General features: G+C 41.4%; 47 protein-coding genes (2 of these 47 cut by a window edge). 22 read left to right on the top strand and 25 right to left on the bottom strand.

The window, feature by feature from the left end; genetic code table 11:
- On the bottom strand, positions 1 to 319 hold the 5' portion of the coding sequence (locus tag FMM05_RS01985; protein WP_143371657.1) for a stage II sporulation protein M. 659 nt of this gene lie to the left of the window's left edge; 319 of the gene's 978 nt are visible here — the first part of the coding sequence; the start codon lies at positions 317 to 319; the stop codon falls past the left edge of the window.
- A 21-nt stretch (positions 320 to 340) separates the two neighbouring features.
- Between FMM05_RS01985 and FMM05_RS01980 the strand changes: the two genes are divergently transcribed.
- The 11 genes from FMM05_RS01980 (at position 341) to FMM05_RS01930 (ending at position 12,526) form a co-directional block, all read left to right on the top strand.
- Positions 341 to 1,084: an RDD family protein gene (locus FMM05_RS01980; protein ID WP_143371656.1), complete on the top strand. Its 744-nt coding sequence runs from the start codon at positions 341 to 343 to the stop codon at positions 1,082 to 1,084.
- Between the two features lie 615 nt (positions 1,085 to 1,699).
- The gene (locus tag FMM05_RS01975) at positions 1,700 to 2,038 is read left to right on the top strand and encodes a LysM peptidoglycan-binding domain-containing protein (protein WP_143371655.1); all 339 of its coding nucleotides are present in this window, start codon (positions 1,700 to 1,702) and stop codon (positions 2,036 to 2,038) included.
- Between the two features lie 102 nt (positions 2,039 to 2,140).
- Entirely contained in the window at positions 2,141 to 4,066 is a 1,926-nt protein-coding gene (locus FMM05_RS01970; protein WP_143371654.1) for a PBP1 and LysM peptidoglycan-binding domain-containing protein, read from the top strand.
- 15 nt (positions 4,067 to 4,081) lie between these two features.
- Positions 4,082 to 4,480, top strand: a complete 399-nt coding sequence (locus FMM05_RS01965) for an OsmC family protein (RefSeq protein ID WP_143371653.1) — start codon at positions 4,082 to 4,084, stop codon at positions 4,478 to 4,480.
- Positions 4,481 to 4,730: 250 nt separating this feature from the next.
- On the top strand, positions 4,731 to 4,967 hold the full coding sequence (locus FMM05_RS01960) for a DUF3820 family protein (RefSeq protein WP_143371652.1): 237 nt from the start codon (positions 4,731 to 4,733) through the stop codon (positions 4,965 to 4,967).
- 260 nt (positions 4,968 to 5,227) lie between these two features.
- Positions 5,228 to 6,844, top strand: a complete 1,617-nt coding sequence (locus FMM05_RS01955) for a CTP synthase (protein WP_143371651.1) — start codon at positions 5,228 to 5,230, stop codon at positions 6,842 to 6,844.
- Between the two features lie 65 nt (positions 6,845 to 6,909).
- A complete protein-coding gene (yidC, locus tag FMM05_RS01950) occupies positions 6,910 to 8,808 on the top strand; it encodes a membrane protein insertase YidC (RefSeq protein WP_143371650.1) in 1,899 nt (632 codons plus the stop codon).
- 76 nt (positions 8,809 to 8,884) lie between these two features.
- A complete protein-coding gene (locus tag FMM05_RS01945; RefSeq protein WP_235894338.1) occupies positions 8,885 to 9,592 on the top strand; it encodes a toxin-antitoxin system YwqK family antitoxin in 708 nt (235 codons plus the stop codon).
- Between the two features lie 42 nt (positions 9,593 to 9,634).
- The gene (gene mnmA / locus FMM05_RS01940; protein ID WP_143371649.1) at positions 9,635 to 10,822 is read left to right on the top strand and encodes a tRNA 2-thiouridine(34) synthase MnmA; all 1,188 of its coding nucleotides are present in this window, start codon (positions 9,635 to 9,637) and stop codon (positions 10,820 to 10,822) included.
- Between the two features lie 350 nt (positions 10,823 to 11,172).
- Complete coding sequence (locus tag FMM05_RS01935) at positions 11,173 to 11,847, top strand: TatD family hydrolase (RefSeq protein ID WP_143371648.1); 675 nt, start codon at positions 11,173 to 11,175, stop codon at positions 11,845 to 11,847.
- Positions 11,810 to 12,526 carry a tRNA threonylcarbamoyladenosine dehydratase gene (locus FMM05_RS01930; protein ID WP_143371647.1) on the top strand — a complete coding sequence of 239 codons (717 nt, stop codon included), beginning with the start codon at positions 11,810 to 11,812 and terminating at the stop codon, positions 12,524 to 12,526. The genes FMM05_RS01935 and FMM05_RS01930 overlap by 38 nt, the downstream gene beginning before the upstream one ends.
- A 44-nt stretch (positions 12,527 to 12,570) precedes the next feature.
- On the opposite strand, the gene FMM05_RS01925 is transcribed toward FMM05_RS01930, so the two are convergent.
- The 4 genes from FMM05_RS01925 to FMM05_RS01910 form a co-directional block, all read right to left on the bottom strand.
- Positions 12,571 to 13,836, bottom strand: coding sequence for an asparagine synthetase B (locus tag FMM05_RS01925; RefSeq protein ID WP_143371646.1), 1,266 nt, complete (start codon positions 13,834 to 13,836; stop codon positions 12,571 to 12,573).
- Between the two features lie 78 nt (positions 13,837 to 13,914).
- Positions 13,915 to 14,481: a pentapeptide repeat-containing protein gene (locus FMM05_RS01920; protein ID WP_143371645.1), complete on the bottom strand. Its 567-nt coding sequence runs from the start codon at positions 14,479 to 14,481 to the stop codon at positions 13,915 to 13,917.
- 26 nt (positions 14,482 to 14,507) lie between these two features.
- Positions 14,508 to 15,020 (bottom strand): DUF6265 family protein, encoded by a 513-nt coding sequence (locus tag FMM05_RS01915; RefSeq protein ID WP_143371644.1) that lies wholly within the window; start codon positions 15,018 to 15,020, stop codon positions 14,508 to 14,510.
- Between the two features lie 30 nt (positions 15,021 to 15,050).
- A complete protein-coding gene (locus FMM05_RS01910) occupies positions 15,051 to 15,959 on the bottom strand; it encodes an NAD(P)/FAD-dependent oxidoreductase (protein WP_143371643.1) in 909 nt (302 codons plus the stop codon).
- A 258-nt stretch (positions 15,960 to 16,217) separates the two neighbouring features.
- On the opposite strand from FMM05_RS01910, the gene FMM05_RS01905 reads away from it, so the two are divergent.
- The 6 genes from FMM05_RS01905 to FMM05_RS01880 all read left to right on the top strand — a co-directional run bounded on the left by FMM05_RS01905 (position 16,218) and on the right by FMM05_RS01880 (position 23,663).
- Positions 16,218 to 16,592 (top strand): Fur family transcriptional regulator, encoded by a 375-nt coding sequence (locus tag FMM05_RS01905; RefSeq protein ID WP_143371642.1) that lies wholly within the window; start codon positions 16,218 to 16,220, stop codon positions 16,590 to 16,592.
- Positions 16,593 to 16,676: 84 nt separating this feature from the next.
- The gene (gene prfA / locus FMM05_RS01900) at positions 16,677 to 17,750 is read left to right on the top strand and encodes a peptide chain release factor 1 (protein ID WP_143371641.1); all 1,074 of its coding nucleotides are present in this window, start codon (positions 16,677 to 16,679) and stop codon (positions 17,748 to 17,750) included.
- A 313-nt stretch (positions 17,751 to 18,063) separates the two neighbouring features.
- On the top strand, positions 18,064 to 20,514 hold the full coding sequence (gene lon / locus FMM05_RS01895; RefSeq protein ID WP_143371640.1) for an endopeptidase La: 2,451 nt from the start codon (positions 18,064 to 18,066) through the stop codon (positions 20,512 to 20,514).
- Positions 20,515 to 20,630: 116 nt separating this feature from the next.
- A complete protein-coding gene (porQ, locus tag FMM05_RS01890; RefSeq protein ID WP_143371639.1) occupies positions 20,631 to 21,650 on the top strand; it encodes a type IX secretion system protein PorQ in 1,020 nt (339 codons plus the stop codon).
- Between the two features lies 1 nt (position 21,651).
- Complete coding sequence (gene cmk, locus FMM05_RS01885; RefSeq protein ID WP_143371638.1) at positions 21,652 to 22,353, top strand: (d)CMP kinase; 702 nt, start codon at positions 21,652 to 21,654, stop codon at positions 22,351 to 22,353.
- A 68-nt stretch (positions 22,354 to 22,421) separates the two neighbouring features.
- Entirely contained in the window at positions 22,422 to 23,663 is a 1,242-nt protein-coding gene (locus tag FMM05_RS01880; RefSeq protein ID WP_143371637.1) for a nucleoside permease, read from the top strand.
- A gap of 89 nt (positions 23,664 to 23,752) precedes the next feature.
- On the opposite strand, the gene FMM05_RS01875 is transcribed toward FMM05_RS01880, so the two are convergent.
- A complete protein-coding gene (locus tag FMM05_RS01875; protein WP_143371636.1) occupies positions 23,753 to 27,067 on the bottom strand; it encodes a T9SS type B sorting domain-containing protein in 3,315 nt (1,104 codons plus the stop codon).
- A gap of 328 nt (positions 27,068 to 27,395) precedes the next feature.
- On the opposite strand from FMM05_RS01875, the gene rpsA reads away from it, so the two are divergent.
- The 3 genes from rpsA (at position 27,396) to FMM05_RS20915 (ending at position 34,700) form a co-directional block, all read left to right on the top strand.
- Positions 27,396 to 29,180, top strand: coding sequence for a 30S ribosomal protein S1 (gene rpsA, locus FMM05_RS01870; RefSeq protein ID WP_143371635.1), 1,785 nt, complete (start codon positions 27,396 to 27,398; stop codon positions 29,178 to 29,180).
- A gap of 257 nt (positions 29,181 to 29,437) precedes the next feature.
- Positions 29,438 to 29,992: a fasciclin domain-containing protein gene (locus FMM05_RS01865; RefSeq protein ID WP_143371634.1), complete on the top strand. Its 555-nt coding sequence runs from the start codon at positions 29,438 to 29,440 to the stop codon at positions 29,990 to 29,992.
- A 226-nt stretch (positions 29,993 to 30,218) separates the two neighbouring features.
- A complete protein-coding gene (locus tag FMM05_RS20915) occupies positions 30,219 to 34,700 on the top strand; it encodes a choice-of-anchor I family protein (protein WP_185965487.1) in 4,482 nt (1,493 codons plus the stop codon).
- A gap of 79 nt (positions 34,701 to 34,779) precedes the next feature.
- On the opposite strand, the gene FMM05_RS01850 is transcribed toward FMM05_RS20915, so the two are convergent.
- Entirely contained in the window at positions 34,780 to 36,267 is a 1,488-nt protein-coding gene (locus FMM05_RS01850; RefSeq protein WP_143371633.1) for an ATP-binding cassette domain-containing protein, read from the bottom strand.
- Between the two features lie 96 nt (positions 36,268 to 36,363).
- Here FMM05_RS01850 and FMM05_RS01845 point away from each other — a divergent pair, with 96 nt between their 5' ends.
- Complete coding sequence (locus FMM05_RS01845; protein WP_143371632.1) at positions 36,364 to 37,362, top strand: phosphotransferase; 999 nt, start codon at positions 36,364 to 36,366, stop codon at positions 37,360 to 37,362.
- Between the two features lie 11 nt (positions 37,363 to 37,373).
- On the top strand, positions 37,374 to 38,063 hold the full coding sequence (locus FMM05_RS01840; protein ID WP_143371631.1) for an HAD family hydrolase: 690 nt from the start codon (positions 37,374 to 37,376) through the stop codon (positions 38,061 to 38,063).
- A gap of 233 nt (positions 38,064 to 38,296) precedes the next feature.
- Here the strand turns inward: FMM05_RS01840 and FMM05_RS01835 are convergent, their stop codons facing one another.
- The 18 genes from FMM05_RS01835 to thrA all read right to left on the bottom strand — a co-directional run.
- Positions 38,297 to 40,489, bottom strand: coding sequence for a DUF349 domain-containing protein (locus FMM05_RS01835; RefSeq protein ID WP_143371630.1), 2,193 nt, complete (start codon positions 40,487 to 40,489; stop codon positions 38,297 to 38,299).
- Positions 40,490 to 40,633: 144 nt separating this feature from the next.
- The gene (locus FMM05_RS01830; protein ID WP_143371629.1) at positions 40,634 to 41,377 is read right to left on the bottom strand and encodes a shikimate dehydrogenase family protein; all 744 of its coding nucleotides are present in this window, start codon (positions 41,375 to 41,377) and stop codon (positions 40,634 to 40,636) included.
- Positions 41,377 to 41,817 (bottom strand): energy transducer TonB, encoded by a 441-nt coding sequence (locus FMM05_RS01825; protein WP_143371628.1) that lies wholly within the window; start codon positions 41,815 to 41,817, stop codon positions 41,377 to 41,379. Before FMM05_RS01825 ends, FMM05_RS01830 begins: the two co-directional genes overlap by 1 nt.
- Before the next feature lie 142 nt (positions 41,818 to 41,959).
- Entirely contained in the window at positions 41,960 to 43,357 is a 1,398-nt protein-coding gene (locus FMM05_RS01820; protein ID WP_143371627.1) for a tetratricopeptide repeat protein, read from the bottom strand.
- 184 nt (positions 43,358 to 43,541) lie between these two features.
- On the bottom strand, positions 43,542 to 44,738 hold the full coding sequence (locus FMM05_RS01815; protein ID WP_143371626.1) for an aspartate aminotransferase family protein: 1,197 nt from the start codon (positions 44,736 to 44,738) through the stop codon (positions 43,542 to 43,544).
- A gap of 259 nt (positions 44,739 to 44,997) precedes the next feature.
- On the bottom strand, positions 44,998 to 46,698 hold the full coding sequence (locus tag FMM05_RS01810) for an OstA-like protein (RefSeq protein WP_143371625.1): 1,701 nt from the start codon (positions 46,696 to 46,698) through the stop codon (positions 44,998 to 45,000).
- Between the two features lie 468 nt (positions 46,699 to 47,166).
- Positions 47,167 to 47,601, bottom strand: a complete 435-nt coding sequence (tnpA, locus tag FMM05_RS01805) for an IS200/IS605 family transposase (protein WP_143371624.1) — start codon at positions 47,599 to 47,601, stop codon at positions 47,167 to 47,169.
- A 366-nt stretch (positions 47,602 to 47,967) separates the two neighbouring features.
- A complete protein-coding gene (locus FMM05_RS01800; RefSeq protein ID WP_143371623.1) occupies positions 47,968 to 49,239 on the bottom strand; it encodes an adenylosuccinate synthase in 1,272 nt (423 codons plus the stop codon).
- Between the two features lie 109 nt (positions 49,240 to 49,348).
- Complete coding sequence (locus tag FMM05_RS01795) at positions 49,349 to 49,807, bottom strand: Fur family transcriptional regulator (protein WP_143371622.1); 459 nt, start codon at positions 49,805 to 49,807, stop codon at positions 49,349 to 49,351.
- Between the two features lie 161 nt (positions 49,808 to 49,968).
- A complete protein-coding gene (locus FMM05_RS01790) occupies positions 49,969 to 52,191 on the bottom strand; it encodes a RelA/SpoT family protein (RefSeq protein WP_143371831.1) in 2,223 nt (740 codons plus the stop codon).
- A 143-nt stretch (positions 52,192 to 52,334) separates the two neighbouring features.
- Positions 52,335 to 53,087: an SDR family NAD(P)-dependent oxidoreductase gene (locus tag FMM05_RS01785; protein WP_143371621.1), complete on the bottom strand. Its 753-nt coding sequence runs from the start codon at positions 53,085 to 53,087 to the stop codon at positions 52,335 to 52,337.
- Positions 53,088 to 53,248: 161 nt separating this feature from the next.
- On the bottom strand, positions 53,249 to 53,521 hold the full coding sequence (locus FMM05_RS01780) for an ArsR/SmtB family transcription factor (RefSeq protein ID WP_143371620.1): 273 nt from the start codon (positions 53,519 to 53,521) through the stop codon (positions 53,249 to 53,251).
- Positions 53,522 to 53,666: 145 nt separating this feature from the next.
- Positions 53,667 to 54,026, bottom strand: coding sequence for a hypothetical protein (locus FMM05_RS01775; protein WP_143371619.1), 360 nt, complete (start codon positions 54,024 to 54,026; stop codon positions 53,667 to 53,669).
- Between the two features lie 70 nt (positions 54,027 to 54,096).
- On the bottom strand, positions 54,097 to 55,395 hold the full coding sequence (thrC, locus tag FMM05_RS01770) for a threonine synthase (protein WP_143371618.1): 1,299 nt from the start codon (positions 55,393 to 55,395) through the stop codon (positions 54,097 to 54,099).
- Positions 55,395 to 55,814 (bottom strand): PIN domain-containing protein, encoded by a 420-nt coding sequence (locus tag FMM05_RS01765; RefSeq protein ID WP_143371617.1) that lies wholly within the window; start codon positions 55,812 to 55,814, stop codon positions 55,395 to 55,397. The genes thrC and FMM05_RS01765 overlap by 1 nt, the downstream gene beginning before the upstream one ends.
- On the bottom strand, positions 55,814 to 56,065 hold the full coding sequence (locus FMM05_RS01760) for a DUF6364 family protein (protein ID WP_143371616.1): 252 nt from the start codon (positions 56,063 to 56,065) through the stop codon (positions 55,814 to 55,816). The genes FMM05_RS01765 and FMM05_RS01760 overlap by 1 nt, the downstream gene beginning before the upstream one ends.
- Before the next feature lie 75 nt (positions 56,066 to 56,140).
- The gene (locus FMM05_RS01755; RefSeq protein WP_143371615.1) at positions 56,141 to 57,061 is read right to left on the bottom strand and encodes a homoserine kinase; all 921 of its coding nucleotides are present in this window, start codon (positions 57,059 to 57,061) and stop codon (positions 56,141 to 56,143) included.
- 88 nt (positions 57,062 to 57,149) lie between these two features.
- A protein-coding gene (gene thrA / locus FMM05_RS01750; RefSeq protein ID WP_143371614.1) for a bifunctional aspartate kinase/homoserine dehydrogenase I crosses the window boundary here: on the bottom strand, positions 57,150 to 57,671 show its end. It continues 1,929 nt past the right edge of the window; 522 of the gene's 2,451 nt are visible here — the last part of the coding sequence; its start codon lies off the right edge, out of view — the gene reads right to left on this strand; the stop codon is at positions 57,150 to 57,152.

The following is a 57,671-nucleotide window of genomic DNA, read 5'->3' as shown; positions in this document are numbered from 1 at the left end:
ACAGCAGGAACGCGTATAAAATGTAGCGCCTGTTGCGGTAAACGATTAGCGGAACCTCGGTTTTAAAGAAATGTACAAGTCTGTTGGTCTCTTCGCGCTTGGTTTTATAAATTTTTTGATAGGTAAGCGCAGCAAGGTGATTTAAGTAGGTAACGGCCTTGCTTTTAGGGTAGTAGGTTTGGGCGTACGAGAGATCATTAACCAAATGTATGTACAGGCTGGCCAGTTCATCAGGATTTTTTTTAGCTTTACCAAAAATAGCCTGCTCAAATTCAAGCCATTTTTCTTTATTTTGTTTTATAAATGCAACTTCTCTCATACGCAAGCTAAAATATAAAATATGTCTCAACTATCTATAACAACTACACAAAATGTGAATATTAATTTCAATACGGCATCGGTAGGCGAGCGTATTCTTGCGTATCTGCTTGACGTTGTGGTATGGGTGGCCTATGTTATCGTGTTTTTTGTGGTGTTGTTTCCGCTTACCGGGTTTGAGCGCGTAATCGATAGCCTGGACGGCTGGTCGCAAAACGCAGTGTACGGTTTCTTCTTTTTACCGGTAATGTTCTACACACTCTATATGGAAAGCTTTTTTGAAGGCCAAACCATTGGTAAGCGCGTAATGAAAACAAAGGTTATAAAGATAGACGGTTACCAGGCGGGCTTTGGCGATTACCTTATACGCTGGCTGTTCAGGATCGTGGAGGTTAGCGGCATTATGGGCATTGTGGGGCTTATTGCACTTATGGTTAGTAAAAAGAGCCAGCGCATAGGCGACCTCGCTGCGGGTACGGCGGTAATATCGCTTAAAAATGATATTAATATTAACCATACTATTTTGCGCGAGGTGGCCAGCAATTATGTGCCGGTATATCCGCTGGTTATAAAACTAACCGATAATGATGTGCGCATTATTAAAGAAACGTTTGATAATAGCTATAAAGTGGCCGATTTTGAAATGATGGATAAGCTCCAGGCCAAAATTGAAAATGTAACGGGTATAAAATCGGTTAGCAGAAATTCTCTGGCTTTTGTAGATACCGTTTTAGAGGACTATAATTATTATACAAGGAACATGTAGTTTTTGGAATTACGAATTATGAATTACGAATTTCAAATTTTGAATTCCAACCTGATTTTAAAATCGCAACTCTGATTTCAAAATCCAAAACAGAAATTTTGATTTGCCATCGAATTTTTAAATCTTAAATCTTTCAATTTTTTTAATCTCAAAATCCAAAAGTGAAATATCAAGGTTTTTTGCCCTTTTAAGGGGGGTAAAACCGCCTGTATTTTGCTTAAAAAAGCGTGTTTCAAAATCCAAAAGTGAAATATTAAGCATAAAATCGGGATTTTTTGGCAGTTTTTATGTTCAATTTATCAGGTAAATTTTTGGTGATATTTTCTTAATTATGTCCTGGCGGGATTAATTTAACATTTTCTGTGGTCTTTTTCTGAGGTATAAATTTCGTTTTCAAATCGTTGTAGTTTCATAAATCGTTTAGCTGTAGGAAAAGATTTCCTAAAAGACATCTTAAAATGTTGATAACTTTTGATAACTCGTTTTTTAGTAGGATAAACCATCATAATATTGTGAATCAGTAAGTTACGAGTGTTAAAGTGCTAAAATTATTTAAAATTTAAATAATTAGAGGCTAATTTTATAAAACCACTACTAACGATTAAATGCTTGATTATGATGAAGAAAGTTTTACTAACGGGCGTGTTTTTGTTTATCGCCATTTTTAATGCCAATGCACAGTCTGCTAAAAATGATGAGGCAGCTGAGAGTCAGAATGTTATAAGCCACAGGGTGGAACAGGGAGAAACGGTAATGCTAATATGTAAAAAGTATCTGGTTAGCCCGGACGACATTTACAAGCTAAACCCTGATGCAGTTGAAGGTATAAGCTACAATATGACGCTTAAAATACCTGCAGATAAGCGACTTGGGTCGGACAAGAAGAAAGACACTCAAAAGATTACAAGGCAGCCTAAACGCCCTGATCATGACGATTTAAGTAATAACAGGTAAGGTTTTTACAGGTTTTAACTTAAAATTATGTAATTAAAATTAGCAATTAAGCCGCTACAAAAACTAACTTTGTAGCGGCTTAATTGTTTAAAAAACGTACGTATGAAATACCTGGTAATATTATTTTTTTCGCTAATACTCTGTTCTGCATCTGCTTATGCGCAGGATTACACAAAACATAAAGTAGAAAAAGGCGAAACCGTAGCAGGTATTGCAAAAAAATATAAGATTACCCCTTACGATATTTACCGCCTTAACCCCGACGCTAAGAATGGCTTAAAGACTGATAGTATACTGCTTATTCCGGGTAATCCGGTTAAGCCGCTGCCGGCTACAGCCGCTGTAAAAGAGGAGCCTACAAAGGTTGCCAACATAGTGCACCAGGTAGAGGCTAAAGAAACCCTGTACAGCATTGCAAAGAAATACAATGTAACGGTAGCCGACCTGGAAAAAGCTAATACAGAGGCACTTGCTAACGGACTTAAAGACGGCCAAGAACTTATAATCCCTATAAAAGGGAGTGGTGTTGCGGCACAGGCTAAAGTTGCTGAAAAGCAGCAGGTTAAAAAGAATGAGCCGTCCTATTTTTTCCATGTTGTAGAGGCGGGAGAGACTAAATACAGCATTGCCAAGCAGTTTGGTATGACACTGCAACTGCTTGAGGAGCTTAACCCTGAGGTTAAAGATAACCTGCCATTAGGCTTTAAGCTTAAGCTGGCTAAAGATGCCGTTGTAGCTGAGGCTAAGATACCGGAGCCGGCACCTGCACCAAAAAAAGACGCTTATATAGATTATACGGTTCAGCCTAAGGAGACATTTTACAGCATAGGTAAAGCAACCGGACTCACTGAAGACGAGATCGTTAAGCTTAATCCGCAGGCTAAAGACGGGCTAAAAGAAGGTATGGTTTTAAAACTGCCTACCAATGCTCCAATGCCCGATGCTGTACCCGCGGGTACAGTGCCAATGACTGGTCTTGCAACTACAATTAAAAAAGGAGAGCAAAAAGAACTTGCTCTGTTACTGCCTTTTAACCTTTACAGGGTAGAAAGCGATACCGTGCGTGCCAAGCTGCTTCGCACCGATAAATTTATAAACCTTACGCTCGATTTTTACGCAGGGGCACTTGTGGCTATAGATTCTGCTAAGGCAATGGGGCTTCCGCTTAAAGTAAAGATATTGGATAGCAAAGAAACTTCAAAATCATCCGATCTTACTTCGCTGAAAGCCAGCCTTACAGCGACAGATGTTATTGTTGGGCCTTTCTTCCAGAGCCATGCTGAGGCTGCTGCTGCCATGTTCCCAACTATTCCTGTTATATCGCCACTGGCAAAAGATTCGGGTAAACCGTATAAAAACCTGTACCAAAGCATACCAACCGATGAGAGCATGCGCACGGCAATGCTAAACTATCTGAAAAGCAAGAATGGCAATGTTGTAGGGGTAATCGACTCTAAGAAAGCAAGTTCCAAACAATTTATAAAGGCAGGTTTCCCTGAAGTTAAGTTTGTAGAAGGTGGTATTACTACTGATAACATAAAATCGAAATTGGTTAAAGACAAGACCAATTACGTAATATTAGATACCGAAAGCCTTACTACTGTTACCGGCACTACCAAGCTTTTAGAAGAGCTGGCTAATGAGTACAACATTCAGCTTGCGCTTATGGATAAGACCGATAATTACGACCATGACGAGATGCCACTTACACGGCTCATCAAGCTTAAAATGCTGTACCCTACCTTTATGAGAAACGATGTAACGCCGCAAACACAACTGTTTGACAAGGTGTTCAGGCAAAAACATGGCTATGCGCCGTCATCTTACGCAATCCGTGGGTTTGATGTTACTTTTGATGCCATATTACGTCTTTTCCAACCGGAAGATATTACTGCGGCATTGGCAACAAAAGGATCTGAACAGGTTGAAAATAAGTTTATGTACGCCCAGCAAAATGGCGGTAACTATAATACCGGTGTTTACATAATGCAATACGACACCGATTTTAATGTAATTCAGGCACAATAACATCACACATATATAATGACATCTAAAGTAACATACCTGGGCGATCTTCGCACATCATCTATACATATAGCATCTGGCAGCGAAATAATATCGGACGCGCCAATTGATAACAACGGTAAGGGAGAGGCATTCTCCCCAACCGATACGGTTTCCAATGCGCTGGCAAGCTGTATGCTTACTGTTATGGGCATAAAAGCCCGTGACATGGGCGTAAAACTTGATGGTTCGGTAGCTGAGGTTACTAAAAGTATGCAGGCCGAACCCCGAAAAATATCGGGCATTAAAGTAGTTTTTACAATGAAAAGTGATGCCGATGAGAAATCCCGCACCATTTTAGAGCGAGTTGCTTTAACCTGTCCCGTACATCAAAGCCTTCACCCTGATATGGTTAAAGACGTGACTTTTAACTGGTAGTTAATATTAGTTAAATAATAACTTAATTTACAGCTATAACGATAGTAATTATTTGATACTTGCATAAATAATTAAAAAATACCCATTAATGGGTATTTTTTTTAGTTGATATTTTTGCCACATTTGCAATGTAAATATTCGATTGTAGTTGAATAGTCCTTTTATTATAATCCCCATTTATATTAAAATGTGCTATTTTTACCCCTGCTAAAACAGGGGTTTTTTTATGCCCCAATAATTCTTACTTCTTTTGGATCCCCAACAACAATTCCTCATCAAGCTTGCCCATACAAAAATGCCCTTCGGGAAATATGAAGGCTATTACCTTATAGACCTGCCTGAATATTATGTAGTATGGTATAATAACAAAGGTTTCCCTAAAGGAGAGCTGGGCCTTATGCTGCAACAGGTATATGAGCTAAAGCTTAACGGGCTGGAGGTTTTAATACGTAACATAAAAAAGCATTATCCTAAGCCGGGAAAATAAATCAATGCATTCAATTTATTAATGTAGCAATTACTCCTGCCATAACCGTAATTGCCAGGTAATGCAATAGTCTGTTATGACTATCTGTCAGCAAACAGTGTAAACTACTTACAGCAAAGCAGCTGGTATAATAATTGTTTCACTTCAAATCATTGCATTATCATATCGTTACATTGGTAAATTACTTTTGCAATCAATTAATTTTCGTACTTTTGCAGCGTTTTTTACAACAACAACACAACAACACAGGAGGAATTACAATGAATCAGACAAAGTATATTTTTGTTACCGGAGGTGTTACATCTTCCCTTGGTAAGGGAATTATAGCAGCTTCGCTGGCAAAACTATTGCAGGCAAGGGGATACAGGACAACAATCCAAAAATTTGACCCGTACATTAACGTAGACCCAGGTACACTAAACCCGTACGAACACGGAGAATGTTATGTTACCGATGATGGCGCCGAGACAGATCTTGACCTTGGCCACTATGAGCGCTTTTTAAATGTGCCTACATCTCAGGCTAACAATGTTACTACCGGAAGGGTATACCTGTCGGTTATCGAGAAAGAAAGAAGGGGAGAATTTTTAGGTAAAACCGTTCAGGTTGTGCCCCACATAACAAACGAGATCAAGGAGCGCATGCAGCACCTGGGCAATTCGGGCGATTATGACATTGTAATTACCGAAATAGGTGGTACTGTGGGTGATATTGAGTCACTTCCTTATATTGAGTCGGTTCGCCAGCTGGTTTGGGACCTTGGCGAAAGCAACAGTCTTGTAATTCACCTTACGTTAGTGCCTTACCTTGCAGCAGCAGGTGAGCTTAAAACAAAACCAACACAACACTCGGTTAAAACATTGATGGAGAGCGGTATTAAAGCCGACATTCTTGTTTGCCGTACCGAGCACGAATTATCGTCTGACCTTAGGCACAAGCTTGCTTTGTTTTGCAACGTAACCAGAGATTCGGTTATACAATCTATCGATGCTTCTACTATATACGATGTTCCAAACCTTATGCTTGAAGAAGGTTTAGACAAAGTTGCCCTTAAAAAATTAGATTTACCTGAAAAAAATACACCGGATCTAAAGCAATGGAACCAGTTCCTTTTCAGGCTTAAAAATCCTAAACATACCGTAAATATTGGCCTTGTAGGTAAATATGTAGAGTTGCAGGATTCATACAAATCAATCCTTGAGGCGTTTATACATGCGGGTTCGGCTAACGAAACCAAAGTAAATGTTATAAGCGTACACTCAGAATATATAGACAAAGAAAACGCTGCCGAGAAACTGTCAGGACTTGACGGTATCCTTGTTGCACCGGGCTTTGGCGAAAGGGGTATTGAAGGTAAAATAGAAACCGTACGCTTTGCAAGGGAAAACAACATACCGTTCTTTGGTATTTGCCTTGGTATGCAAATGGCGGTTATAGAATATTCAAGAAACGTAATTGGCTGGAAAGAAGCTAACTCTACCGAGATGAACGAGCATACCGCTTACCCGGTTATCAACATCATGGAAGAGCAAAAAACTATTACCGATAAAGGTGGCACAATGCGTCTTGGTGCATGGAAATGTACGCTGGAAGAAGGTACGCTTGCAAGCAAAATATACGGTGGACAAACCGATATTTTAGAGCGCCACCGCCACCGTTACGAGTTTAACGGTACCTACCTTAACGAGTTACAAAAAGCAGGCCTTATTACCAGCGGTGTTAACCCTGATACCGGCCTTGTAGAGATTATAGAGCTTAACACGCACCCGTTCTTTATTGGGGTACAATACCACCCGGAATATAAGAGTACGGTTGCTAACCCGCACCCGTTATTTGTAAGCTTTGTTAAGGCTGCGGTTACAAAAAAAAGTAAATAAGCGCATACAGCGCACAGGGTTTTGGCGGTTGCCGAAACGCATAAAGTGAATCAATATAAAACTAAATGGAAGAAAAAAAGTTAGACTTAAAAACGATCATCGGCTTCGGTTTAATAATGGTGCTGTTGCTATACATGATATACAACAACAGTGCAGAAACTGAAAAAGAGAACAGTGAAAAAGCCAAAAAAGAGCAGATAGATAAGGCTAAGGAAACACAAATACCTGAGCAAAAAGCTGCTTCCGTAGTAAACGATACCACTCTAAGCGATTCGGTAAAAATACAAAAGCTAAAAAGCTCGCTTGGTGCTTTTGCATACAGCGCTACGTTGCCATCGGCTAAAGATGGTGTTACAGAGATTAAGAACCCGCTGTTAACCCTGCGTATATCTAACAAAGGCGGTTACATTGCAGAGGCCAACCTTAACAACTTTGAGCAGTTTGAAAAAGGTTCTAATAAACGTGTGGAGCTTATAAAAGGCAACAACGCAAGTTTTAACCTTCAGTTTAAAACGGCCGATAACCGCATTCTTAATACAAACGAAATGTATTTTGAGCCGGTGCTGAGCAAAGAGGGCGCTAATCAGGTGTTAACCATGAGGCTTAAAGCGGGTGCCAACCAGTTTTTAGAGTACCGTTATGTACTTAAGCCTAATGATTATATGCTTGATTTTTCTATCCGTTCGCAAGGGTTAGCCCAGGTTGTGGATACTTCTAAACCAATGGATTTAGAGTGGACGCTACAGGCATATAGGAACGAGAAAAGTGTATCGTATGAAAACCGTTATACTAAAATCGTTTATGAGCACGAAGATGGCAAAGACGGTAACCTTAGCGAAGGTGGCGATGATGCCGAAACCGCTGAAGGAGTAAGCTATGTTGCTTTTAAACAGCACTTTTTCACATCGATACTTTTAACCGATACCCCGTTTAAATCGACGGATTTTAAATCAGAGAACCTGGTTAAAGATGATAAAATTGACACTACGTATACCAAAAAGTTTACAGCTAAGATGCCACTTGCTTTTAAAGGCGGAGAACTTAACTATGATATGAACTGGTACTATGGCCCGTCTAATTATGAAATATTAAATGCTTACGACCGTAACCTTGATGAGGTTATGCCGTTAGGCTGGGGTATTTTTGGCTGGATAAATCGTTACATATTTATACCGGTATTTACATTCTTAAGCAGCTTTATGCCTTATGGTATTGCTATTATAGTATTTACAATACTGGTTAGGCTGGTAATGTCTCCTGTAACGTATAAATCATACTTATCACAGGCTAAAATGAAGGTGCTTCGCCCTGAAATTACAGAGCTTAACGAGAAGTATAAAAAAGACCCGATGAAAAAGCAGCAGGAAACCATGAAGCTGTACAACACCGCTGGGGTAAACCCAATGGCAGGTTGTTTACCGGCGGTAATGCAAATCCCGGTGTTCTATGCGCTCTTCCAGTTCTTCCCATCGTTCTTTGATTTGAGGCAAAAGAGTTTCCTTTGGGCTAACGATTTATCATCTTATGATGCAGTGGTACACCTGCCATTCTACATTCCGTTTTACGGTAACCACATAAGCTTGTTCCCAATACTGGCATCGGTAGCTATATTCTTTTATATGAGGATGACAACCGGCGACCAGAGTATGGCAGCGCCACCGCAGGAAGGCATGCCGGACATGAGCAAGGTAATGAAGATAATGATATACCTTTCGCCAATAATGATGCTTATATTCTTTAACAACTACGCATCGGGTTTAAGTTTGTACTACTTTGTATCTAACCTTATTACAATAGGTATTATGTATGTAATTAAAAACCACATTGTAAAAGAAGATAAAATTCATGCCATGATACAGGAAAACAAGACCAAGCCTAAAACGCAGGGACGTTTTCAGCGTAAAATGCAGGAAATGATGGAGCAGGCACAGCAGGAGCAAGGCAAGAAAGGCCTAAAGAAATAATAACAAAAGCACTCTTCGGGGTGCTTTTTTGCAATAAAAAACTATATTTTTGGTTTAATAGGATAAACAAAAAGTTATGCAGAAACAATTGATGGCATTTGTATTTTTTATAAGCATATGTACAGGTTTACAAGCCCAGGGCACTAATAAAAATGATGCCGATGGCAAACGCCACGGCTTGTGGAAAGGTACCTATGAAGCCAGCAAACGCCCGCGTTACGAGGGTACTTTTGATCATGGTAAAGAAACCGGCACTTTTAAGTTTTTTGAAGATAATGCAGCTTCTATACTTGCAGCTACGAGGACATTTGCTGCTGATGGTTCATGTATTACCACATCGTTTGAAAAAGGCGTAAAATCAAGCGAGGGTAAAGAAGTGAACAAGCTTAGGGAAGGCGAGTGGAAGTTTTACCACCCCGATGGTAAAGCAGTGATGTCGATTGAAAATTATGCCAAAGGCAAATTAACCGGTACCCGCAAAGTGTTTTATACCGATGGTATAACTGCCGAAGAAGCCCAGTACACCAACGGTTTAAAGAACGGAACTTACAAGAAATTCTCGCCAAAAGGGACACTTTTTGAGCAAACCACTTATAAAGACGATAAATTAAATGGCCCTGCACAGTTTAATAGTGCACAGGGGCAGCTTACCTCTAAGGGTAATTATACTAATGATGTAAAAACCGGTAAGTGGCTGTATTATACTAACGGTAAGCTAACTAAGGAAGAAACCGATGCCGACCGTAAAGTTCAGTTAGGGGCAAGGAAAGCGCGACCTAATTAATTTTGTTGTATTTTTGCATAAATTTTATAGAAGGAGATTATCATGAAACGTGTTGTAGTAGGGCTTAGTGGCGGTGTAGATAGTAGTGTGGCAGCATACTTACTAATGGAGCAGGGGTATGAAGTTATTGGCCTGTTTATGAAGAACTGGCACGATGAGGCCGTTACCATATCTAACGAATGTCCGTGGCTGGAAGACAGCAATGATGCTTTGCTTGTTGCCGAAAAGCTGGGTATACCGTTCCAGACGGTAGACCTAAGCGAACAATATAAAGAGCGTATTGTAGACTATATGTTTAACGAATACGAAAAAGGCCGCACGCCCAACCCGGATGTGCTTTGTAACCGCGAGATTAAGTTCGATGTGTTTATGAAGATTGCCCTTAGCCTGGGCGCTGATTATGTAGCTACAGGCCACTATTGCCGTAAAGCTACCATTGAGGTAGATGGTAAAGAGGTACACCAGCTTTTAGCAGGTGCCGATGGAAATAAAGACCAGTCGTACTTTTTGTGCCAGCTATCTCAGGAGCAACTGGCTAAAGCGCTTTTCCCTATTGGGGAACTTAAAAAACCGGAAGTACGCGAAATCGCTGCTAAAATGGAACTGATCACTGCTGAGAAGAAGGATTCACAGGGGCTTTGCTTTATTGGTAAAGTACGCCTGCCGAAATTTTTACAACAGCAGCTTCAGCCAAAAGAAGGTGTTATTTTTGAGGTAGGTGCCGATGCACAAACCTATGCCGAAGCAACACCGCAATTCGGTTCGGTTAAAGAACAGCTTGCTTTTGAGGCTAAAAACATAGATTACAAACCCGAGATGGGTAAAGTTGTAGGGAAACATCAGGGTGCCCATTATTATACTATTGGTCAGCGTAAAGGCCTTAATGTAGGTGGCACTAAGGAGCCGCTGTTTATTATAGCTACTGATGTTGAAACCAATAGCATATATACAGGGCAGGGGCAGAATCATCCGGGTTTGTTCCGTAAAGCGCTGTTTATTCAGGAAAACGAAATACATTGGGTGCGCGAAGACCTAATGATTACCGATGGCGAAACGATGGACGTTATGGTGCGTATACGCTACCGCCAGCCGCTTCAAAAAGCTAGGCTGCACAAGTTTGATAACGGTATGTACATTTCTTTTGAAGAAGCACAAAGCGCTATTACCGAAGGTCAGTTTGCTGCCTGGTACCACGGCGACGAGCTTATTGGCTCTGGTGTGATTTCGTAACTGAGTTATGATAACGCTAGAAAAACTTAAAGTTTACGATAACTACGAAGGGGACATAGATATCCTTGTAAGAATGGGCAGTAAGCATGAGAATAACTTATTTAAGTCGAATAAGGATTGGGCGCTCATTACGGATTTTTATCAGGATATAGTTCTTATTAATAACTGGCTAGCATCCAAATCGTACGCTGAAAATTGTATGGTAAGTTTTAGGAATAACTGTGATGACGAATGCTATAGATTACTATTATCTAAACTACTTTAATATGAAATGTCTGATGCTGCAAAGTGTTGGGCATTTTTTATGGTAGCAATGTAAATTTATTTAATTTGCACATCAAACTTAACCAATGCTCTACAACCTCCATACCCATTCCGCATCCAATATTCCTGAAGTTTTTGAGGTAGTTAACCGATACCCTTATGAAGTTATAGATGTATCCTATTTTTCTACGGGCATCCATCCGTGGCATATTGATACAGATAAGGTAGACGAGCACCTTGCTATTATAGAACAGCGCCTGCAACTGCCCAATTGCCTTGCCTTAGGCGAGTGCGGACTGGATAAACGTATCGAAATTCCGTTAAATATTCAGGTAGAGGTGTTCGAAAAACAACTTGTATTAGCAAAAAAATATCAAAAACCTGTAATTTTGCACCTTGTTGCGGCGTTTCAGGAACTTAAAGCGATAAAGAACAGGCTACAGCCCGGTGTGCCGATGATAGTGCACGGGTTCAGCAAAAATGCACAGGTGGCTAAGCAACTGCTGGATAACGGTTTTTACCTGTCGTTTGGCAAGTACCTGTTGCGCACTCCGGAGTTATCTGCAGTTTTTGCAGGTGTGCCGGAAGACCGTTTTTTGTTGGAAACTGACACTATTGAAGAAGGTATTGCCGATGTTTACGCTAAAGCGGCATTGGCACGAAATATGGATATAGATGTGCTGAAAAGCATTGTAGAAAATAATTTTAAAAACATTTTTAAGGATGGCGGAATGGACAGAGCGGGCCGAGCTTTTGTTTAAAAAAGAGGGGCTGGAGAAATTGAAAAATGCACACGTTATGGTGGTTGGCCTTGGGGGCGTAGGCTCTTTTGCAGCCGAATTTCTTGCCAGGGCAGGAGTGGGCACCATGACCATTGTTGATGGCGATGTGGTAGATATTACCAACATTAACCGCCAGCTGCCGGCACTGCACAGCACCGTGGGTGAGCCTAAAGTAAAAATTGTAGGCGACAGGCTTATGGACATTAACCCGGAGCTTAACCTTATACGTGTACAGGAATTTTTATCGCCGGAACGTGCTTACGAACTTGTTACTAACGAATATAGTTATGTACTTGATTGTATAGACAGTATTACGCCTAAATTAAACCTCATTATGTCGGCCAGGCGTAAAAAGGTTAAGATAATCAGTAATATGGGCGCAGGGGGCAAATATGAGGCATCTAAGGTTAAGGTAAGCGATATAAGCAAGACTGAATACTGCCCGCTGGCTAAAACCGTGCGCAAGCGTTTAAGGAAAGAAGGAATCTCTAAAGGAGTTAAGGTGGTATATTCTACCGAGGAACCCGACCAGACCAGCCTTAAAATGACCGATGGCAAGAACTTTAAAAAATCATTTTTTGGTACAAATAGCTGGATGCCCGCGCTTTTTGGGCTGCATTCTGCCGAGGCGGTGGTAAAACATATTATAAGAAGCTAAAAAATCCCCGTAAGGGGATTTTTTTATATGCTATAGTAAAACTGTTAGGTTTTAAGTTTCTTTTTCCTTGCTGCTGGGAATAGCACATTGTTAAGTATTAGTCGGTAACCCGGTGAATTTGGGTGAAGGTCTAATACAGTTGGAGCATCGCCTACACGGTGCTGGTAATCTTCCGGGTCATGGCCACCGTAAAAAGTAAACATGCCTTTACCTTTAGTTCCGTGAATGTATCGGGCTTCACCATTAATTTTATTCTCACCCATAACCAGTACGTTGCTTTTTACCATAGTACCTGTAAAAGCGGTGGTTTGGCCCATAAAACCTTTAACAAGCTGCGTATGGTTTTGGCAAAGCATAGAAGGTATAGGATCCCATTTGGCTGAATATTCCATCAGGGTAAAATAGTCGTTATCAGGCAGTATTCCTGCACGTTTAGTTGTGGTATCAATATCTGAAAATTCATAAACAACCGGGTTGCGCTCCAGTGTAAAATCTTTAAAGGCAAAGGAGTTGTTGTAATCTATTTTGCTTTGGTAGTTAGCATCGCTGGCATCACCATCAAACATGGGTTCGCAAATATCAACACCTTCTGCCGCAAGGGCAATATCAAAGCTATCGGTAGCAGAACACATGGCAAACATAAAGCCGCCACCTATAACAAAGTTGCGTATCTTCAGCGATACTGCCAGTTTTTCATCTGATACCTTTTCATAACCTAGTTTTGTGGCAAGCGCTTCGGCAGTTTTTTTCTGCTCAATATACCACGGGGCATTTTTATACATCCCAAAAAATTTACCGTACTGACCGCTAAAATCTTCGTGGTGAAGGTGCAGCCAATCGAACAATAACAAGCCATCATTAAGTACTTCTTCATCATACACCGCCGTGAAAGGTATTTCGGCATACGTTAATACCATAGTAACGGCATCATCCCAGGGCTGTTTGCCGGGAGGGGTGTAGACTGCTATTTTAGGAGCTTTTTCAAGCACTACATTTTCCATATTTTGCGATGGACTGCTAATATCATCTAATATTCCGTTAGCCTGGCTATCGCTTAAAACCTCAAAGCTCACCCCACGTATCTGGCACTCACGGCGAATGTCGTTAGCATCGGGCAGTAAAAACGAACCGCCCCTGTAGTTAAGCAGCCAGTTTACTGTGTAGGTCTTATCAAGCGCCCAGTAGGTTATGCCATAGGCTTTAAGGTGGTTTTGCTGGGAACTTTCATCCATAGGCAGCAGTATCATGCTGGCCTTCGCGCCAAAAGATACCACAAACAAAAGGAGAATATATAAATTTTTAAGCGGCATTGTAAATAAGATTTATTCAAAGATAACAAAATTGATGCCTGTATGACAGGCATCAATTTAAAATGACACTATCTTCTATTACGAAATATCTATACTATACTTATGCAACAATCCCGGCAGGCCTTCGCGGCTGAATTTTGCCTTCTTAATACGGTTCATTTCCGGGTCTAAGGCATAATTGTATGCCGACCGGAAATCGGTTTTCTCTAAAACGGTATTTTGAAACACCGCTTTTAACAAATCGCAGTCTTTAAACACGGCACCACTAAGGTCGGCTTGCGTAAAATCAACTTCCTGGATATTGCATTTAATAAATTTGGTACCTTTTAGCTTAAGGTTATAAAATGATGTGAACTGAAGCTGGCAGCCCTCAAATGCTACAGAGAACAAAAACGGTTCGCACACGCTAAAGTTAAGACCAAGCAATTTACAGTTAACAAAAGTAACATCTTTAAAGGCAGTGCCTTTAGCATTAGCGGTACCCACGTTGCAGCCATCAAAGCGGCATTCTGTAAAAATAATTCCCGTAAGATTAGCATTGCTAAACTGGCAATCTATAAAACTGCAATTATCGTACTCGGCATAGGGTAGCGGGTTTTGGGTATAATCTTCCTTTTTGTAAACGGTGCTTTCAACAATAGTCATGGCGTAGTATTAGTGCTGCTAAGGTACTATTTTAGGCGTGCCATTGCAAAAGTTTCCGATGCTTGTTTCCCTTTCTTTGCCCCGGAAATCACTGCAACAATAGAGTCGGCATTAATTTTAGTGTACTCAATTTTGTTGGGATAATCGTGCTGAGGATTCTCAAAAACCATTTTGTCGCCTGACATAGATGTTAACTTAAAACTAACCGGCTTTTCGTTATTCTGGTCGGGCACTGTAACTGTATAGGCTAAAGTGTCGTTAATTTTACCCAATGTAACATACTCAGAAAACAAGGTATCGTTATTGGCAATAAAATAGCTTTCGGCTTTATAAACCGAATCGCTTTCTTTCGTCCATTTTTCAATAAACGAACCATCAGGTAAAGTATTGCCCCAATTGCCTATTAACCAGGATGCATTTTGAACGTTTGCTGTAACAGACTTATCTTCAGAAGTATTGGTATTGTCTTTTGAACTCTCTTTACACGATGCTGTAGCTGATAAAATAACTACAAAAGCAATTACAATATTTTTTTTCATGATGGTTGGTTTACAGCAAAAATACACAATTTAGATGTTGAATGCATCGGCAGCCAACTCATTATTTATCATGGCACCTGCCTTCATGCCTTCGGCTATCGCCATAGCTACAGATCGCATTGGGGTATGGCAATCTCCTGACGCATAAACTCCTGTAACCGCAGTTTTTTGCCATTCATCGGTTGCAATAAAACCCATCTCGTTAAGCGTACAGCCCAATTGTTCGTGCAGGTTGGTATGATGTTCAAAAGGAGGCTTACAGTACTGCACATTAAAATTGTGGATGGTACCATCTTTAAGTACGATGTTCTGCAACTGCCCGTTACTGTGCTCAATCCGTTTAATCTCAGATTCTATCACGACAATATTATGCTTTTGCAGGCTTGCGAGTTGCTTATCAGTAAAAAGTGAGGGGCCGTTAGTAAAAAAGGTCAGGTTTTTTGTCCATTGTAATAAAAGCTGGGCGTAATGCATTGCAGCATCGCCATTTGCTAAAACAGCCGTTTTTTGATTCTTAACTTCGTAACCGTGGCAGTAGGGGCAATGAATAACCGATATACCCCAACATTCAGCAAAGCCATCTATTTTGGGCAGAATATCTTTTATCCCTGTAGCCAGCAGGATTTTTTGCGCGGTAAATGCTTGTCCGCTTCCTGTTTCAACAGTAAATCCGTTAGATGTTTTGTTGGCTGAGGTAGCCGTATCGTTTAGAAATGTAATGGTGGGGTAGGCCATTACCTGCTCCTTGGCTTTCGCCGAAATTGCCGCAGGGGTTTCGCCATCCTGCGTTAAAAAATTATGCGAGTGCGGTGTTTGGCGGTTACATGGTTTATCTGCATCTATAATCAATACATTACGCGATGCCCTGCCCAACGCCATAGCCGCCGACAGCCCACTGTAGCTGCCGCCTATTATGATTACTTCGTAATTTGTTTTCATTTTTTTGATTAGAGTGTAGGATGGAACGCGGATTGCGCGGATGCAAGCAGACGCGGATTAAACCGGATTTCGATTTAATAATCAAATATAGTGTTCAGTTTATCTATGTTCTTTTAGTTGGATCTTCTTAATATCCAAATCAACAAGATTAAAAACTGTGTAAATCCGCGTCTGCTTGCATCCGCGCAATCCGTGTTCCATAATTATTTGTCAAATATAAATAAATTTCGTATTATTGCAACTTAATTGCATTAATAAATGAACAGGAGAAACACACCCGCCAAAAAAATGATAATGGAGCTGCTGCAAACGGCAAATTCGGCGTTAAGCCAGGAAAGAATAGAGGCGGAAGTTAAAGGCGTTATGGATAGGGTGACTATCTACAGGGTGCTGAACCGATTTTGCGAAGACGGCGTTACCCATAAAATTCTAGCCGATGACGGTAAATTTTACTTTGCATTGTGCCACAGCTGCGAGGAGCATAACCATGTGCACGATCATTTTCACTTTAGGTGTTTGGGCTGCGAAACGGTAGAATGCCTCCAGGAACAGGTTACGTTTACGCTGCCCGAAGGCTACAGGCTGCAAAGCAGCAGCAGCTGGATTACCGGCTACTGCAAAAACTGCGCGTAGCGGTACAGTTTTTGTATTTAGTATAGTGTATTGAGAATCAAAAAAAATCCGTAATTTTGCACTTCCAATTAAAGGAAAGAGACTATGTTAGACAGGTTACAGTATATAAAGCAACGTTTTGATGAGGTATCAGACCTTGTTATTCAGCCGGATATTATTTCCGACCAAAAACGTTATGTACAGTTAAATAAAGAGTATAAAGACCTTAAGGCGCTGGTAGATAAGCGCGACGAATATTTAATTGTTACCGGCAATCTTAAAGAGGCCCAGGAAATTATTGCCGATGGCAGTGATCCTGAAATGACAGATATGGCTAAAATGCAGCTTGATGAGGCTAAACAAAGGCTGCCTGAGCTTGAAGACGAAATAAAATTCATGCTTATACCTAAAGACCCTGAGGATGCTAAGAACGTAATGGTAGAGATTCGTGCCGGTACCGGTGGCGATGAGGCCAGTATTTTTGCAGGCGACCTTTTCAGGATGTACACCAAATACTGTGAAAGCAAAGGCTGGAGAACCAGCGTTGTAGATATGAACGAGGGTACATCGGGTGGATTTAAAGAGGTTATTTTTGAAGTTACCGGAGAAGATGTTTACGGTACCCTTAAGTTTGAAGCCGGTGTACACCGTGTACAGCGTGTGCCGCAAACTGAGACTCAGGGCCGTGTACACACATCTGCCGCTACGGTTATGGTATTGCCTGAAGCCGAAGAGTTTGATGTGCACTTGGATATGAACGAGGTGCGTATTGATTACTTCTGTTCATCTGGTCCCGGTGGGCAATCGGTTAATACAACTAAATCGGCTGTACGCTTAACGCACTTACCAACAGGGTTGGTAGCACAGTGCCAGGACGAAAAATCGCAGCATAAAAATAAAGATAAGGCTACGCAGGTACTGCGTTCACGCCTTTATGAAATGGAGCTTGCCAAAAAGCAGGAAGAAGATGCAGCCAAGCGTTCATCGCAGGTAAGCAGCGGCGACCGTTCTGCTAAGATCCGCACCTATAATTACCCTCAGGGGCGTGTAACCGATCATAGGATCGGTCTTACACTTTATGACCTTGATGGCGTTATGAACGGTAACATTACTAAAGTGGTAGAAGAGCTTCAGCTTGTAAATAACACTGAAAAACTTAAAGAGAGCGAAGTGTATTAATTATTGGATTATTTACACTTGTAATATTATAATGAGCCCGGTTTAAAGCCGGGCTCATTGTTTATACGTAATTTTATATCTATATATCGATTTATTTGGATTACTAATTTTAAAGAGCGTGGATGCTGATGTATATCTTCGGCAAACTCTGCGTTCGAACCATTTTTATGGCACAATCATTGTCATAGAGTGGTATTGCTGAGCGTAACGACTAATTGTATACGCTGTGATACAGCACGTTTGATGAGGTTTTACCTTACATAAAGCCTATTCTTACAATTATGTTTAATGACAAAATGACTTTTACTAAGATATGGCTAAGCAAAGAATTTTAAATATTGACAGTTTGTCACTTCAGGAACTGGATACGGATGCAGAGTTAATTCCGCTAATGACCCCTGAGGATGAGGAAGAAATGAATAACGAGGTATTGCCCGATACATTACCCATACTACCATTGCGCAACATGGTTTTGTTTCCGGGAGTAGTTATACCCATTACAGCAGGCAGGGATAAGTCGATTAAACTTATTAATGATGCTAATAGCGGCGATAAGATTATAGGTGTTGTTGCCCAAAAAGATGAAAGTGTAGAAGAGCCGGGCGCTAACGATATTAACCTGGTTGGTACCGTGGCCCGCATACTTCGCGTGCTTAAAATGCCCGATGGTAATACTACCGTTATTATTCAGGGTAAAAAGCGTTTTGAAATTGTTGAGGTTACTACCGATGATCCTTACCTTAAAGCTACGGTTAAAGAGTTTAAAGAGCAAAGGCCGGAAGGAAAAGATGCTGAATTCCATACTATTATAGAGTCCATTAAGGATCTTGCTATTCAGATTATTAAAGAGAGCCCAAACATTCCAAGCGAGGCTACATTCGCTATCAAGAATATTGAAAGTGAATCGTTCCTGGTAAATTTTGTTAGCAGCAACATGAACCTTACAGTTAAGGAAAAGCAGGATCTGCTTGCTATTAGCAGCCTTAGGGACCGTGCTTTAGAAACCCTGCGGTACATGAACCTGGAGCTGCAAAAACTGGAGCTTAAAAACGATATACAAAGTAAAGTTCGTTTTGATCTTGATCAGCAGCAGCGTGAGTATTTCCTTCACCAGCAAATGAAAACCATTCAGGAAGAACTGGGTGGTGTATCGCACGACCAGGAGATAGACGAGATTCGCCAAAAGGCAAAAGTTAAAAAATGGAACGAGAAAACTAAAAGCCATTTTGATAAAGAACTTGCCAAGCTACAGCGCATGAACCCGCAGGCCGCCGATTACGGCACGCAGCGCAACTACCTGGAGTTAATGATCGATTTGCCCTGGAATGAGTTCTCTAAAGATAATTTTGACCTTAAACGCGCCGAAAAGATATTAAATAAAGACCATTACGGCCTTGAAGACGTTAAAAAACGTATCATAGAACACCTTGCCGTGCTTAAGCTGCGTAACGATATGAAATCGCCAATATTATGCCTTTACGGGCCTCCGGGCGTGGGTAAAACCTCTATAGGCAAATCGGTTGCAGAGGCCTTGGGCAGGGAGTACATCCGTATTTCGCTTGGTGGACTTCGCGATGAGGCCGAAATTCGCGGGCACCGTAAAACCTACATTGGCGCTATGCCGGGCAGGATCATCCAAAGCCTTAAAAAAGCAGGTACATCTAACCCTGTGTTTGTATTAGATGAGATAGACAAATTGAGCGTGAGCAACCAGGGCGACCCTTCATCGGCATTATTGGAGGTTTTAGACCCTGAGCAAAACTCAGAATTTTACGATAATTTCCTTGAACTTGGTTTCGACCTTTCTAAGGTTATGTTCATTGCTACATCAAATAACTTGTCTACCATTCAGCCCGCACTCCGCGACAGGATGGAGATCATCAACATGACAGGCTACACTATCGAAGAAAAAGTAGAGATCGCTAAAAAACACTTGGTTCCTAAACAAATTAAGGAGCATGGGCTTACACCGAAAGATGTTGTTATAGGTAAAAAGCAGGTTGAAAAGATTGTTACAGGTTATACTCGTGAGTCTGGTGTGCGTGGGCTGGAAAAACAAATTGCCAAAATAGTGCGTAACGTTGCAAAATCTATTGCAATGGAGGAAGAGTACAACGTTAAGGTAACCGAAGAAGATGTGCTTAAAGTACTTGGCGCGCCAAAAATGGAACGCGATAAGTACGAAAATAACGATGTTGCCGGTGTGGTAACGGGCCTTGCCTGGACCAGTGTAGGTGGCGATATCCTGTTTATTGAGAGCATCCTGAGTAAAGGTAAAGGCAATATGACCATGACCGGTAACCTGGGTACGGTAATGAAGGAGTCGGCTACTATTGCCTTAGAGTATATTAAAGCGAATGCAGAACAGCTGGGCATAGCACCCGAAGTTATAGAGAAATATAATGTTCATATTCACGTTCCGGAAGGTGCTACACCTAAAGACGGGCCAAGTGCGGGTGTTGCTATGCTAACATCTTTAGTGTCATCATTCACGCAAAAGAAAATTAAAAAGCATCTTGCCATGACGGGCGAAATTACCCTTAGGGGCCGTGTATTGCCTGTAGGTGGTATTAAAGAAAAAATACTGGCTGCAAAAAGGGCTAACATTAAAGAGATCATACTTTGCGAAGAAAACAGGCGCGATGTGGAGGAAATTAAGCAGGAATACCTGGAAGGTGTTACTTTTCATTATGTTAGGGAAATGGGCGAAGTTATTAAATATGCCATTACCGACCAGAATGCTAAAAATGCAAAGACACTATAATCGCGAAAAAACTCAATATATGTACAAAAACGGCTAAAATTTCTTAGCCGTTTTTTTATTTAAAAATAATATCTTCGCATTCGCGTTATATATGCACAAATCGCCACTAATCTACAATGTTTAAAAACAGGTATCTTTACTTTTTACTGCTAACCACTGCTATGTCTTTTGGCCAGATTGGCGGTAAGTATACCTACCAGTTTTTAAACCTGGTAACATCGCCCCGCCAGGCAGCCCTTGGTGGTAAGGTAATTACCAATCGTGATTATGATGTTAACCAGGGTATTTTTAACCCGGCGAGCATTAATCCTGAGATGGATAACCACCTTTCTTTAAACTATGGTAGCTATTTTGGTGAGGTAACTTATGGTACTGGTGCTTATGCCTACACGTGGGACAGGCACGTGCAAACCTTTCATGCAGGGGTAAGCTATGTTAACTATGGTACTTTTGAAGGCCGTGACGAAACAGGCCTCCTTACCGGCGACTTTACCGGTAGCGAGATAGCGCTTTCTTTTGGTTATGCCTATAATATACCGTATAGCGATTTTTATATAGGTGCAAGCGGTAAGTTTATATCATCTACGTTGGAGAGCTACAACTCTTTTGGTGCGGCGGTAGATATAGGCGCTATTTATGTAGATGATTATAATGATATTAATATAGCCCTTGTGGTAAGGAATGCTGGTGTACAGATCACTACCTATGCAGGTATGCAGGAACCGCTTCCGTTAGAAATTATAGCAGGTATATCTCAGGAAGTGGAGAATGTGCCCGTGCGCTGGCATATAACGCTGGAGAATTTGCAGCAATGGAATATTGCCTTTTCTAATCCCAACCGTGCCGAACAGGATATTGAGGGCGGCACCACCGAAGAAAAAGTGGGCTTTGTAAATAATGCCCTGCGCCACCTTATTTTAGGGGCAGAACTTTTCCCCGGTAAGAGCTTTAACATCAGGGCGGGCTACAATTTCAGGAGGGGAGAAGAGCTTAGGGTGGTAGACCAGCGTAATTTTTCGGGAATATCGGCAGGTTTGTCGTTACGATTTAATAAATTACGCTTTGATTATTCGTACTCAAGGTATACCCTTGCGGCCAACACCAGCCTTTTTGGGCTAACCATTAACTTACAGTAATTTGGATAAAAAAATTACCATAGCTATAGACGGTTTTTCATCTACAGGTAAGAGCACACTTGCTAAGCAGCTTGCGCGCCATTTGGGTTATGCTTATGTAGATACCGGGGCAATGTACCGCTCCGTTACCCTTTATGCTATGGAAAATGGTTTTATAGATTCCGCATTTTTTAATAGCGAAGGCCTTACCGACTGCCTTGATGATATAAGCCTTCAGTTTTTATTTAACCCTGACCTTGGCTATGCCGAGATGTACCTTAACGAAGAAAATGTTGAGGGTAAAATAAGAACCTTGCCTGTATCTAACCTTGTAAGCCTTGTGGCCGAAGTTAGCGCAGTACGTGCCATGCTGGTAAAACAACAGCAGCATATGGGCGAAAATAAAGGAGTGGTTATGGATGGACGTGATATTGGTACCGTGGTATTTCCTAATGCTGAACTGAAACTTTTTATGACAGCAAGCCCCGAAACACGTGCACAGCGCCGTTTTGAAGAACTTACCCAAAAGGGTAATACCGTGACCTTTGATGAGGTTTTGTACAACGTACAGGAACGCGACCGTATAGATACCCATCGTAAAGATTCTCCGCTTGTTAAAGCGGCAGATGCTATCGAAATAGATAACTCTGACCTGACTATACAGCAGCAGTTTGATAAAGTTTTAGAACTTGCTAAAAATGCACTTGCTGTTACCTACCCCTGATTGCCAAACCAAATTTTATTGATAGATTTACCGTAACGCATACATTGCTAACCTAAACGTTATGGCATATGGGTATTAAATTACGCCTTACAGTAATGAATTTTCTCCAGTTTTTTATTTGGGGCTCATGGCTTCTCACAATAGGGGCCTATTGGTTTCAGAACAGGGAATGGAGCGCATCACAGTTTGGTGTCATTTTTTCTACAATGGGTATTGCGGCAGTTTTTATGCCGGCCCTTATGGGTATATTATCAGACCATTGGGTAAATGCCGAAAAACTATATGGATTTTGCCATTTAGGCGGGGCAGCAATGCTGTTTACACTGCCACAAGTAAATAGCCCATCAGCCTTTTTTTGGATAATGTTGGTTAATATGATGTTTTATATGCCTACTCTCTCGCTGGCTGTTACGGTGGCTTATACTTCGCTTAAAAACACAGGTAAAGATGTAGTGTCAGATTTTCCGCCAATCCGTATATGGGGCACTATAGGGTTTATAGCAGCGCTGTGGCTGGTTAGCCTTACACATAACGAAACTTCATCAAACCAATTTTACATAGCATCTTTTACATCGCTTATATTAGGATTGTATGCGTTTTCGTTACCTAAATGCCCGCCATTGGCAGCAGGTATCAAAACCAAAACAATGGCAGAAACGCTGGGGTTAAATGCTTTTAGCCTTTTAAAAGATAAAAAATTTGCGGTGTTCTTTGTGTTCTCAATGTTATTAGGGGCAGCATTGCAGTTAACCAATGCGTATGGCGATACATTTTTGCACGATTTTAAAAATATACCGGCGTATAAAGATACTATAGCCGTGAAATATCCGGCCATCATCATGTCGGTATCGCAAATATCAGAAACCCTGTTTATACTGGCCATACCGTTTTTCCTTAAACGTTTCGGGATTAAAATGGTAATGCTTTTCAGTATGCTTGCGTGGATATTACGCTTTGGGTTATTCGCCTATGGCAACCCGGCTGATGGCTTGTGGATGATTGTGTTGTCCTGTGTTGTATATGGCATGGCTTTCGACTTTTTTAGCATATCCGGATCGTTATTTATCGAAACCAACATCAGTCCGCAAATGCGTGGCAGCGCCCAGGGATTGTTTACCATGATGGTAAATGGCTTTGGGGCATTAATAGGTAGTTTTGCCAGCGGTATAGTTATACAGGTGTTTTTTACCAATGAAGATGCCAGCCTTAACTGGCAGGGTATCTGGTTATGTTTTGCAGGCTATGCATTGGTGTTGGCACTGATTTTCTCGATCGCCTTTAGGGAAAGATGGAAATTGAAAATTAGATGAAAGACGAGAGATAATAGATAATAGACTGAAAATCATAAATTATGTGGTATCCTAAAGTCTTATCTGCCATCTATCATCTAATAGTCCGTTTAACGAATCATTGCAAAATGCCCACGGCATTCCTTACCATTTTGGCGTTTTACCACAAACCAATAATCTGTTGAAGGCATTACCGCGCCGTTGTACGTTCCGTCCCATCCTACGTCGTTAGCGCCGAAGCCCGTTAAAAGCTTGCCATAACGATCGTAAATGTATACAATGAGCCCCGGCTCAGCCGCAGTAGAAAATTTAATGCGCCAGGTTTCGTTTTCACCGTCGCCATTTGGTGTAAAATACTTAGGGTAACTAAGCAGGTAAACAATGCCGCCATCATTGCCACAATCGTTGGCATCGCGCACGTATACTTCGTATTTCCCAGGATCAAGGCCGGTAAATACATTACTTTGCTGCCAATCTATACCATTTATAGAATATTCAAAATTTTGTATCGATGCGTTGCTATTCTGTTCCATAATAACAGTAATAATGTTGTTATGATCGGTCCAGTCAACCACTTCAATAGAGCTTATAACCGGTGCTGCCCCTACAAATACATTTACTGTTTTAGTGGCCGGACATTGAAATGCATCGGACACTGTAACAGTGTATGCACCAGGCTGGGTAACACTTATAGACTGGCCTGTTTGCCCTGTAGACCATACATAACTTGTATATCCCGGGTCGGCGGTTATGGTAATATTTTCACCTTCACATGCTCTGTATTCGTCCTGCATTGATAAGGTAATTAAATTTTTAACTTCTATATAAAAGGCACTCGTGGCAACACAGCTGGGGTTAGCAACATATTGTACACGTGCATATACCATTGTTGATGCCGTTGTTAAAATTAGCGGTAGCGGGTTTGCCCCGGTTGTGGCGTCGTTTAACGAGCTGTGATACGTAACGGTGTATAAAGAAGGATCCTGAACATTAAGTACAGCAGCATCTTGTTGGGTAAGGTCAAATACTCCGGTACCGCTACCATCGCCGGCACAGGCGTACAGGTCAGGCGGGATAGAGGCACTCACTAAAGAAGGAAGGTCGGCAATATTAAAGGTAAGCGGCTCGCTGTTACCACACGGGTCAGATACATATACCGTATACGTTGCATTATCAAGATTAGTAAAAACGTTGTTGCTGCCGTTATTAATGGTAAAAGGCATTCCGTTTTTCTCGGTAATTGTAAATGTTAGTGGTGTAACACCTTCAGCATTAATTTGCACATCGGCCATTGTGCCCGAGCAGGTAAGGCTTTCGGCTCCTAAAATAACTAAGGTGTTGTAGTAATTAAAGTCGTAAAGCTGCTCTGCGCAAGTTTTATCATTGCCACCTTCGCTGCCGTTTAAAAAAGCCCGGTAGGTTTTCATAACGCGGTAGTGGCCAGTATCATAAAGAGGAAGGTTATCGTTTAGACCCAGGATAAGAGCCTGAGCGCTGGCAGCATTATATATGCCTGTAAATAACTCTCCGGTAACAGGATGGCCCCATATATCATTAGTGGCATCAATTTCTTTTTGCAGCCAATATGATACTCCCGCTATACTATTTGCTGTATGCTGCACATCTACATTAAAAGTACCGCATAGCGGTATATGGGTCACATTGTTGGATGTGACCGAATATCCCAGGATCCCGACGGGCTTTGTAAATGTTTGGCAATTTGTAACGATGGTAAAGTTGTAGTTGCCGGGCAGCATACCTGCCATGTAAAAATCGCCGTTTGAATTTATGTTAGATGAAACATCATAAGGTAGTAATGTTTGATCAAAACCTGGTGGTGCAATTGTCATTATTACCGATGATATTGCCGATGCATGCCCTATAGATAGTGTTCCGAGTCCCGATACACAATCCGGCCTGCTAACCAGTGAGGGTTGTCCAGTAGTATAATTGGGTACCTGTACTATAAGATCTGGGGTGTATACCGTACCGCAGGTATCCTGTACTGTAAAATGATATTCACCCGGTGGCAGGCCACCCATCTCTAAGGTGCCATCGTCAATAATATTGCCTGAAATATCGTTTTGGCCAGGGTAAAGGTCAAAATATTCAGCGGGTGCTGTTGTAATTACAACCGATTCTAAAATGTATGAAGGTACTTCTATAGTAAGTTCTCCCAGGTTATCTTCACAATCAAGATTTATAGCATTGCCTATAGGTTCTACATCCGGGGCAACAATTTCTATAAGGCCGTGAGGACTTGATGTCCTTCCGCAGGCATCTTCAATGTAAAATTCATAAATGCCAACAGGAGGTGCATTGCCATCCTCGCCAAAAACGGTTGTTTCGCCATAAAATGGCCCTGGATAATTTTCGTTAAAAGCAACGGGATCAAAACCTGCAGGCGGGTTTACAAATGTAATTGTATAGGGCCCCACATATTTTGTAGGTATAACCACAATGAGTTTTTGCCCGCAACCGGCATCGGCCAGTGTGCCTAAAGCAAACATTTGCTGACGTACAAGATTATTGGTTAAAGAATAGGGGGTGCCGCAGGGGTCGGTAACTGTAATATCGTAGTAATAATCAGTATCGTAATAAAAAGGTATAATTTGTTGTATAGCCTGGGTATCAGGATCACCCGCGGTAACGGTTTGGTTAAAGATTACCGGTGTACCACCACCCGGAGGATATACTGTAATAGCTATTGTTAAAGGGTAATTTATAGGCAAATCATTACTGTGCGTAATACTGTTTGAGATAGTTATATGATCGCAGTCGGGCAATGCAATATCAGGAAACTGTGGTGGTGATATTGCCAATACGGGCGAGTTTGAGAAAAGGGTTTGTGCTATAACTACGGATGTGCCACAATTATCGGTAACCTTAATGGTGTAAGATCCTGCCGGAAGATTATTAAAAACATTTGAAGGCTGCGGGGCTACCGTTACCGGGCCAGAGCTTATTTGATAGCTTACGGCATTGCCCGATGTCACATTTATAGTAAAAATACCATCGTTACCGCAATTGGCACTGGTACCTTCAATTGTATAAGTTAAAGGAGTAAGGTTACTGCCTATGGTTGCATTAGCTTCGGAGGGAGGCTGTCCTTGTTGTGTTGCTACTACCTTATAATTACCGGCAGACTGGCCGGGTAAAGATGTATTTGGCCCTACATATATAGGATTGGTGGTATCAGGTAAATTATAAACAGTAAAAATAACAGGTACATTAGGCTGAGCATTTTGTACTACAAAAGCAAGCGAGCCATTACCTGGGCAGGTTTGATTAGTAGCGTTAACAGTAAGCGTAAGCGCCTGTGCCCATAGCGCAGTGCCGCTGAGCAGGAAAATGAGGATGAATATAGAACGGTGCAGCCCTAAAATTGCATCATGGGCAAATGTTTTATTATTAAGATATTTCATAACAAAAATTAAGTTTTCCCCACTTAATTTCAAGTTTTTTCCAGTGCCTAAGGTATATAAAATTATTTATCTTATAACTAATGTTAAAATCTTTTCGATTTGAAAATGCGATATTTAACAAATTTTCAATTATTTGAGATTAAAATATAAAGTGATTCTAAAAACGTGTGGTAATTGTTTGGAAATCAAGAAAAATATAGTACTTTTGCACACCTTTTTAGCGCATGGGTTTCATTAAAGGGCTTAAACAAAAAATGTAAAACGCTTCTGCTGTTTTACCACGCATAAGAAACCGGGTAGGGCACAGGATACAAATTTTATAATCAGCATGTCTGAACAAACAAAAACAAACGACGAATTTTTACAGGAGTTTAACTGGCATAACTTTGAAGAAGGTATTGATCCGGTAGACGAACAAAACCTAAGGGAATTCGAAAGTCTTGTTGAAAAAACTTTTATTTCAACTGACAGTGACGAGGTAGTAGAAGGTACTGTTGTAAGGATCACTGACAGGGATGTAATTGTTGATATCAACGCAAAATCTGAAGGTGTTATCTCTCTTAACGAGTTTCGTTACAATCCTGCTCTAAAGGTAGGAGATAAAGTAGAGGTACTTATAGATGTTCGTGAAGATAAATCAGGACAACTTGTTCTTTCTCACAGAAAAGCACGTACAATTAAAGCTTGGGACAGGGTTATTAACGCAAATGAAACTGGCGAAATTGTTAACGGTTTCGTTAAGTGCAGAACTAAAGGTGGTATGATCGTAGATGTTTTTGGCATCGAAGCATTCTTACCGGGTTCTCAGATAGACGTAAAACCAATCAGGGATTACGATCAGTATGTTAACAAAACTATGGAGTTTAAAGTTGTGAAAATTAACCACGAATTTAAAAACGTTGTTGTATCGCACAAAGCTCTTATTGAAGCAGATATTGAGGTTCAGAAAAAAGAGATCATCGGCCAGCTTGAAAAAGGCCAGGTACTTGAAGGTGTTGTTAAAAACATTACTTCTTACGGTGTATTTATCGACCTTGGTGGTGTTGATGGACTTATCCACATTACAGACCTTTCTTGGAGCCGTATTAACCACCCAAGTGAAGTTCTTGAACTTGACCAGAAACTTAACGTTGTTATTCTTGACTTTGATGACGAGAAAACACGTATTCAACTTGGTCTTAAGCAATTAAACGCTCACCCTTGGGATGCACTTGATGCTAAACTTGCAGTAGGCGATAAAGTTAAAGGTAAAGTAGTAGTTATTGCTGACTACGGTGCGTTTATCGAAGTTGCTGAAGGTGTTGAAGGATTAATCCACGTTTCTGAAATGTCTTGGTCTACACACTTACGTTCTGCTCAGGATTTCGTTAAAGTTGGTGATGAGGTAGAAGCTGTTATCCTTACATTAGATAGGGAAGACCGTAAAATGTCTCTTGGTATCAAACAACTTTCTCAGGACCCTTGGACTGACATTACTTCTAAATACCCAGTTGGCTCTCGCCACACAGGTATCGTTAGAAACTTTACAAACTTTGGTATTTTCGTAGAACTTGAAGAAGGTATTGATGGATTAATTTACATCTCTGACCTATCTTGGACTAAGAAAATTAAACACCCAAGTGAGTTTGTAAACGTTGGCGATAAATTAGACGTTGTAGTTCTTGAACTTGATGTTGATGGTCGTAAACTATCTCTTGGCCACAAGCAAACTACTGCTAACCCATGGGATAAATATGAAGATAGCTTTGCTGTAGGTACTGTACATACAGGTGAGATATCTGAAATTGTAGACAAAGGCGCTACTGTAGAATTTGGTGACGATATCGTTGCGTTTATCCCTACAAGGCACTTAGAGAAAGAAGACGGCAAAAAACTTAAAAAAGGCGAATCTGCTGATTTCAAAGTTATTGAGTTCAACAAAGAATTCAAACGCGTTGTAGCTTCTCACACTGCTACATTTAAAGATGAAGAAGAGAAAAATGTAAGGAACAATGAGTTTAACAACTCTAATTCTAACAATTCTTCTTCTAACAATGCAGAGAAAACCACTCTTGGTGATCTTGATGTATTGGCAGAACTTAAAGAAAGAATGGAAAAAGGCGAGAACAAATAATTCTCAACTCCATTTTAAATATAGAAACCTCCTGAGTAATCAGGAGGTTTTTTTTATGTGCTTGTGTCTGTCATTGCGAGGGAGGCACGACCGCGGCAATCTAATAAATATTTATGCATTATTATTGGTAAATAACAGTAGTAAATATTGCCAAATCCACAATTTCATACGTTAATATTTTCTAAAATTTTTATAAACTAAAAAACCATGATTAGTTATATGGCGTATCTGCTACTATAACTTAAAATAAACCAATCATGAAAGTTTCAAAAATTTTATCGGTAGCACTTGTTGCTTTTACAATGTTTACATCAGTAGCAACTGTTGCCCAAACTAAAATGGTAGGTGGCGCGGCCATGTACCCAAACAAAAACATTATAGAGAACGCCGTTAACTCTAAAGACCATACTACACTTGTTGCAGCTGTTAAAGCAGCCGGACTTGTAGAGACATTACAAGGCAAAGGGCCGTTTACGGTTTTTGCACCAACCAATGCTGCTTTTGATAAACTGCCTAAAGGAACTGTAGAAACACTTCTTAAACCGGAAAATAAAGCAATGCTTCAAGGTGTACTTACCTACCATGTTGTGGCCGGTAAATGGAGCGCTGCCGATGTTGTGGCCGGTATTAAAAAAGGCAACGGCACTTATACTGCTACAACAGTGCAGGGCGGTAAGTTAACCTTTAAAATGGATGGCAAAGATGTATGGGTAATAGATGAAAAAGGCGGTAAAGCTAAAATTACAATTGCAGATGTTAACCAAAGCAATGGTGTTATACATGTTATAGATACTGTGCTTATGCATAAGTAGTTTTTACTGGTAATTATTTGTTGTTAGGCCTGCTGTATATACAGCAGGCCTTTTTTTTATATGTATGCATATTTATTAAATTGTTAAGGTGAGCGGCTTAAAACAGTTTTTGGGTTGATGTTTGCAAAACATTGGTAATACTATAATGATATAGCATTGTTTTTTACTTAAAGGTTAAATAACATGCAACGTTCAATTTTGCAGCATATTAATCAAAGTGTAAATAATGCTAAACAACTACAAAAAAATCCTGTTATTGCTGCTTTGCAGTATGATGGCAAATGTGGCCGGTGCTCAAACCGTGTTGCATTACTGGAATTTTAACGACAACACCTCGGTGGCCACTATTACGGCAACATCGCAGTCGGTTGTAACCGGTGCTTCACTTACGGCCGTTGCCGGAGGTACCAGCGAAATTGATTTTGCCGGCGGAACCGGGCAAAACTTCGCCACCCTTAACCTTAATGCACAAGGCACCGATGTTGCCGGTACGCATTTACGATTTAACAACCCTATTGGCGGAGCGCTTGTTTTTGCACTTCCTACAACCGGTTACCAGGATGCTATTGTAAAATTTGCAACCAAACGTTCGGGTTCGGGTGCAGGTAGCCAATTATGGTCATATTCTACAGATGGTACTACTTATACGGCTCTTACAACCATCAACCCTATAGATGGCGACCCGGCACTTGCTACGTTAGATCTTTCGGCTATCCAGGCATCAGACAACAACCCTAACCTTAAGCTTAAAGTAGAATTTGCACAGGGAACAGGCGGTGTAGTAGGTAATAACCGTTTTGATAACTTTACACTAACGGCGAGCCCAATGGCTGCGCCAACGGTTATACATTACTGGAACTTTAATAATAACACATCTGTGGCGGCTATAACAGCAGTATCACAATCTATAGTTGGTGTGCCTATGCTTACTGCTGTTGCCGGAGGTGCCAGCGAAATAGACTTTGCAGGCGGTACAGGTCAAAATTTTGCAACGTTAAACCTTAACGCACAAAATGGCGATGCAGCAGGTACACACCTTAGGTTTAATACTCCTATAGGTGGCGCACTTGTTTATGCTATACCAACAACAGGTTATGAGAACCCAATTGTTAAGTTTGCTACCAAGCGCTCGGGTTCGGGTGCAGGTACGCAATTGTGGTCATACAGTACAGATGGTACAACCTATACATCATTTACAAGCATTAACCCAATAGACGGCGACCCGGCTTTGGCAACACTTGATTTTTCGGCTATAGCCGGGGCAGATGATAATGCGAATTTTAAAATAAAGGTAGAATTTGAGCAGGGCCCGGGAGGCGCTGTGGGTAACAACAGGTTTGATAACTTTACTGTTACCGCCACCCCCATGGAAGGTACTCAGGATACTACTGCCCCTGTTGTTACTTTTGCACCGGCAAATGCCGCTACAAATTTACCAATTTCAACACACCCTACAATACTTTTTAACGAAGATATCAGGCTGGCAGACGGTACTGCCATCACAAATACGAATGTTGATGCATTGGTAGAGCTTCGCCTTAACAACGCTACAGGTGCTGTGGTACCGTTTGATGCTGCTTTTGCTGCAAACACTATTACCATCACACCAACAACTGCATTGTTAAACGGCCAAACATATTATGTTGCGCTACTTGCAAACAGTGTAGAAGACCTTAGCGGTAATACTGTAGAGGCTTTACAATCGGCTACGTTTACAACTATAACAGTACAAACTGCTTTTACGGCAGGCGATATGGCTTTTACAGCTTACAGGATGAACGCTACATCTACCGAAGATGAGGTGGCTCTTGTAACTTTTGTAGATATTGCACCGGGTACTTTCATTAACCTTACCGATGCCAAATACACCACTAATGCCCAGGCACAGTGTGCAGGCGGTATAGTATGGACAGCTACAAGTTGTGTACCGGCAGGATCGGTTATATCAATACAAACCAGTGCGCTTGTTGCAAATACAGGTACGGTTACAGGTTCTGGCTTTGGCCTTAGCTCCGGTGGCGACCAGGTAATTGTTTATACAGGTACCGCTGCTGCACCTAACTATATTACAGCACTAACATCTAATGGATGGGCTGCTGCCAATACCGAGTGTGGTGGAAGCATCTCTATGAAGCCTGCTGCACTTACCGATGGTACAAGTGCCGCTAACCTTAGCACTGCCCCGGGTAGTGTGGATGGTAACACGGTTAACGCATTTTATAACGGAACACAAACCGGTACACCTGCCCAGCTGAAAGCCGCTATACTAAACCCTGCTAACTGGACAGGCGTTGCCGGTGCTACTGCGCCGCAAACATGGCCAGCTTGGGCGTTTCCAAGTTCGCCTAACGTGCAAACAGCTACCGTGGTAAACAATACTACTATACAATTGGTGTTTAATAACGAACTTAATACTGCTTCGGCTGCAACTGTGGCTAACTACACTGGTATTGCCGGTTTAGCTACTGCTGCTGTAGCAGGTAACTCAGTTACACTTACTTATAACACTCCATTTGCAGCAGGTACAGCTTATGAGCTTACTGTGAATAATATAACCGACGAAGACGGCCTTACTATGGCTTGTGCTTACACGTTCAGTTTTAACTATACATCTACAGTGTCTTTTGCTGATGATTTTGTAGTAGTTAACGAAAATGCAGGCATGCTTAGCTTTGTAATTAACCTTGCAAGCCCAGCTGCCGGATCGGTAGACCTTGTGGTTAAAGGTGCGCCTTTCAGCACTGCTGATAGTGCCGACTTTACCCTTGCTACACAAACGCTTACCTTTACAGGAAGCAGCAGCTTAACGCAAACCATCAACATTCCTATTATTGATGATACGTTAGAAGAGCAACATGCCGAGTATTTTGTATTAAGCCTTGAAAACCCTGTAGGTGTTGCTATTGAAGGCGAAACCCTTGCTACCATCTATATTAAAGATAACGACCGCCTTGCTCCCGTGCCTAACCAAAACATCCAGCTTGATTATGTTACAAGCTTTGACCCATCGGGCAGTAACGAAAGTACTTGCGAAATTGTAGTATTTGATGCTGAAAGCAAAAGGCTTTTCGCAACAAGTGCAGTAGAAGGCAGGCTTGATATAATCGACTTCAGTAACCCTGAAGCCCCGGAAACTATAGATTCTATAGACATGACCCCTTATGGTGGTGTAACAAGTGTAGCCGTTAAAAACGGTGTTGTGGCTGTGGCTTCGCCAAATGCGAACGAGCAGTTAGATGGTAAAGTTGTATTTTTTAGTACAGCAGGTGGTGAGCCGCTTAGCCAGGTTACTGTGGGTGCATTACCGGATAATATCTCTTTCACGCCGGATGGTACTAAGGTGCTTACCGCAAATGAAGGCCAGCCGAACACAGCATATACTGTAGATCCGGAAGGTTCGGTTAGTATTATTGATATTACAGGTGGTGTAGCAAACCTTACCAATGATGATGTTACTACGTTATTGTTTGATGCTTACAATTCACCTTCGGCCGAAGCTGCACTTCTTGCATCAGGCGTAAGGAAACTGAAACTTACAAGTACAATGTCTCAGGATTTTGAGCCGGAGTACATTACAACAAGCGCTGATTCTCAAAAGGCGTGGGTAACTTTACAGGAAAATAATGCTATTGCCGAGATTAACCTTGCAACTGCCGCTATTACAAATGTATGGGCGCTTGGTACTAAAGATATGAGCCAGCCGGGTAATGGTTTTGATGTATCTGATAACAATGGCGAAATACTTATTGCCAACTGGCCGGTACAGGCATACTATATCCCAGATGGCGCTGCTAACTTTAACGTAGGCGGAACCAACTATATAGTTACAGCTAATGAAGGTGATGAGAAAGAGTATGGTACTTTTGTAGAAAGGACTACTATTGGCGCAGATTCTTACAACCTTGATGCTACTTTGTTCCCTCAGGCGGCAGTGCTTAAAAAATCATTCAACGCGGGCAGGCTTCGTGTAACCAACCTTGACGGAATTAACGATGCAGGTACTGCTTACAACGAGATTTATGCTCTTGGGTCGCGTTCATTCTCAATATTCAATGCCGATACTAAGGCAATAGTTTATGATAGTGGTGATGATTTTGAAATGTATACCGCTTCTGCGCCATCTATAAGCCCGCTGTTTAACTCAGACCATGAAGATAACAGCTTTAAAAGCCGTAGCCGCGCTAAAGGCCCTGAGGCCGAAGGTGTGACCGTAGCCCAGATAATGGGAAGGACCTTTGCTTTTGTAAGCCTTGAAAGGGTAGGTGGTGTTATGGTATATGATGTAACCGATCCTAACAATGTTGAATTTGTAGATTATAAAAACAGCAGGAGTGTATCGGCTTACACAGGCGACCACGGCCCGGAAGGCATTACATTTATAGATGCTGCAAGCAGCCCTAACAACAAACCATATATTGTAATTGCTAACGAAATTAGCGGTACGCTTACGGTATTTGAAGTAAACACTACAAATCTTAGCACAGGCGACTTTACTACTGAGCCAAGAACGTTTGTTGTGTTCCCTAACCCATCGGTAAACGGTGTGGCTTACTTTAACCGTGCTGCCGATATTGAGGTGTACGATTACAGTGGTAAACTGATACATTCGGCTAAACAAGCTCTTACTATAGATACGTCGGCAATGGCAACAGGAATTTACCTTGTAAAAACATCCGAGGGTATCGTAAAAAAACTAATTGTTAAGTAGATTAGTTTCGTGTTTTTTAATTTTTTCCATTTGGAGGAGATCCTGCCCGCAAGGGCAGGATTTTTTATTTTAAGCAGGTTTAGTTTACCATCCTGCCATTTTCCAGCTTTAAAAAATGCGTTACACTTTGCGGGATATCCTCAGGATAGTGACTCACATAAATGAGTGTGACATTGCTGTTTTTACAAATGGTATCGGTTAAGAATTTAAAATGGTCGCGCTGTTCGGCATCCATACCCTGGCAGGGTTCGTCAAAAATTAATAAAGGCGGATTCTTAATCAACGCCCTTGCCAGCAGGCACAAACGCTGTATACTGGCAGATGCATTACTAAACAATTTATTGCTGTACTCTTCTATCCCTAAAAGCTGCATCCATTGCAGTATGAGTTTACGGTTTTTAGGCGATGGTGTCCTGAACAACCCTATTGTATCATACAACCCGGATTCGATTACTTCTAAACAACCCGACCTTGCCGGAAAGTACTGGAAAAGTTCCGGAGATACAAACCCTATTTTCTTTTTAATATCCCAAATGCTTTCGCCGCTGCCACGCTGCTTATCAAACAAAACAATGTTGTTGGCATACGCCTGCGGGTTATCGCCGTTAACCAGGCTCAGCAGGGTAGATTTACCGGCACCATTATGTCCGGATAACGCCCAGCGCTCGCCTTGTTTTACCTCCCAGTTAATGGTGTCTAAAATGGTTTTATCGCCATATTTAATAGCCACATCCTGCATTTTAATAATAGTATTATATTGCGGCATGGGATTTTTAGAAAGCAATTGTTTTAGAAACTCAACATTAATATCCATTCCCCCTGAAACGGAAATATCGTTAGTTCTAAATTTTTCAATAGGCTGTTGAGAAACTATTTTACAATCATCTAAAACTGCAATATGCGTTATAGTATTTGGAATTTTATTGGTAGAAACTGTTATTACAACCGTAATACCCGATGCTGTAATTTCCTTTAAGAGCAGGTTAAAGTCGGCGCGGTTTGTGGTATCTAAGCCCACTAATGGCGCATCCAACAGTAATAAAACCGGATTTTTAACCAGTGCTTTGGCGAGCATTAGTCGGCGGGTTTCGCCGTTAGAAAGCTTGATGATTTCTTTATCGGCTAATGTACTCAGGTTAAGCCGGGCTATAATTTTTTCGATCGTCCAATATCCGTGAGATGCAGTTGTATCACTCAACAAATATTCCCTGACCGTTTGCGCATCCTCCGAGTCAGACGAGTTGAAACGTTGTTGATAGTAAAGGTCGGTGGTGTTGCTGCGGTTTTTAAACTGCTGCGTACTGCTTACCAAGGCTATTAAATTATTACGGCTATTATGTTCGGCGCTACCTTGTATAATTGAATCGAAGTAGGTGTAGGCCACCGTGACGCCGCTTATGTGTTTTTTCCCGGCAAGGGCTTCCAATAGTGTTGTTTTGCCGCTTCCGCTTTTACCTACAATTGCCCAATATTCTCCTTTTTTAAGGGTAAAGTTGAGGTTTGAAAATACTACGGTTGCATTATTTTTTATGGTAACGTTACTAAATTGCAGTAGGATTTCTTTCATTAGGCGTGTCAGTTTTTTGTAGGATGGGCAGGTATATCTCAAAGATAAATTATAGTTTCAAAAACACTTCATTAGCTTTGCATAAAATTGCCAAGTATGAGTCATTTTCCGGTAACGTCGTCTATTTTATCTAAAACGCACCTCAATAAATTCCTTATTGAGAAGTACAACCTGCCGCAGGAAACCCAAACTAGCCTGATTAAAGCGGGTGTTGCGCACACCTACCTTGTTAACACGGGAGCCGAACGTTTTGTGTTCAGGGTGTACAGCCTGGGTTGGCGCACACTTACCGAAATTAATGAGGAAATACGCCTGCTTAACCTGCTGCATGAGCATTATATTCCGGTTGCGTATGCGGTTAAAGATGCCGTAGATAATTACATTCAGGAGCTAAATGCACCCGAGGGTAACCGCCACGGCGTTATGTTTGTGTTTGTAGAAGGAGACAAGCTGCACAACTCCCCCGAAGAGCTGCATTATAAAGTGGGCGCGCTTATGGGTAACCTGCATAAAGTAACCCATAACCTAAAATTAGACAGAATTACGTATACCTCTAAAGTACTGCTGGAAGATTCGTTTGAAGCATTAAAGACGTTCCTGACACCATCACCGGAACTGGACTTTATGGAAAATGCTCAGGAACATCTTTTAAAAACCCTGCAAACTGCCGATACTGCTGCAATAAGGCAGGGTGTAGTGCATTTGGATATTTGGTTTGATAACATATCGGTCGCTAAAAACCACAGGATAAGCCTGTACGATTTTGATTTTTGCGGTAATGGCTGGCTGTGCCTGGATATTGCGTATTACGTGCTTCAGTTGCACAGTGTGGAACGCGACGAGGCAATTTGCAGGGGCAAGGTAGATAGCTTTTTGTCAGGATATGAATCGGTTACAAAGATTAGTACTGAAGAAAGGCGCCTGCTGCCACACCTGGGAGTGGTACTGTACTTTTTTTACCTTGGCGTGCAAAGCAACAGGTTTGACAACTGGAGCAATGTATTTATTAACGAAACTTACATGAAACGTTTTGTAGAGGTACTGGTTAAACGCTACTATGATATGTACCTGCTTAACGAAATTACAACTTACTAATGCCTTAATATATGGATATTAAAGTTATAGCTTTTGATGCCGATGATACCCTGTTTATAAACGAACCGTATTTTGACGAGACCGAAAAGAAATTTTGCGGCCTTATGGAAGACTACCTTTCGCACCAGGGGCTTTCGGCAGAAGTGTTTAAAACCCAGATTGCCAACCTGCCGCTGTACGGTTACGGCATAAAATCGTATATACTGAGTATGATCGAGACCGCTATTGAGGTTTCTAACGGCACGGTAACCTCTAAACATATTGGGCGAATTTTAGATTTGGGCAAAGAACTGCTGCAAAAACCTATTGAACTCATTGATGGGGTAGAAGAAACCCTCGCCGCCTTGCATGGCAAATACAAACTGGTGGTGGCTACTAAAGGCGACTTAAAAGACCAGCAGCGAAAGCTGCATGACAGTGGGTTAGGGCATTATTTTCACCATATAGAAGTTATGGCAGATAAGGGGGCGCTTAATTACGAAAAGCTTTTGGGCCGCCTTGATATTAATGCCGGCGAATTTATGATGATTGGTAATTCTTTAAAATCGGATGTGTTGCCGGTACTGGAGGTTGGCGGTTATGCCTGCCATGTGCCTTTTCACACCACCTGGGCGTACGAGCGTATAGACCATGAAATTGTACATGATAAGTTTACAATTCTGGAAAATATTAAAGATGTATTGCCGTTGCTGATAGGATAGTTTTGTACTTATATTTGGCTGAAGCCAATACTTTTACTGCAATTTTAACCTCTGACTAAAGTCAGGGCAAAGTATAAAATCAGAGGCAACAAATTCATAGGAGGTTAGGTAACACATGATAAATTGCCCTTGGCTTTAGACAGGGGTTTTCAGGAAGCACATATTTTCGGCTTTAGCCGAATATAAAATAGATACCATAAAAGAAAAAACCAGCCCGAAAGCTGGTTTTGTTGTTATTCCTGTGGTTTGTTCATATTACGAATTTGCTTAAGCTTATCCTTCCAGGTTTTAAGCTCTTCGCGGGCACGCTCTATGTTCTTGTTTACTTCTTTTAAGAAAGGGTTTTCGCCCTTACCTTTAGATTTAGAAAAGAACTGAACGTTGTTTTCCAGCTGGAAGATCTCGCCCTGTATCTCATCAATCTTACGCATAATGAACAATTGCTCGTTCTCCAGCCTGCGGGTATCATCGCCATCGGCCATTTGCTCAAGCCTGTTGCTGAATTTAACCATGTCAGTCTCCTTTTTGCTAAGGCTCAGCTTATCAAAAAGGGCATCCAGTATTTTGTTGAATTTACCTTCAATATGCCTCCTTGCCTGCGGTACGCGCCCAAACGATTTCCAATTCTCAATGTGCTTTTTAATCGCATCAAGGTCGGTTTTATGGTCGCCCACAAGTTCAAAATCCTTAAGGCTGTCAAGGTATTCTTTTTTCTTGTCAAACGCCTCTATCTCTTCTTTGTTTGCCTCATTGCGGTTAGCATGAAGCCTGTCAAAATAATGGTTACAGGCAGCTTTAAAGTCTTTCCAAACACTATCAGAGTATTTCCTTGGCACGTGGCCAATGGTTTTCCACTCATCCTGAATTTGCTTCATTACAACTGTAGTACCTTCAAAGTCCTCGCTATCTTTAAGTGCGTTGGCCTTTTCTACAAGCGCCAGTTTACGGTTTAAGTTAGTTTGCTGGTCTTTTTTAATGTCTTTATAAAAGGAGTTCTTAGATGAGTTAAAATTGCGTACAGCGGCTTTAAATGATGCCCAGGTATCCTCATTAACCTCAATAGGCACCTTGCCCGCTTTAAAGAACTCCTCACGAAGTTTCTCTACACGGTCAATTTGTCCCTGCCATGCGTTGTGCGCCGTTATTTTCTCGGCAGCAATAGCATTTATACGGGCAATAATATCTCTTTTATTCTCAAGGTTTTCGTTCTCAAACTCGCGGCTTTTAGCAAACAGCTCTTCGCGTTTATCGTGCAGTTGTTTGGTAAGCTCGCTAAAGCGGTTCCAAAGCTCCTCGCGGTGATCGCGCGATACAGGGCCTATCTCTTCTTTCCAGATCTTATGTAGCGCCTGCAACTCCCGGAAAGCCTTGTTAACATCAGTATCGTTAACCAGTTCTTCAACACGGGTAATGATCTTTTGCTTTTGCTCCAGGTTATGCTTAAAGTCAAGGTCGCGTGCCTCACGGTCTAAATGCAGGTGGTCGTAAAAACGCTCTATATGAAAGTGGAAGTTATTCCAAACGTGGTTGTACTTATCACGCGGAATAGGCCCGGCATTTTTCCAGCGTTCGCGCAGTTCGTTAACCTGTTTAAGGGCATCCTTCATGTTCTCGCCGCCTTCGCTGAGGTTTTTAAGCTCCTCAACAATGGCAAGCCTTTTTTCAAGGTTGCCTTTAAGGTCAGTCTGTAATTTTTTAAAGTGCGAATTTTTCTTGTCCCTGTACTGGTTGTACAGCGCATCAAATTTATTTTTTAGGGGGAAATGGTATTCAAACTCGGTAGTATCGCCATTGTGTTCGTTACTGTACTCGTCTTTTTTCTCCTCTATAAAGTGATTGTATTTATTGTAAAATTCCCTACGCAGTTCTTCCACATGGTTTTTAACCGACATAACTTTCTCTACCACAGCAAACTTTTCAAGCTCCTCGGTAAGTTGTTCCATGCTAAATGCCTCATAGCTTGGCACTTCTTCTTCATGCTCATGGCTGTCGCTGTGCTCAGTATCTTCGGCAGGAGTTTCCTCATTAGCCGTTTCGGCAGCAGGAATTTCTTCTTCTGTAGCTGCTTCTTGTGCAACAGGGGCAGTTTCCGGCTCAGCTACTTCGGGTGCGGCAGGTTCTTCAACAACCTGGGCTTCTGTTTCAGATACTTCTACAGGGGCTTCATTTACAGGAGACTCTGCCTCGGTAACTTCTTCGGCAGCAGGCTTTACATCCTCACGGCCGGCATTAAGCACCTCTTCAGGAGCAAAAGGCAGTTGCCCTTCCGTTTCATGAATCCCGGTAATATCATCAATATCTTCAGGAACATCGTTGTTATCTACAGCTTTATTGTTAGGCAAATAGCCATTTTCAAAATTGCTGCCTGCATCGTTTATGTGGTCTCCATCTGCGTTATGCAGGTTATCATTCTTTTCTTCTAACATTGTATAAATGCTTAAGGGTTTAACTGCTTTATTGCCGAAAGATAGTAAAGGCAGTTTAAAATTCAAAGAAAAACATTAATTTCTATCAGTTTTCTTATTTTTTTGAACAGAAAAATGCGATTTTAATTAAAGGTTATCTAATAATTATTTTTTATTCCAAATTTCCCAAGCCTTCTCAGCCTGGTGTACCAGCATCTTGTAGCCGTTCTTTATGGTAGCGCCATTTTCTTTAGCCAGCCTTAAAAACATTGTTTCTTCGGGGTTATACACCAGGTCGAATGCAATGTGATGCTCAGTAAATAGCGTATAATCAAGGGGCGGACACTCATTCATGTTTGGGAACGTACCCAGTGGCGTGGTATTTATAATGATCTGGTAATCGTTAAAAACATCGGTATTAAGGTCTTCATAAGCATAAATAACTTCGGTTGCTGTGCGGGACACAAAATCATATTCTATCTTTAATTTACGGAGCGCAAATGCCACAGCCTTACTGGCGCCGCCTGTACCCAATATCAGGGCTTTGGTATGGTGTTCCTTTAATAAGGGTTTCAACGCCTTCTTAAAACCGTAATGATCGGTGTTATAGCCCTTGGTCTTGCCTTTTTTAGAAATCGCAATAGTATTTACCGCACCAATAAGCTTTGCATTTTTAGAAAGCGAATCAAGTAGGGGCAGCACCTCTTCCTTATACGGAATAGTAACATTTAGTCCCTTAAGCCCATTAGTGTGCCTTATAACATCGGGCAATTGCTTAATGGTGGGAATATCAAAATTGGTATACGTATAATTTTTGAGCCCTGCTTTGGTAAACTTTTCCGTAAAATAACCCGCCGAGAACGAGTAGCTTATATTGCGGCCCACAAGGCCATAGATCTTTGGTTTCATTAATTAACTGTTACTACGATGGGTACATTGTATAACGACCTTACTTTTTCGCCGTTAAGTTCGCCGGGTTTCCAGTTTGGTGACTGTTTTATGGCAATAAGTGCTTGTTTACCAACACCAAATCCGCCATCACGAAGTAATTTTATATCGGATAATGAACCGTCTCTTTCAACAACAAAACTTATATAGGTTTTTAAATTGCCTTTAGCGCCTACCTCTATATTTTTCCTGTTTATTTTACCATCAACAAATTTTAAAAACTTTGCCATACCTCCCGGAAATTCAGGTTGATCGGTTAGCTTGCCCGAACTGTATATGGGTGGCCCTGACTTGACTTCGGTTACGGGTTTTTCTTTCAAAGGATTTTTTGTTTCCTTGTTTTGTGCATTTGCGGCAAGTACAAAAATAAGGTTAAGCGCAATAAAAAGTACTTTTTTCATGGTTGTAAGGCTTGTAAGATTGGTAAGCCTAAGGTAATAATTTATGGTGAGGTCTTAAAATTATTTTTGTGTAAGTACAAAAATTCTCATAAAAAAATAGCACCGGTTTTACGCGGTGCTACTTAATAAGTATTATTATAAATTATTTCTTTTTATACTTTTCCAAAATTTCCTGCACTAATGGCGCGGCAAATTCGTTAGGGAAAAAATCCTGCAGCAAGGTGTGGTGCTTGTAATTAAGCCTTAAGCCGTTGCTAAGGTGAAACACCCCTTTATCGGTTTCCTGCAGCATAAGGTAGAGGCCGGCAAGGCGGTACTCAATCTCATACTCTTCAGGATAATATTCGCAAGCCTGTAACAAGGTGTTAATGGCCGTATCGTACTCTCCTAAAAACTGAAGTGTATCTACCCAAAACAACCATGTATCTACCTGGTAATCGCCAAACTCTACGGCTTTACGGTACCCTTCCTCTGCCTCTTCATGAAAATGAAGCGCATTGTTAATGGTAGCATAGCGTTTCCAGTACAGTTTGTTCTCGTTATCTATACCGATGGCTTTATTTACATAATAAAGTGCTTTCTGGTAGTTTTTACGACGGATATAAAAGTCGGTGATGGCTATCCAGGCTTTATCTAACAACGGATCTTCGTGCACCGTTTTTAGGTAAAACTTAAGCGCTTTTTCTAAATTGCCAAGGCGCTCGTAACATTTGCCCACACGCAATAATGCGAATGATGTGGGGTCGTCCAGCTCCATAGTAGTATTGTAGCAGGCAATGGCATCTTCCCAGCGTTTAAGCTTTTCTAATGTTTTTGCCTTCTCTAAAAATGCCCCAAGGAAACTGTCGTCTATAAGCGTGGCATAATCAAAAGCACGCAGTGCGCCTTCATAATCTTTAATGGCGTGGTATTGCCTGCCCAGTTGGTGCCAGGCTATTTCGCTATACGGGTTCTTGTCTATAAAGCTGTTTAAAAAGTCTATGGCTTCCAGGTTCTGGTCAAGGAAATCAAAGCAGTAAACAACATTATATAAAGCAGAATGGTCCTCGGTATCTTCTTCCAGGCACTTAATAAAGTTTTCTTTAGCAAGCTCCAGGTTATCCATAAAAAGGTACTCCATACCTATAAGCGAATACACATCGGCAAAATCATCGGTGTATTTAAGGGCAATCTCTAAGTGTTCTACAGCTTTGTCATGCTGGTCTCTCTTACTGTAAATATTTGCTTTTTGAATGTAAATCTCTTCATTTGTTGGCTCAATTGCGTAAAGCTCGTTTAAAAGGCGCTCTGCAACATCAAGCTTATCATCAAAAACTAAAATTTCTACCTGTACTAATTTTAAGCCTGTTGACCTGGGATGTTGTTCCAGGCCTAATTTTAAGGCCTTCTTAGCCAAATTTATTTTTCCGGTATCGAGGTAATGAAGGATGATGTCTTCAAACTCCTCGGAGTCAAAGAAGAATACTTTGTTGGTTTTCAACATCGATTCAAACTTTGACAGGGATAAACTGCGATCTTCTTCTTCGTGGCTCAGATTCATACTCCTTTGTTTAAAATTATCCTTCTTAAAGTTACGAAATGTTTCGGTAAAAAGGAACTAATTCTTATATGTTTTGAACAATTTAATTAACAATTTTTTATGTTATTTATTGTTCCGGGTTATTGTAATTATGCTTTTGCTAAAGTGGGAATGAATTCGATTTGAAACTAATTTATAACTCACATTACTGTGCTTCAACTTGAGACATAACCTCATCCATAACTTCAATAATAATGCCACATCCTTTTATTATTTCATCTTTAGATATTGTTAGGGGAGGGGTTATCCTGATGGCGCGGCCCTCAAACAAAAGCCAAAATAAAATGAGGCCTCTTTTATGGCAGCGAAGTATCACTTCGTTAGTTATATCGGCACTTTCGGTCATGGCGGCAAGCATTAAGCCTTCGCCCCGAACATCTTTAATTAGTGGATGCACAAGCAGGCTGCGGAACAATTTTTCTTTTTCCAGTGCCTGCGCCATAATGTCAGTTTCCAGTATTTCCTGTAGTGTTGCCAGGCAAGCCGCTGCAATTACCGGGTGGCCGCCAAAGGTGGTTATGTGCCCCAGTTTAGGATTGTGGCTCAGCAGGTCCATCATTTCCGGCGAGGCCGTAAAAGCGCCTACGGGCATACCGCCGCCCATGCCCTTACCCATTACAATAACATCGGGTACTACGTCATAATTTTGGAAGCCGAATAATTTTCCTGTACGGCCAAAGCCCGGCTGTATCTCGTCCAGTATCATTACGGCACCAACCTCGGTGCAACGCGCCCGAACTTTTTTAAGGAAATCGTTATGCGGCTGTATAAAACCTGCACCGCCCTGTATGGTCTCTAATATAATACCTGCCGTTTTAGTGGTTATTTTTAAAAGGTCTTCCTCATTATTAAAGGTAATAAAGTCTACATCGGGTATAAGTGGACGAAATATCTGTTTGCGCTCTTCGTGCCCCATAACGCTCATGGAGCCCATAGTATTACCGTGGTAGGCGTGGTGGCATGAAATAAGCTGACTCCTTCCTGTTACACGGCGCGCCAGTTTAAGGGCGCCCTCAGTAGCCTCTGTGCCGCTGTTGGTAAGGTAGGTTTTACTTAGCGGAGCAGGAAGGTTTTCAGCCAAAAGGCGGCAAAATTCTGTAGCAGGATGCTGGGCATATTCGCCATACACCATAACGTGGCTGTATTTGTTAAGCTGGTCTATAATGGCCTGATTTACCCTTTGGTTTTTATGCCCAAGGCTTGCCGCCGATACCCCCGCAACAAAATCAAGGTAGGCGTTATTGTTAGTATCGTATATATAAGAACCCTCGGCATGCGAAACTTCCAGCCCTAACGGGTAGGGCGATGTTTGTGCCTGGTACTTGTAAAAATCGTTGATCATGGTATTGTATTCTTTTAGCTTGTAGGCTGGTATTGTATTTATGGATGCTATTTTTCTACCCTATCCCCGTGACCGTCATTGCGAGGGAGGTACGACCGCGGCAATCTCATTACTCAAAGTGTGAAGTTACATGTCTATTCTATCATTTGGATTGCTTAGTTAGTTCGAGCAACGAGTGAGATTACTGCGTCAATTCGGGCAAAGCCCTCGGGTGCCGCGTTACATTGCATTTCGCTCGCAATGACAGTACGTGAAAAGCCTATTGCCCACTCTTGCCCGCGGTAGCAGGCGCACCAGCCTCCGGCTTGGGCTTTGGTTTAGGGTGGTCTTTATCATAATCCAGGGTTTCCTGCATTATTTCCATCGGTTTGTCTTCCACTTTTTTATCGGCACGGGTTTTCTTTAAAATGGCTTCGTGCAGGTCTTTTTCTTCCTGCGGGAAAATATCATCTTTAGTTTTTATCATTTCGTCGCCCCGCCATACAAAGTTACGCAGCTTTCGCACATTACCGGGCAGGTCGCTTTCCGGATAGCTGGAACTTTCGGGCTTTATCATCGACTGTACCACTACGATCTCATTATTTTCCAGCTCCATATGTATTTTGCTGCTTACACCCTTATCTATACCAATAAGTTCGTTATCATCGCCATACATATAGTAAATTTTCTCTGTGTTCTTTATCAGGTCTACCTCGCTAAGCTTGTTATCTTTAAATTTCCCGTAGAGGTTAACCCCCTTTATCTGGTTAAACTGTTCGGGCTTATCGGGGTAACGGTGTGAAAACAAGGTATCCTTCTGAATAATAAATGCATTGTTGAGCACCTTGAGCGAATCGATCTGTTCGGTCTTGCTATTGCTTATAATGTGGATGACATCTCCCGTAACCTGGCTTTCGCCGTTCCACACCACAGGCCTTTTTATAAGCTGGGTTAACCCTTTGGCTTCATCCGAATGTATGGAGTCGCACTTACCGCTCATATCGGTTTTGTAAAAACGAGCATCGTTATAACCCCTCATGATCCTGAAGCCCGGCTTGCCCGTTACCACCATACGCTTGGCATGGGTGTAAAGCGAATCTTGTTCTACCAGGGTAACCGCCACGGCGTGTTTGGTGATGAAAAGCGAATCCTTAAGTTTAAACACCTCGCCATAATGCCCACGTATATCAAATTTATTTACCGTATCTGTAACGCTTACATTGTTGGTAGCCGATGAAAACTCCCGCTTTCGGTCGTAATAAATGCTGTCGCCTTTAATAAGCTGGGTATCGTACCGTATGTAGGAGTTGGTAAGCAAATGAGCAAGGTTTTTCTTGGTATCGTAAAAACCTTTCTCGGTATAAATAAAGCTGGTCTTACCGGTTATGGTTGTAGGCCCAAAAACGTAGGAGTGGCCTGAGTTGGTATAATAATCCAGGTTGTTGGTTGCCATTACATACTCCGGATTGGTAAGGGTTACGGCTGTCCTGAACTGGTATTTTTTTTGCGGAATTACAAAACGGCCCGATTTGCTTTTAAGCGTGTTTTTATCGTTTACAATGGTTCCGTATGAGTTATAATACGCCTCCTGAATGTTACGGTCAAAATAAACAGTATCCGTGGTAAGGCGTGTATCGGGAGATCGCATGTTTACATTACCGCTGGCAAAAGCAAACTTTTTATTGCCGTTGTATTCGGCGTATTTGCTGTCCATAAAAATGGTGTCGCCCTGGTTCATTTTTACATCGCCAAAGAGTTTTGCATAGTTCTCGGCCTCAAAGTAGTAGACTTTATTGGCAAAAATGCGCACACCATCGTGCAGCAGCTTTACGTTGCCGGTAAGTACCGCAGCACCGGGAACTTCGGTCTCGTCGCGGTTAGTATAGTCGGAATTCTCAATAACAATTGGCTTGTTTTGCTGTGCAGTAGTGGGTACTGCATAAAGTACAAGGCATATAATGATGAAAAAAAGTTTTTTCAAGGCTTACAATTTTGTGGCAAATTTACGGAAAATAGATTACAATAACCGGCCCGCTTTGCATGAAGGTTAAAACGGATAAAATTAATGGAAATTGTTGTTTAGTGATGTGAATTATATTTGGCTAAAGCCAGCAACACTCTTGCTTATTAACCCCTGGCTGAAGCCAGGGGCAACATATGCACTTGATAGGTGTTAAATATAGATTGATTGGATGTAAATATTTTATATTTGGCTAAAGCCAGTTACTCTCGTGCTTTATAAACCCCTGGCTGAAGCCAGTGGCAATACATGCTGTTTCAAATGAATATGCTATGATGAAAGTGTCTTGATTATTCGCCTCACGCTTTTTGCCGCGGGGTAAAGTTTAGCAAAGCGGAGGATTTTATTGTATTGGATTGGATGAGTTGCCCCTGGCTTTAGCCAGGGGTTAAAATAGTTTCTCTTTTTTGGGCTTTAGCCAAATATAAATCATCCTTTAGCCATCAATTCAAACCGACTGATAAATTCATCATATTCTTCTGCAAAGGTTTTTATTTTATGGTGCTCTTCCTGATTAGCAATGTAGTTCCTTACTTTTTCAATGTTTGAATCTGAAATTGACACAGCGAAATAATCATTTTGCCATTCAAATTTTTGTAAGCACAATTTATTTTGATTTATCCAATAAGCGCTTTCTCCTTTTATTAATTGTACTGTTTTGCTCAAAAGTTGTTCAGTACCTAAGGAAAGTAATATATGGCAATGCTCAGCATAGCCGTTAATAAAATCAATATAGATTCCTTTACTCCTTGCATTTTCAAATATATGTTTCCAAACTTTAGCTCTAAGTTCCGGAGTTTTTAGAAAAGGATAACGCTCTTTGGTTGAGAAAACTAAATGTATGTAGATGCGTATGTGAGGCATGTTTAAAATATTTTTCTAAAACTAATATTTTTTCAAAGAATGCGAAAATTATATTTTGCTAATGCCAGCGAGACTCTTGCTTACCCCTGGCTGAAGCCAGGGGTTTATAATAGTTTCCTCTTTTTGGCTTTAGCAAATATAAAAACAGATAATATATTCGGCTAAAGCCAGCTGTACTTGTGCCCTAACCCCTGGCTAAAGCCAGGGGCAACATATACCGTTTGAAATGGATATGCTATAATAAGATTAAGATATGCGGCTAAAGCCAGCTGCATCTATGCTTCATAACCCCTTGCTGAAGCCAAAGGCAATATATTGTGAAAATCCAATAAAAAAAGGCCATTCTTTCGAACGGCCTTTAGTAAATTATTTCATTATTGTTTGTGTCCTGTCGGGACCTACCGAAACTACTTTGATAGGCACTTCGAGTTCATCTTCAATAAACTTAATGTAATCTTTAAATTCAGCAGGAAGCTCATCATAGGTAGTCATACCGGTAAGATCTGCAGCCCAGCCTTTTTTCTCAACATAAATAGGGGTAACATTTTCCGGCTCTATGTTGTATGGGAAATAGTTAGTTTCTTCTCCTTTATATTTGTAGGCAGTACATACTTTAAGGGTTTCAAAACCGCTAAGCACATCGCCTTTCATCATATACAATTGTGTAACGCCGTTAACCTGTACTGCATATTTAAGGGCAACCAGGTCTAACCAGCCGCAACGGCGGGCCCTGCCGGTAACCGAACCGAATTCGTTACCAACGCGCGCCATAGTAGCACCATCTTCGTCGAACAACTCAGTAGGGAACGGGCCGCTACCCACACGGGTAGTGTATGCCTTAAATATACCAAACACATCTTTAACCCTGTTTGGGGCAATACCTAAACCGGTACATGCACCTGCAGCAGTAGTGTTAGATGAAGTTACGAATGGATACGTACCAAAGTCGATATCTAAAAGCGAACCCTGTGCACCTTCGGCAAGAATGGTTTTACCATCTTTCATTGCTCTGTTAAGGTACTCTTCGCTATCAATAAATTGTAGTGATTTAAGAACCTCAATAGCTTCAAAAAATTCAGTTTCAAGCTCTTCAAGATCGTACTCAAGGTCTACGTTATAAAAATCTATCATGGCCTGGTGCTTATCGGCCAGGGCACGGTAGTGGTCTTTAAAGTTATCAAGCTCGATATCGCCAATACGGATACCGTTCCTGCCGGTTTTATCCATATACGTTGGTCCGATACCTTTAAGGGTTGATCCTATTTTTGCTTTACCTTTTGAAGCCTCAGAAGCAGCATCTAAAAGGCGGTGGGTAGGCAGGATAAGGTGTGCTTTGCGCGAAATAAGCAGGCGCGATTTAATGTCGATATTAAATTTTTCAAGGCCTTCCAGCTCTTTTTGAAAAACTACAGGATCCATAACTACACCGTTACCGATGATGTTAACCGAATTTTTGTGGAAAATACCCGATGGTATGGTTCTTAATACGTGTTTTATGCCATCAAACTCCAGAGTGTGGCCGGCATTGGGCCCGCCCTGAAAACGGGCAATAATATCATATCCGGAAGTGAGTACATCAACAATTTTTCCTTTGCCTTCGTCGCCCCACTGTAATCCGAGCAGTAAATCTACGGTCATTCCTTTTTAAGTTTGTTTATATGTTGCGTAAATGTTATAATCTTTTAAAAACAAAAACCAATCCTTATGCAGGGTTGGTTTGCTTAGCCATTGCACAAGCTTTAGAGATTTAACTCCCGGTCTCGGCGGCGGGCTGTTTTTTATTGCCGTAAAGGTATAAAGAATGGTTATGAATTTCAATACCAAAAATCTCTTCTATGGTTTTTTTGATAGATTGTATCCTTGGGTCGCAAAACTCAATAACCTCTCCGGTATCGGTCATAATAATATGGTCGTGCTGCTTATCAAAATACGATTTCTCGTAATGGCTTTGGTTTTGACCAAACTGGTGGCGCCTAACCAGGCCGCACTCTAACAATAACTCTATCGTGTTGTACAGCGTTGCGCGGCTTACACGGTAGTTTTTGTTTTTCATTTTAATATAAAGCGATTCAATATCAAAATGCTCCTGGCTGTTATAAATTTCCTGTAATATGGCGTAGCGCTCAGGCGTTTTCCTGTGGCCTTTGTCTTCCAGGAATTTTGTGAAGACATTTTTTACAATATCCTGGTTTTTATTATTTTCCATGGTTTTTATGAATCAATGTGCAAAGATAAGCTAATTTTTTTGATGTGGAAGATTAGTTGGTTAAATGTGCAGCGCAGGCTAACTATTAAAATTTAGCCACGAATTACACGAATTTTCACAAACCTATTTGATTCAGGAATTCGTTTAATTCGTGGCAAACCTTAATTATTATAAATCCTCGTTACCTTATCTATACCGTCTATCTTTTTAATGTTCTCTATAAGCTTTTTAAGGATGGTATTGTTTTGAACCACCACCGTTAGCTGCCCGTTAAAGATACCGGCGTTACCGCTAAGCGATATGCTCTGGATGTTTACATGCATATTACCCGATATTACCTTGGTAAGCTCATTAGTAAGCCCAAGCGAGTCCATACCCGTGATTTTAAGGGTTGCTTTAAATTCTTCCTGGCTGGAGTCTATCCACTTAGCCTGGATGATGCGGTAAGCGTAGTTGCTTTGCAGGCGGATAGCATTAGGGCAGTCGCGTTTGTGTACCTTAATGCCCTCATTAATAGTCACGAAGCCAAAAACATCATCGCCCGGTATGGGGTTACAGCAGTTGGCCAGTTTATAATCCAGCTTATCTTCGTTCTTTCCAAACACAAGCAGGTCGTAATTACGGCTAAGTTCTTCTTTCTGAACCTGTTCCTGCGGCAGGTTTGGCGTACGCTTAATTTTACCTTTAAAAAAGTTCATAAAGGTATTGCTCTTAAGCGCGGCATAATCTTTAAGCTGCTGGTTGTCTATAGTGCCCACGCCCACGCGGTAAAACAGGTCCAGACTGGTTTTTAGCTTAAAGTAGCTTACCAGTTCGTTTACCGTAGCCTCGTTAAAGGTAATTTTAAGGTGGCGGAGCTTGCGCGTAAGCAGTTCTTTACCGTCTTCGGCAATAAGCTTGGTATTTTCGTTTAATACGTTTTTAATCTTGTTTTTGGCACGGGCCGTGGTAACATAATCCAGCCAGTGCGAGTTGGGCTTTTGGTTTTGAGATGTTATAACCTCTATCTGGTCGCCACTGTTAAGCACATGGTTTAGGGGCACTAACTTGCCGTTAACACGCGTACCCCTTGTACGGATGCCTATCTCGGAGTGGATGCTGAACGCAAAATCCAGCGATGTGGCACCCTTAGGCAGCGATTTTATCTCGCCCTTTGGGGTAAATACATAAATTTCTTTAGCATAAAGGTTCAGCTTAAAGTCCTCCACGAAATCTACGGCATTAGATGCCGAGTTTTCCAGCGCCTCTTTAAGCAGGTTAAGCCAGGTTTCCAGCCCGTGCTCCTCGGTATTGGCACCCTGTTTGTATTTGTAGTGGGCGGCGTAGCCTTTTTCGGCCACCTCGTCCATACGTTCGCTGCGCACCTGTATCTCTACCCAGCGACCTTTGGGGCCCATAACGGTTATGTGAAGCGCCTCATACCCGGTAGATTTAGGCGATGATATCCAGTCGCGCAGCCTGCTTGGGCTTGGGCGGTAATGGTCGGTTACGATGCTGTATATCTTCCAGGCGAGGAATTTCTCGTCGTGCGAATTGGACTTGTAGATAATACGGAGTGCAAACTTATCATACACCTCATCAAAACTCACACCCTGCGCCATCATTTTACGGCGGATGGAGTAGATTGATTTTGGCCTGCCTTTAATGGTGTACTCAATACCCTCGGTGTCTAATGAGGTTTTAAGCACATCAGATATGGCTTTTATGTAGGCATCCTGTTCTTCCTTGGTTTCCTTCATTTTACCTAAAATGTCGTTATACACGGCAGGTTCGGTATACTTAAGGCCAAGGTCTTCCAGTTGGTTTTTAATGTTATACAGCCCAAGGCGGTGGGCCAGGGGGGCGTAGATGTATAAGGTTTCCGATGCTATTTTGGCCTGTTTGTATTCGGCCATGCTTTCCATTGTCTGCATGTTGTGCAGTCGGTCGGCCAGTTTTATCAGGATAACCCTAACATCATCGTTAAGCGTAAGGAGCATTTTACGGAAGTTTTCCGCCTGCATCGATATTTCCTGGTCGGTCTTAACCTGTGCAATTTTGGTAAGCCCCTCTACAATTTGTGCGATCTTGGGGTTAAACATCTTTTTGATGTCTTCTACCGTAATATCGGTATCCTCAACTACATCGTGCAATAATGCCGACGCGATAGAGGTTGCACCAAGCCCAATTTCTGAGGCTACGATCTTAGCCACAGCAATAGGGTGGAAGATGTAGGCTTCGCCCGATTTCCTCCGCTGGTCTTTATGGGCATCTACCGCCACATCAAATGCCTTACGTATCAGTTTCTTATCGTCTTCTGACAGTGTTTGGTAGCTAATGCGCAGTAATTCCTTATATTCTTTGGCAATTGCCTTGTTTTCCTGTTCTATATCAATTTCAACCATATCATCTTTCATGTGCTTTAAAAGTACGTAAAGTTTTTATGAAATGCAAGTGTTTTGCAATGCCAGCGCGATGGTTTTTACAGAAAACAAAAAGGGTCCGGAAAAATTTCCGAACCCTTTTGAAATCATTTTATCATTAACTATTAATGTAGCCCACCCGAAGCGCTAATGCGTTCGCCTGTGAGCCAAGCAGAATCATCTGATGCAAGGAAGGTTACCACACGGGCAATATCATCGGGCTGGCCCGCGCGTGCCAGTGGGGTATTTGCAATGATACTTTTCTCGAAATCAGTGCCTTTAATACCGGCAGTTTCTACACCTTCGGTTTCTGTAAGGCCGGGGGCAACTACGTTTACACGTATATTTCTTGGGGCAAGCTCTATGGCCAGTTCTCTTGTAAGGGTATCTAACGCACCTTTTGTAGAGGAGTATATGGCGCTGTTAGGGCCGGGGCTAACACTTACTACAGAGCTGATGTTAATAATGTTACCGCCACTTTCAGGGAAATGTTTTAAAGCCTCCTGTGTGGTTAATATAGGGCCGTATACGTTGATGCTGAACTGGTTGTTAAACTCTTCTAACGTAATGTCTTCTACAGCGTCAAATTTATAAACACCGGCGTTGTTTACCACGATGTCTACTTTGCCAAAGGCTTCTTTGGTTTCGTTAAAAATACGCTTTACTTCATCCGCATTACTAACAGATCCCTGTACCGCTATAGCACGCCCACCATCTGATGTTATTTGTGCCACAACTTTATCGGCACCCTCGCGGCTGCTGGCATAATTTACCGCTACGGCTGCACCTGCAGCGGCTAAACTTTTTGCTATACCGGCACCAATTCCTTTAGATGCGCCGGTTACTATGGCTACTTTGCCTGTTATTCCTGAACTCATTTTTGTTACAGATTATTTTATTAATAGATATATTTAAATATATCGATACATAAATTTAAAAAAATAGCGCTACTGCCCGCCACTAAATAATTTAATTTACCGAAATATTACCTGACAAATGTACTAAATATATTGATATATTTAAATTTATCTATGTTTTTTTATATTACGTAAAGGCCTAAATGTTGCAGGTATTTTGCAAAATGTTCTTTATCAATAGTGTAACTCATGTTGCGGCCATCTTTACACGGAATTATAAGCCCGGCATCTACAAGTTGTTTTACGTGATGCGATATAGAAGGTTGCGCCAAATTAAGCATACCCGTAATGTTAGAACATTGCAGGGAGCAATTTTTTTTAATTTCCTCTAATATTTTAAGGCGGTTAGGATCGCCCAGGGCTTTAGATATGCGCTCAATTTCTTTAGGTGTCATAATTGTATTGAAAAATGCAAATTTATCAATTTAATTTTAAGCAACCTAACGCGTTAACTTTTGTGTGTCGAACAGAAATGCTGATAGCAGTAATTAAAAACCCTCCTGATTAGAGGAGGGCATTATCGTAATCCATTATAATATGTTATTTTATGGAATTCATTATTCCCCTAAAAAATTGTATGCCACCAAATACTATGGCACCCCAGGCTACCACATACCTGCCGCCGCCCGAAGCTGCCGACATTGTTACTGCGGTTACAATTATGCCCCCAAACATCCATAAACCACCCCAAAGCATATCTTTTTTTGCTTTAGACGATTTTACATTTTCAATTTGTGCCTCAATATTGTAAACAACATTCTCTGCACTTGCTTCGTCAAGGCCCTCTGCCATTAAAGATTGTTTTACCTCGTAAGCGTTTTTGTTTTGTGTTACCAGCATTTGTGCTGCCAGTGCATGAGCGCGATTAGAATCGATAGGTTGGGGTAAAGTGTTTTCCATTTAACTTTTTTTTAAGAAGCTAAAATAAATATTTTTTTGAATTATTTGCTGAAATCCAAATAATTATGTCTTACTGCCTATTACTTAGAAATTCTTTTAACCCCTCATAACTATCTACCGCGATAGTTTTCTTTTCGCCATTCATAACCGTTATAATCTGTTCGGGAATGGTAATCTCAATATTCAGGTTGCTGGTAATGCTATCAGCAAACTTAACCGGGTGGGCGGTTTCTAAGAATACGCCGGTAAAGTCCGGATTTTCAGAAAGGTATTTTTTAAGTCCCAAATACCCGACGGCACCATGCGGGTCGGCCAGGTAACCGTTTTCATTATACAATTTTTTTAGCGTGGCAATGGTTTGTTCATCCGTAAAACTATAGGTGCTGAGCCCGCTATTCAATGCACCAAACTCGTTACGGAAAAGCTCCAATATGCGTACGAAGTTGCTTGGGTTGCTTACATCCATAGCGTTAGAGAGCGTTTCTATAGTTTGCTGTGGTGTGTATTGCTGCGTATCCATATAGCGCGGTACGGTATCGTTAGCATTTGTAGCCGCTATAAAGTGACCTATCGGAAGGCCAATTTTATGAGCCATCATACCTGCGCAAATATTGCCGAAGTTTCCGCTGGGTACGGCAACAGCCAGTGGCTTGCCCTTTGCTTTAAGTGCTTTGTATGCAAAAAAGTAATAAAACATCTGCGGCAGCCAGCGCGCTATATTTATAGAGTTGGCCGATGTTAATCTCACATCCTTAAGTGCATCATCTAAAAAGGCTTTTTTAACCATGTCCTGGCAATCGTCAAAGCTGCCCTGCACTTCGAGGGCGGTAATGTTCTGCCCAAGTGTTGTCAGTTGTTTTTCCTGCACATCGCTTACTTTGCCGCTTGGGTAAAGTATAACCACATCTATACCCTCTACACCTAAAAAGCCACTGGCTACGGCGCCACCTGTATCGCCCGATGTGGCTACCAGTATGGTTATTTTTTTATCGGCATCGTCTTTAGTAAAATAATTAAGGCAACGCGACATAAAGCGGGCACCTACATCTTTAAAGGCCATAGTAGGGCCATGAAACAGTTCTAACGCGAATATATCTTTTTCCACTACTACTAACGGGAAGGGGAACGACAGTGTTTCTTCCACTATCTGCCTTAGCTTCTCTTCCGGAATTTCATCGCCTATAAAAGGGGCAATGGCGCGGTAGGCAATCTCGTTATCGCTGTAGTTTTCTATGTTAGCTATAAAGTCGGTATCCAGTTGCGGAATGCTTTCAGGAAAGTACAGGCCTTTATCCTGTGCTATACCGGTTATAGCGGCCTCTTTAAAACTTACTTTTATGTTGGGGTTGTTTAAGCTGTAGTATTTCATTAATTGATATGAGATTTTAAGTACATTTCGGGGGTAAATATGGCAAGGCTGCTTTTTTGGTAATCTTTTACATTGCGTGTAATAATAGCTGTTATTTTGCCATTTGCCACAGCGGAGAAATTTTGCAAAGCATCTTCAAAGTCCGCAAAATCAGAGTTGAGCGCTTCAATTATATTCTTTTTATTAATTTCTACTACCTCTATAATTTCTAATAAATTATTTAAGCCATGCTTTACCTCATTTTTGCTGTAGGTCTTTCTTAAAATATAATAAATGTTTGCAATAATAACAGGAGTGATATAGCCTTTTACTTTGTTGTTTGCACATAAAGTAAGGATTTCTGTTGAAATTTTTGAAAATGGTTTGCGATCAAGCAATATGTCTAAAATAACATCGCTATCAATAAGTACATGCTCCATTACAGGTATTTTTTTTCAAGCCGTTTCATACGTTCCTCTTTATAATCAATGTCCCCTACATTTTTAAATGCCCCCTTTAAAGATTTTACAATAGGTGGAAGCTCTTCATCCTTATCTTCAACCTTATTTTTGGTAATCGATTTTAGATAATTTTCAATAATGTCCGAAAGGCTCCTGTTTTGCTGTTTGGCAAAATCTTTGGCTCTTTTAATAACGTCTTCTTCTATTGTTAATGTCAGCTTTGTATTCATGATAATATGATTTATAACAAAGATACAAATTAAAATTACACGTATTAAATTTTTGTAATTTACACGTGTAAAAATTTATAAAATCTTAATTCCTATAGGATTTATTGGCGATATATGCACCTCAAAAGGTACACTGGTTTGTTGCATTACGGATGCAAAGGCTTCGGCGGCTTTACGGGCTGTCGCCTCGCCGCGGGATAGTGCAAATACCGATGGCCCCGACCCGGATATGCCGCCACCCAAAGCGCCTGCGTGTATGGCGGCTCCTTTAAGTTCGGCAAATTTTGGAATAAGGATAGACCTAACGGGTTCTACCAGCTCGTCGTGTAGGCAGCGGCCTATCAGGTCGTAATCCTGAGTGTAGAGTCCGCTAATCAACCCACCCAAATTACCGCATTGTATGGTGGCTTTTTTAAGGCTGATATTTTCTTTGAGTACTGACCGGGCATCTTTTGTCTTTAACTCTATTTGCGGATGTATAACCGTAACATACAATTCCGGCGGGGCGGTTATGGCAATAACATCTAACGGGTCGTAACTGCGCACCAGCGTAAATCCGCCCAAAAGGGCAGGGGATACGTTATCGGCATGCGGGCTCCCGCTGGCTAAAGCTTCGCCCTGCATAGCGAAATAGATGAGTTCTTTATCAGTCAGCGGGCTGCCCAGTAATTTATTAATGCCGTACACCGCACCCGCAGCACTGGCGGCACTGCTGCCTATACCGCTGCCTGCTTTTATGTTCTTGGTTATCTTAATATCAAAACCGCAATTGGGCAGCAGGTGGTGCAGTAGCGAAAGCGCTGCCACACCGGCCACATTCTTCTCGACTTCCATGGGCAGGTTGGCGCCAATAATATCGGTAATGCGGATGCCTATCCTGTCGGTCTTAGTAATGGTCATTTCATCACCCACACTTTCAAGGCACAGCCCAAGCACATCAAACCCGCAGGAAACATTGGCTATAGTAGCAGGGCAAAATAATTGTATCTCGTTCATTACTAAATGATCTGTTTTTGACACGAATTTCACGAATTTTCACAAATTAAATTCGTGTGAATTCGTGAAATTCGTGTCTTTTAAAAAATTACTTGTTCCCTATCCTGATTATGTCGGCAAAAATACCCGATGCCGTTACTGCCGCACCGGCACCCGCACCTTTAATAAGCAGGGGCTGATCTACATATCGATCGGTATAAAAAAGTACAATATTGTCTTTACCCTCTAAATTATAGAACGGGTGGTCTTTAGGGATAAACTGCAGGCCAACATTGGCTTTGCCATTCTCGAACGAGGCCACAAATTTAAGGCGGCTACCCTCGGCTGATGCCTTTGCATACAACTCGTTAAAATGGGCAGCGTGTGTGGTAAGCGAGTCGAAAAAATCGTCGACACTGGCAGTGTCAAGGCTTTGCTGCGGCAGGAATGAACGGTTCTCTATATCGTCAATTTCCATTTCGTAACCGCTTTCGCGGATAAGAATTACCAGTTTACGCTTCACGTCGATACCGCTAAGGTCTATTTTCGGGTCGGGTTCGGTATAGCCCTCGGTCTGCGCCTGTTTCACTACGTCATAAAAAGTAGTGCTCTCGTTAAAATTATTAAAGAT

Origin of the sequence: Flavobacterium zepuense (assembly GCF_007097145.1) — a bacterium.
In the GTDB taxonomy this organism is placed as follows: Bacteria; Bacteroidota; Bacteroidia; order Flavobacteriales; family Flavobacteriaceae; genus Flavobacterium; species Flavobacterium zepuense.
The sequence above is the reverse complement of the archived record's forward strand: the minus strand, read 5'-3'. Positions and strand labels throughout refer to the sequence as shown.

Coding starts and splice junctions, on each gene's coding strand:
- FMM05_RS01980 (WP_143371656.1), top strand. CDS start 341: ATGTCTCAACTATCTATAACAACTACACAAAATGTGAATATTAATTTC.
- FMM05_RS01975 (WP_143371655.1), top strand. CDS start 1,700: ATGATGAAGAAAGTTTTACTAACGGGCGTGTTTTTGTTTATCGCCATT.
- FMM05_RS01970 (WP_143371654.1), top strand. CDS start 2,141: ATGAAATACCTGGTAATATTATTTTTTTCGCTAATACTCTGTTCTGCA.
- FMM05_RS01965 (WP_143371653.1), top strand. CDS start 4,082: ATGACATCTAAAGTAACATACCTGGGCGATCTTCGCACATCATCTATA.
- FMM05_RS01955 (WP_143371651.1), top strand. CDS start 5,228: ATGAATCAGACAAAGTATATTTTTGTTACCGGAGGTGTTACATCTTCC.
- yidC (WP_143371650.1), top strand. CDS start 6,910: ATGGAAGAAAAAAAGTTAGACTTAAAAACGATCATCGGCTTCGGTTTA.
- FMM05_RS01945 (WP_235894338.1), top strand. CDS start 8,885: ATGCAGAAACAATTGATGGCATTTGTATTTTTTATAAGCATATGTACA.
- mnmA (WP_143371649.1), top strand. CDS start 9,635: ATGAAACGTGTTGTAGTAGGGCTTAGTGGCGGTGTAGATAGTAGTGTG.
- FMM05_RS01935 (WP_143371648.1), top strand. CDS start 11,173: ATGCTCTACAACCTCCATACCCATTCCGCATCCAATATTCCTGAAGTT.
- FMM05_RS01930 (WP_143371647.1), top strand. CDS start 11,810: ATGGCGGAATGGACAGAGCGGGCCGAGCTTTTGTTTAAAAAAGAGGGG.
- FMM05_RS01925 (WP_143371646.1), bottom strand. CDS start 13,836: ATGCCGCTTAAAAATTTATATATTCTCCTTTTGTTTGTGGTATCTTTT.
- FMM05_RS01920 (WP_143371645.1), bottom strand. CDS start 14,481: ATGACTATTGTTGAAAGCACCGTTTACAAAAAGGAAGATTATACCCAA.
- FMM05_RS01915 (WP_143371644.1), bottom strand. CDS start 15,020: ATGAAAAAAAATATTGTAATTGCTTTTGTAGTTATTTTATCAGCTACA.
- FMM05_RS01910 (WP_143371643.1), bottom strand. CDS start 15,959: ATGAAAACAAATTACGAAGTAATCATAATAGGCGGCAGCTACAGTGGG.
- FMM05_RS01905 (WP_143371642.1), top strand. CDS start 16,218: ATGAACAGGAGAAACACACCCGCCAAAAAAATGATAATGGAGCTGCTG.
- prfA (WP_143371641.1), top strand. CDS start 16,677: ATGTTAGACAGGTTACAGTATATAAAGCAACGTTTTGATGAGGTATCA.
- lon (WP_143371640.1), top strand. CDS start 18,064: ATGGCTAAGCAAAGAATTTTAAATATTGACAGTTTGTCACTTCAGGAA.
- porQ (WP_143371639.1), top strand. CDS start 20,631: ATGTTTAAAAACAGGTATCTTTACTTTTTACTGCTAACCACTGCTATG.
- FMM05_RS01880 (WP_143371637.1), top strand. CDS start 22,422: ATGGGTATTAAATTACGCCTTACAGTAATGAATTTTCTCCAGTTTTTT.
- FMM05_RS01875 (WP_143371636.1), bottom strand. CDS start 27,067: ATGAAATATCTTAATAATAAAACATTTGCCCATGATGCAATTTTAGGG.
- rpsA (WP_143371635.1), top strand. CDS start 27,396: ATGTCTGAACAAACAAAAACAAACGACGAATTTTTACAGGAGTTTAAC.
- FMM05_RS01865 (WP_143371634.1), top strand. CDS start 29,438: ATGAAAGTTTCAAAAATTTTATCGGTAGCACTTGTTGCTTTTACAATG.
- FMM05_RS20915 (WP_185965487.1), top strand. CDS start 30,219: ATGCTAAACAACTACAAAAAAATCCTGTTATTGCTGCTTTGCAGTATG.
- FMM05_RS01850 (WP_143371633.1), bottom strand. CDS start 36,267: ATGAAAGAAATCCTACTGCAATTTAGTAACGTTACCATAAAAAATAAT.
- FMM05_RS01845 (WP_143371632.1), top strand. CDS start 36,364: ATGAGTCATTTTCCGGTAACGTCGTCTATTTTATCTAAAACGCACCTC.
- FMM05_RS01840 (WP_143371631.1), top strand. CDS start 37,374: ATGGATATTAAAGTTATAGCTTTTGATGCCGATGATACCCTGTTTATA.
- FMM05_RS01835 (WP_143371630.1), bottom strand. CDS start 40,489: ATGTTAGAAGAAAAGAATGATAACCTGCATAACGCAGATGGAGACCAC.
- FMM05_RS01830 (WP_143371629.1), bottom strand. CDS start 41,377: ATGAAACCAAAGATCTATGGCCTTGTGGGCCGCAATATAAGCTACTCG.
- FMM05_RS01825 (WP_143371628.1), bottom strand. CDS start 41,817: ATGAAAAAAGTACTTTTTATTGCGCTTAACCTTATTTTTGTACTTGCC.
- FMM05_RS01820 (WP_143371627.1), bottom strand. CDS start 43,357: ATGAATCTGAGCCACGAAGAAGAAGATCGCAGTTTATCCCTGTCAAAG.
- FMM05_RS01815 (WP_143371626.1), bottom strand. CDS start 44,738: ATGATCAACGATTTTTACAAGTACCAGGCACAAACATCGCCCTACCCG.
- tnpA (WP_143371624.1), bottom strand. CDS start 47,601: ATGCCTCACATACGCATCTACATACATTTAGTTTTCTCAACCAAAGAG.
- FMM05_RS01800 (WP_143371623.1), bottom strand. CDS start 49,239: ATGACCGTAGATTTACTGCTCGGATTACAGTGGGGCGACGAAGGCAAA.
- FMM05_RS01795 (WP_143371622.1), bottom strand. CDS start 49,807: ATGGAAAATAATAAAAACCAGGATATTGTAAAAAATGTCTTCACAAAA.
- FMM05_RS01790 (WP_143371831.1), bottom strand. CDS start 52,191: ATGGTTGAAATTGATATAGAACAGGAAAACAAGGCAATTGCCAAAGAA.
- FMM05_RS01785 (WP_143371621.1), bottom strand. CDS start 53,087: ATGAGTTCAGGAATAACAGGCAAAGTAGCCATAGTAACCGGCGCATCT.
- FMM05_RS01780 (WP_143371620.1), bottom strand. CDS start 53,521: ATGACACCTAAAGAAATTGAGCGCATATCTAAAGCCCTGGGCGATCCT.
- FMM05_RS01775 (WP_143371619.1), bottom strand. CDS start 54,026: ATGGAAAACACTTTACCCCAACCTATCGATTCTAATCGCGCTCATGCA.
- thrC (WP_143371618.1), bottom strand. CDS start 55,395: ATGAAATACTACAGCTTAAACAACCCCAACATAAAAGTAAGTTTTAAA.
- FMM05_RS01765 (WP_143371617.1), bottom strand. CDS start 55,814: ATGGAGCATGTACTTATTGATAGCGATGTTATTTTAGACATATTGCTT.
- FMM05_RS01760 (WP_143371616.1), bottom strand. CDS start 56,065: ATGAATACAAAGCTGACATTAACAATAGAAGAAGACGTTATTAAAAGA.
- FMM05_RS01755 (WP_143371615.1), bottom strand. CDS start 57,061: ATGAACGAGATACAATTATTTTGCCCTGCTACTATAGCCAATGTTTCC.